Origin of the sequence: Vreelandella boliviensis LC1 (assembly GCF_000236035.1) — a bacterium.
In the GTDB taxonomy this organism is placed as follows: domain Bacteria; phylum Pseudomonadota; class Gammaproteobacteria; order Pseudomonadales; family Halomonadaceae; genus Vreelandella; species Vreelandella boliviensis.
Map to the genome: position 1 here is coordinate 1 of NZ_JH393258.1, position 57671 is coordinate 57671.

General features: G+C 53.8%; 51 protein-coding genes (1 of these 51 running past the window's edge). 18 read left to right on the top strand and 33 right to left on the bottom strand.

Going from position 1 to position 57671, the window contains the following annotated elements; all coding sequences use genetic code 11:
• Together KUC_RS09170 and KUC_RS09175 are read right to left on the bottom strand one after the other, a co-directional pair.
• The coding region (locus KUC_RS09170) for a transposase (protein ID WP_040480573.1) at window positions 1-545 on the bottom strand (545 nt) is incomplete at its 3' end.
• 194 nt (window positions 546-739) lie between these two features.
• Window positions 740-1090, bottom strand: a complete 351-nt coding sequence (locus tag KUC_RS09175; RefSeq protein ID WP_007112902.1) for a cupin domain-containing protein — start codon at window positions 1088-1090, stop codon at window positions 740-742.
• Window positions 1091-1465: 375 nt separating this feature from the next.
• Here KUC_RS09175 and KUC_RS09180 point away from each other — a divergent pair, with 375 nt between their 5' ends.
• The gene (locus KUC_RS09180) at window positions 1466-2779 is read left to right on the top strand and encodes a hypothetical protein (protein WP_007112903.1); all 1314 of its coding nucleotides are present in this window, start codon (window positions 1466-1468) and stop codon (window positions 2777-2779) included.
• A gap of 17 nt (window positions 2780-2796) precedes the next feature.
• Here KUC_RS09180 and KUC_RS09185 read toward each other — a convergent pair whose 3' ends face one another.
• Complete coding sequence (locus KUC_RS09185; protein WP_007112904.1) at window positions 2797-3318, bottom strand: zinc ribbon-containing protein; 522 nt, start codon at window positions 3316-3318, stop codon at window positions 2797-2799.
• Window positions 3319-3479: 161 nt separating this feature from the next.
• Between KUC_RS09185 and leuS the strand changes: the two genes are divergently transcribed.
• The 6 genes from leuS to KUC_RS09215 all read left to right on the top strand — a co-directional run bounded on the left by leuS (window position 3480) and on the right by KUC_RS09215 (window position 10566).
• The gene (leuS, locus tag KUC_RS09190) at window positions 3480-6065 is read left to right on the top strand and encodes a leucine--tRNA ligase (protein ID WP_007112905.1); all 2586 of its coding nucleotides are present in this window, start codon (window positions 3480-3482) and stop codon (window positions 6063-6065) included.
• The gene (locus tag KUC_RS09195) at window positions 6062-6556 is read left to right on the top strand and encodes an LPS-assembly lipoprotein LptE (protein ID WP_007112906.1); all 495 of its coding nucleotides are present in this window, start codon (window positions 6062-6064) and stop codon (window positions 6554-6556) included. The genes leuS and KUC_RS09195 overlap by 4 nt, the downstream gene beginning before the upstream one ends.
• Window positions 6553-7620 (top strand): DNA polymerase III subunit delta, encoded by a 1068-nt coding sequence (holA, locus tag KUC_RS09200; RefSeq protein ID WP_007112907.1) that lies wholly within the window; start codon window positions 6553-6555, stop codon window positions 7618-7620. The genes KUC_RS09195 and holA overlap by 4 nt, the downstream gene beginning before the upstream one ends.
• A 104-nt stretch (window positions 7621-7724) precedes the next feature.
• The gene (locus tag KUC_RS09205) at window positions 7725-8129 is read left to right on the top strand and encodes a PA2779 family protein (protein WP_007112908.1); all 405 of its coding nucleotides are present in this window, start codon (window positions 7725-7727) and stop codon (window positions 8127-8129) included.
• 12 nt (window positions 8130-8141) lie between these two features.
• On the top strand, window positions 8142-9080 hold the full coding sequence (locus KUC_RS09210; RefSeq protein WP_007112909.1) for a PA2778 family cysteine peptidase: 939 nt from the start codon (window positions 8142-8144) through the stop codon (window positions 9078-9080).
• A 364-nt stretch (window positions 9081-9444) separates the two neighbouring features.
• The gene (locus tag KUC_RS09215; RefSeq protein WP_244264780.1) at window positions 9445-10566 is read left to right on the top strand and encodes a GGDEF domain-containing protein; all 1122 of its coding nucleotides are present in this window, start codon (window positions 9445-9447) and stop codon (window positions 10564-10566) included.
• A 51-nt stretch (window positions 10567-10617) separates the two neighbouring features.
• On the opposite strand, the gene sthA is transcribed toward KUC_RS09215, so the two are convergent.
• From sthA to KUC_RS09260, 9 genes are all read right to left on the bottom strand, one after another.
• Window positions 10618-12009: a Si-specific NAD(P)(+) transhydrogenase gene (sthA, locus tag KUC_RS09220; RefSeq protein WP_007112911.1), complete on the bottom strand. Its 1392-nt coding sequence runs from the start codon at window positions 12007-12009 to the stop codon at window positions 10618-10620.
• A gap of 124 nt (window positions 12010-12133) precedes the next feature.
• Window positions 12134-12388 (bottom strand): (Na+)-NQR maturation NqrM, encoded by a 255-nt coding sequence (gene nqrM / locus KUC_RS09225; protein WP_007112912.1) that lies wholly within the window; start codon window positions 12386-12388, stop codon window positions 12134-12136.
• A 218-nt stretch (window positions 12389-12606) separates the two neighbouring features.
• A complete protein-coding gene (nqrF, locus tag KUC_RS09230; RefSeq protein WP_007112913.1) occupies window positions 12607-13839 on the bottom strand; it encodes an NADH:ubiquinone reductase (Na(+)-transporting) subunit F in 1233 nt (410 codons plus the stop codon).
• Between the two features lie 72 nt (window positions 13840-13911).
• Window positions 13912-14529: an NADH:ubiquinone reductase (Na(+)-transporting) subunit E gene (nqrE, locus tag KUC_RS09235; RefSeq protein WP_007112914.1), complete on the bottom strand. Its 618-nt coding sequence runs from the start codon at window positions 14527-14529 to the stop codon at window positions 13912-13914.
• A gap of 1 nt (window position 14530) precedes the next feature.
• Window positions 14531-15199: an NADH:ubiquinone reductase (Na(+)-transporting) subunit D gene (locus KUC_RS09240; protein WP_007112915.1), complete on the bottom strand. Its 669-nt coding sequence runs from the start codon at window positions 15197-15199 to the stop codon at window positions 14531-14533.
• A 2-nt stretch (window positions 15200-15201) separates the two neighbouring features.
• Complete coding sequence (locus KUC_RS09245) at window positions 15202-16023, bottom strand: Na(+)-translocating NADH-quinone reductase subunit C (RefSeq protein ID WP_007112916.1); 822 nt, start codon at window positions 16021-16023, stop codon at window positions 15202-15204.
• The gene (locus KUC_RS09250) at window positions 16023-17246 is read right to left on the bottom strand and encodes an NADH:ubiquinone reductase (Na(+)-transporting) subunit B (RefSeq protein ID WP_007112917.1); all 1224 of its coding nucleotides are present in this window, start codon (window positions 17244-17246) and stop codon (window positions 16023-16025) included. Before KUC_RS09250 ends, KUC_RS09245 begins: the two co-directional genes overlap by 1 nt.
• Window positions 17247-17248: 2 nt before the next feature.
• Window positions 17249-18613: a Na(+)-translocating NADH-quinone reductase subunit A gene (locus KUC_RS09255; RefSeq protein WP_007112918.1), complete on the bottom strand. Its 1365-nt coding sequence runs from the start codon at window positions 18611-18613 to the stop codon at window positions 17249-17251.
• A gap of 305 nt (window positions 18614-18918) precedes the next feature.
• Complete coding sequence (locus tag KUC_RS09260) at window positions 18919-20373, bottom strand: glyceraldehyde-3-phosphate dehydrogenase (protein ID WP_007112919.1); 1455 nt, start codon at window positions 20371-20373, stop codon at window positions 18919-18921.
• 232 nt (window positions 20374-20605) lie between these two features.
• Here KUC_RS09260 and mfd point away from each other — a divergent pair, with 232 nt between their 5' ends.
• Together mfd and KUC_RS09270 are read left to right on the top strand one after the other, a co-directional pair.
• Window positions 20606-24055: a transcription-repair coupling factor gene (gene mfd, locus KUC_RS09265; RefSeq protein WP_007112920.1), complete on the top strand. Its 3450-nt coding sequence runs from the start codon at window positions 20606-20608 to the stop codon at window positions 24053-24055.
• A 93-nt stretch (window positions 24056-24148) separates the two neighbouring features.
• A complete protein-coding gene (locus tag KUC_RS09270; protein ID WP_007112921.1) occupies window positions 24149-25318 on the top strand; it encodes a L,D-transpeptidase family protein in 1170 nt (389 codons plus the stop codon).
• A 165-nt stretch (window positions 25319-25483) separates the two neighbouring features.
• Here KUC_RS09270 and KUC_RS09275 read toward each other — a convergent pair whose 3' ends face one another.
• The 6 genes from KUC_RS09275 to KUC_RS09300 all read right to left on the bottom strand — a co-directional run bounded on the left by KUC_RS09275 (window position 25484) and on the right by KUC_RS09300 (window position 33264).
• Window positions 25484-25747 carry an Lpp/OprI family alanine-zipper lipoprotein gene (locus tag KUC_RS09275; RefSeq protein ID WP_022523170.1) on the bottom strand — a complete coding sequence of 88 codons (264 nt, stop codon included), beginning with the start codon at window positions 25745-25747 and terminating at the stop codon, window positions 25484-25486.
• Window positions 25748-25959: 212 nt separating this feature from the next.
• Complete coding sequence (locus tag KUC_RS09280; protein WP_007112923.1) at window positions 25960-26589, bottom strand: L,D-transpeptidase family protein; 630 nt, start codon at window positions 26587-26589, stop codon at window positions 25960-25962.
• A gap of 154 nt (window positions 26590-26743) precedes the next feature.
• Window positions 26744-27208, bottom strand: a complete 465-nt coding sequence (locus KUC_RS09285) for a ferritin family protein (RefSeq protein ID WP_040480578.1) — start codon at window positions 27206-27208, stop codon at window positions 26744-26746.
• A 47-nt stretch (window positions 27209-27255) separates the two neighbouring features.
• Window positions 27256-27717 (bottom strand): DUF6586 family protein, encoded by a 462-nt coding sequence (locus tag KUC_RS09290; RefSeq protein WP_007112925.1) that lies wholly within the window; start codon window positions 27715-27717, stop codon window positions 27256-27258.
• Window positions 27714-30341, bottom strand: a complete 2628-nt coding sequence (topA, locus tag KUC_RS09295) for a type I DNA topoisomerase (RefSeq protein ID WP_040480579.1) — start codon at window positions 30339-30341, stop codon at window positions 27714-27716. Before topA ends, KUC_RS09290 begins: the two co-directional genes overlap by 4 nt.
• A 313-nt stretch (window positions 30342-30654) precedes the next feature.
• Complete coding sequence (locus tag KUC_RS09300; protein WP_007112927.1) at window positions 30655-33264, bottom strand: DUF3141 domain-containing protein; 2610 nt, start codon at window positions 33262-33264, stop codon at window positions 30655-30657.
• Window positions 33265-33509: 245 nt separating this feature from the next.
• Between KUC_RS09300 and KUC_RS09305 the strand changes: the two genes are divergently transcribed.
• Together KUC_RS09305 and lipA are read left to right on the top strand one after the other, a co-directional pair.
• Window positions 33510-34496 (top strand): LysR family transcriptional regulator, encoded by a 987-nt coding sequence (locus KUC_RS09305; RefSeq protein ID WP_040480958.1) that lies wholly within the window; start codon window positions 33510-33512, stop codon window positions 34494-34496.
• Window positions 34497-34691: 195 nt separating this feature from the next.
• Window positions 34692-35756 (top strand): lipoyl synthase, encoded by a 1065-nt coding sequence (gene lipA / locus KUC_RS09310; protein WP_040480580.1) that lies wholly within the window; start codon window positions 34692-34694, stop codon window positions 35754-35756.
• A gap of 106 nt (window positions 35757-35862) precedes the next feature.
• On the opposite strand, the gene lipB is transcribed toward lipA, so the two are convergent.
• From lipB to KUC_RS09365, 11 genes are all read right to left on the bottom strand, one after another.
• Window positions 35863-36525 carry a lipoyl(octanoyl) transferase LipB gene (lipB, locus tag KUC_RS09315; RefSeq protein WP_141243491.1) on the bottom strand — a complete coding sequence of 221 codons (663 nt, stop codon included), beginning with the start codon at window positions 36523-36525 and terminating at the stop codon, window positions 35863-35865.
• Between the two features lie 2 nt (window positions 36526-36527).
• The gene (locus KUC_RS09320; protein ID WP_007112931.1) at window positions 36528-36839 is read right to left on the bottom strand and encodes an HP0495 family protein; all 312 of its coding nucleotides are present in this window, start codon (window positions 36837-36839) and stop codon (window positions 36528-36530) included.
• A 77-nt stretch (window positions 36840-36916) separates the two neighbouring features.
• Complete coding sequence (locus tag KUC_RS09325; RefSeq protein WP_007112932.1) at window positions 36917-38116, bottom strand: D-alanyl-D-alanine carboxypeptidase family protein; 1200 nt, start codon at window positions 38114-38116, stop codon at window positions 36917-36919.
• A gap of 97 nt (window positions 38117-38213) precedes the next feature.
• The gene (locus tag KUC_RS09330) at window positions 38214-39209 is read right to left on the bottom strand and encodes a septal ring lytic transglycosylase RlpA family protein (protein ID WP_040480581.1); all 996 of its coding nucleotides are present in this window, start codon (window positions 39207-39209) and stop codon (window positions 38214-38216) included.
• Complete coding sequence (mltB, locus tag KUC_RS09335) at window positions 39206-40267, bottom strand: lytic murein transglycosylase B (protein ID WP_040480582.1); 1062 nt, start codon at window positions 40265-40267, stop codon at window positions 39206-39208. Before mltB ends, KUC_RS09330 begins: the two co-directional genes overlap by 4 nt.
• A gap of 141 nt (window positions 40268-40408) precedes the next feature.
• Window positions 40409-41569, bottom strand: coding sequence for a rod shape-determining protein RodA (gene rodA / locus KUC_RS09340; protein WP_040480583.1), 1161 nt, complete (start codon window positions 41567-41569; stop codon window positions 40409-40411).
• Between the two features lie 3 nt (window positions 41570-41572).
• Window positions 41573-43480, bottom strand: coding sequence for a penicillin-binding protein 2 (gene mrdA, locus KUC_RS09345; RefSeq protein WP_040480584.1), 1908 nt, complete (start codon window positions 43478-43480; stop codon window positions 41573-41575).
• Window positions 43481-43568: 88 nt separating this feature from the next.
• Window positions 43569-44036: a 23S rRNA (pseudouridine(1915)-N(3))-methyltransferase RlmH gene (gene rlmH / locus KUC_RS09350; RefSeq protein ID WP_040480586.1), complete on the bottom strand. Its 468-nt coding sequence runs from the start codon at window positions 44034-44036 to the stop codon at window positions 43569-43571.
• Window positions 44033-44419: a ribosome silencing factor gene (rsfS, locus tag KUC_RS09355; protein ID WP_007112938.1), complete on the bottom strand. Its 387-nt coding sequence runs from the start codon at window positions 44417-44419 to the stop codon at window positions 44033-44035. Before rsfS ends, rlmH begins: the two co-directional genes overlap by 4 nt.
• 87 nt (window positions 44420-44506) lie before the next feature.
• Entirely contained in the window at window positions 44507-45157 is a 651-nt protein-coding gene (nadD, locus tag KUC_RS09360) for a nicotinate-nucleotide adenylyltransferase (RefSeq protein WP_007112939.1), read from the bottom strand.
• 41 nt (window positions 45158-45198) lie between these two features.
• Window positions 45199-46506, bottom strand: coding sequence for a glutamate-5-semialdehyde dehydrogenase (locus KUC_RS09365; protein ID WP_007112940.1), 1308 nt, complete (start codon window positions 46504-46506; stop codon window positions 45199-45201).
• Window positions 46507-46705: 199 nt separating this feature from the next.
• On the opposite strand from KUC_RS09365, the gene KUC_RS09370 reads away from it, so the two are divergent.
• From KUC_RS09370 to KUC_RS09380, 3 genes are read left to right on the top strand one after another with little or no spacing between them, the layout of a single operon-like run.
• Complete coding sequence (locus tag KUC_RS09370; RefSeq protein WP_007112941.1) at window positions 46706-47560, top strand: hypothetical protein; 855 nt, start codon at window positions 46706-46708, stop codon at window positions 47558-47560.
• Window positions 47557-48489 (top strand): diguanylate cyclase domain-containing protein, encoded by a 933-nt coding sequence (locus KUC_RS09375; protein ID WP_007112942.1) that lies wholly within the window; start codon window positions 47557-47559, stop codon window positions 48487-48489. The genes KUC_RS09370 and KUC_RS09375 overlap by 4 nt, the downstream gene beginning before the upstream one ends.
• Before the next feature lie 44 nt (window positions 48490-48533).
• Window positions 48534-49931 (top strand): bifunctional DedA family/phosphatase PAP2 family protein, encoded by a 1398-nt coding sequence (locus tag KUC_RS09380; protein WP_007112943.1) that lies wholly within the window; start codon window positions 48534-48536, stop codon window positions 49929-49931.
• A gap of 9 nt (window positions 49932-49940) precedes the next feature.
• On the opposite strand, the gene KUC_RS09385 is transcribed toward KUC_RS09380, so the two are convergent.
• The 3 genes from KUC_RS09385 to mpl are packed head-to-tail and all read right to left on the bottom strand — an operon-like array spanning window position 49941 to window position 52642.
• Window positions 49941-50564 (bottom strand): LysE family translocator, encoded by a 624-nt coding sequence (locus tag KUC_RS09385; RefSeq protein WP_007112944.1) that lies wholly within the window; start codon window positions 50562-50564, stop codon window positions 49941-49943.
• A 3-nt stretch (window positions 50565-50567) separates the two neighbouring features.
• The gene (locus KUC_RS09390) at window positions 50568-51224 is read right to left on the bottom strand and encodes a flavin prenyltransferase UbiX (protein ID WP_007112945.1); all 657 of its coding nucleotides are present in this window, start codon (window positions 51222-51224) and stop codon (window positions 50568-50570) included.
• Window positions 51221-52642, bottom strand: a complete 1422-nt coding sequence (gene mpl, locus KUC_RS09395) for a UDP-N-acetylmuramate:L-alanyl-gamma-D-glutamyl-meso-diaminopimelate ligase (RefSeq protein ID WP_007112946.1) — start codon at window positions 52640-52642, stop codon at window positions 51221-51223. Before mpl ends, KUC_RS09390 begins: the two co-directional genes overlap by 4 nt.
• Before the next feature lie 269 nt (window positions 52643-52911).
• Between mpl and KUC_RS09400 the strand changes: the two genes are divergently transcribed.
• The gene (locus KUC_RS09400; protein ID WP_007112947.1) at window positions 52912-53298 is read left to right on the top strand and encodes a glutaredoxin family protein; all 387 of its coding nucleotides are present in this window, start codon (window positions 52912-52914) and stop codon (window positions 53296-53298) included.
• Window positions 53299-53367: 69 nt separating this feature from the next.
• Here KUC_RS09400 and KUC_RS09405 read toward each other — a convergent pair whose 3' ends face one another.
• Window positions 53368-53886, bottom strand: a complete 519-nt coding sequence (locus KUC_RS09405) for a hypothetical protein (protein WP_007112948.1) — start codon at window positions 53884-53886, stop codon at window positions 53368-53370.
• 297 nt (window positions 53887-54183) lie between these two features.
• Between KUC_RS09405 and KUC_RS09410 the strand changes: the two genes are divergently transcribed.
• The 3 genes from KUC_RS09410 to KUC_RS09420 form a co-directional block, all read left to right on the top strand.
• On the top strand, window positions 54184-55764 hold the full coding sequence (locus tag KUC_RS09410) for an ABC transporter substrate-binding protein (protein WP_007112949.1): 1581 nt from the start codon (window positions 54184-54186) through the stop codon (window positions 55762-55764).
• A 201-nt stretch (window positions 55765-55965) separates the two neighbouring features.
• Window positions 55966-57015 carry an ABC transporter permease gene (locus KUC_RS09415; RefSeq protein WP_007112950.1) on the top strand — a complete coding sequence of 350 codons (1050 nt, stop codon included), beginning with the start codon at window positions 55966-55968 and terminating at the stop codon, window positions 57013-57015.
• On the top strand, window positions 57012-57671 hold the 5' portion of the coding sequence (locus tag KUC_RS09420; protein ID WP_007112951.1) for an ABC transporter permease. It continues 294 nt past the right edge of the window; only the first 660 of its 954 coding nucleotides appear in the window; the start codon lies at window positions 57012-57014; its stop codon lies beyond the right edge, outside the window. The genes KUC_RS09415 and KUC_RS09420 overlap by 4 nt, the downstream gene beginning before the upstream one ends.

The window sequence follows — 57671 nt, forward strand, 5'->3', positions numbered from 1 at the left end:
CGCGCGTAGTGCTCCAGTAGGTGATGCCGAATCAGACCTCTCAATTTGTCCCGTTTCTCGCCCAATTCTTTAAACGTGCCAGACCACTCTTTGGAGGCATCGGAGGACATCTTGCAGCCGTCAATGGCAAAGAGCTCGTTACCCAACAAGCCTTGTTCGTGGCACACCAGTAGCACTTGTTCGAATAGCGCTTCAATCTCATCGGCATGCCGACTGACGAAGCTTGCCAATGTGGTGAAGTGGGGAACGGTATCGCAGGAAAGGGCTTTGAAAATGATATTGGTCTCAAAGCACCACTGCATTTCACGGCTGGAGGTGATGCCTTTTGAGTAAGCAAACAGGATGATCTTCAACAAGATAGCCGAATCATAGGCCAGCCGACCGGTCGCGTCGTTGCGGCACTTGGGATGGAAAACGGATAAGTCGAGCTTGTGCTCGATCAGATAATGCACTGCGTGTTCAAAGGTGCCTGGCTGGAGTTGATCCTGGTAGTTGATCACCACCATGGCGTTCTGATCGTAGTTATAAGCCTTGAAGCGCGGCATACTGACCACTCCTCATCTGTTTCTTCGATCCTACCAAAACTTAGCCGTCAGTGGGGTTTTTCTACAGCCTCAACGCCCGCTTAAGGGGCTGACAACGCCAACCACCAAACCTAAACCATTGCACATTAAACATTCAGCTTGAACAGAGATCACCAAGCGTTGTAAATCCGCCTTAAACGCCTTGTTATGGTGATTTATTTTAGGCTTGCTTGAATGATTAGCAACTCAATTTCACTGTCCGATGTATTAACCAAACCATGGGTGCCAAAACGTTTATTAACTATCATATCTCCTGAAACCACGTTTCTTTTCTCACCTTCAATGGCCATAGTGCCTTCACCTTTCAAAATGATATACATTTCTTCATCGTCTCCGTGAGTATGCTCACCCATAGAGCTTCCCGGTGGCATAATGACACGGATAGCGAAATCCCAAGCACCATCAAAATCCTTACGTCTGAACGCACGATAGATATCAATTGAACCTTCTCCATCATGGCTATTTTCGTCGACTTCTTTATCGCAAGTGTAAAAATTACGTATCATTTATTTCAAATTCCTTTCCGATTAGTTTTCGCAGATCTATAGAGCACCATAACGCTTTGCTAATTGGCTGCTGAAGCAAAGCCACGGCACACCTGGGTTACGTTAGAACGCTCTGGTTGCGACCGTGCCTGTCTCATTAACCATACCTTATTCATAAACTTCTCTTAGGTCACGTGTGGGTGCAAAAAAGTGTTTCCTCTTTGGGGTCAACAACGCGTTGGCTGCATTGATCTTGTACCGCTGCGCGGTGCTTTCGCGGGTGCCTCGCTTCGCTCGTTACCACGCGCTACGAAAACCACTCAATCATTTCCTGCCTACTGCTGGTCTTCCTTTGCAAATCCTATTAGCCTGCTAATTCACTATTAAGGGTTTGGCATGCAAGAGATGACTTCTCGGCAGCGCTTAGCGGGCGTGCTGATTCTGCTTGGATTGATCGCACAAATTATTGGCTTTACCGGCTGGTTGAGCACTGCCCATGCGGTGAGTTATTTGCTGTGGGCGGCGGTTGTGTTGCTGTGGCGGGACATTCCTAAGCGTTCGCGCATTCAGGCGGGCGTGCTGATTGCGCTGGGTGCAGGCATGCTGCTGGTGGCGCGGTTTGTGTATGGCGCGGAGGTGGATTGGCCCGCTATGTTGCAAGGGAATATCTTTGTAGCGGCGATGCTGGTGGGCGTTAGCTTTATTTCGCTGATTGGCAAGCAAGGCAATAAAGGCGCGACGGGAAGTCGAGTGACCGGTGCGGGCGGTATTTTGCGCACCTGGCTGGGCGTTCACTTCCTGGGGACGATTTTAAACCTCTCTACCGTGTTTATGGTCGGTGACAAGCTGGCCCGGCGCGGGCCGCTGAAGACGCCGCAGCTGTTGGCGCTTAACCGGGGGCTAAGTAGTGCGGCGCTATGGTCGCCTTTTTTTGCTGCCATGGGTGTGGTGATCGCGCTAGTACCCGACGTTGAGTATGCGCAGATTGCCGTGGTGGGCTTTCCCATGGCGATGCTGTCGGGGCTGTTAACCACCCTGGAAATGCGCAAGCGATTTGATCTTGCTGAGGTGGATGGCTACTCACTGGCGCCGCGTAGCCTGTTGATGCCGGTTGGTATGGCAGCGTTGGTGATGCTGTTTCACTTTGTGTTCACCCCTGCCCTGACCATTGTCAGCATTATCACGTTTCTGCTACCAAGCGTTGCGCTGCTAAGCAACCTGCCCCATGGACCCAAATTTACTCTACGGCGCATTCGCCAACACACCACTATACGTTTACCCGCCATGCGCGGGGAAATTTCGCTGTTTTTGGCGGCCGGCTTATTAACCATTGGGCTTTCGACACTGGTAACAGCCATGGCTGGCAGCGACTGGACGCTGTTCACTCGCTTTGGCATGCCCCAGGCGATGATCAGTTTCGCGGCGATTACGCTTAGCGCGCTGGCGGGCCTGCACCCGATTATTGGCGTCTCGGTGCTGGCGTCGATCCTCAATTTGCAGGGCGGCGAACAGACCGTGTTTGCGTTTGTGGCGTTAACGTCGTGGGCGGTGGGCACCAGCGTGGGCCCGCTTTCGGGGATCAACCTTTCTCTGCAGGGGCGTTACGGTGTGAGCGGTTATCGCATGATGAAAGATAACCTGCTCTACGCAGCAATCATGAGCCTGCTTTCGCTAAGCGCGATTGCAGGCGTCAGCTACCTCACTGGCTAATTTGCTAGGCGGCTCGCTTAGGTCTCAATGATGTTACTGGGAAACCGGTAGAAGTAGCGATGGCCACACTGATGGCAAGGTTCCAGGCGCGCAACGTTAGGCAACATCACCTGCGCATCGCAGTGTGTGCACGCCATTAGGCCTGGCGCGGCCATCTCGCCCTCACAGTAGTCGGCGCGGGCTGCTTCTAAATCCTCCTCAAAGCGTTCGCGATCTACTACGCTACGGTCGGCAATCGAAAGCAGCGACTCGGCCACGCGGCGGGAAAGGCCGTCGATATCGATGCCTAACCAACTGGCCACCTGCTTGCCGGTGTCGGCCATGTAGTAGCGCATATCTTTAAGGTCACGCTCGACCCAGGCGCGCAGCAAGGCCAGCTCGTCTTTGGTGTACTCTTCCAGCTCCGCTTCAAACTCCACCGCGTCGTCCAGATCCTTCTGCAAGTTTTCCCAGGTTAGCTCGTTAGCGCCCCCCTGCATCCGCTCTAGCAAGCGTTCGTAGCCTTCGCGTAAGCGATTGTCATTCTGTTGATCACTCATGGTGCCTCTCCTTTTGTCGACGCGTGCAGTTGTCTATCATCGGCTTACCGTTCAAGGATACACCCGCATAGGATACAATCGACCTCACTTATCTGACAGATGTCATCTAACATTCACTTTGCGCCCCTTTTGGGCGAATACGCCAAGGCATTAATAAACCGATGGACGCACACTACAGCCCTCGTGATATCGAACGCGACGCCCAGCAGTACTGGGACAAACATCAGTGCTTTAAAGCCGTAGAGGACGCCAACCGCGAGAAGTTCTACTGCCTCTCCATGTTCCCCTACCCCAGCGGCAAGCTGCACATGGGCCACGTGCGTAACTACACTATCGGCGACGTTGTGTCTCGTTTCCAGCGCATGCAGGGTAAAAATGTCATGCAGCCCATGGGCTGGGATGCCTTCGGTATGCCTGCGGAAAACGCCGCCATCCAGAACCAAGTGCCGCCCGCCAAGTGGACTTACCAAAATATCGATTACATGCGTAATCAGTTGAAGGCGCTGGGCTTTGCCTACGACTGGAGCCGTGAGTTCGCCACCTGCGATACCAGCTACTATCGCTGGGAGCAGTGGTTTTTCACCAAGCTGGTGGAAAAAGGCCTGGTCTACAAGAAAATGTCCACAGTGAACTGGGATCCGGTCGATCAGACGGTACTCGCCAATGAGCAAGTTATCGAAGGCCGCGGCTGGCGTTCCGGTGCGCTGGTTGAGCGTAAAGAGATCCCGCTGTGGTTTTTGAAAATTACCGACTACGCCGATGAGCTGCTGGCTGACCTAGATAAAGTCGAGTGGCCCGAGCAGGTCAAAACCATGCAGCGCAACTGGATTGGCAAGTCCCGCGGCGTTGAGATGAGTTTTGATATTAAGGCCGAAGACGGCAGCAACTGTGATCCATTGGCGGTTTATACCACCCGCCCGGATACGCTGCTGGGCGTGACTTACGTCGCCGTTGCTGCAGGTCACCCGCTGGCCAAGCAAGCCGCTGAACAGAACAGCGAGCTGGCGGCCTTCTGCGATGAGTGTGCCAAGGGCGGCACCACTGAAGCCGAAATGGCCACCAAAGAGAAGAAAGGCATGCTCACCGGCCATGTAGCGATTCACCCGCTGACTGGCGATGAAGTGCCTGTTTATGTGGCTAACTTCGTACTGATGGAGTTTGGTACCGGCGCGGTGATGGCAGTGCCCGGCCACGACCAGCGCGATTGGGAGTTTGCCACCAAGTACGGCATCCCCATTAAAGCGGTGATTGCCGACGAGAGCGGCCAACCTGCAGATATTTCCGAGGCAGCATACGCCGAATACGGCACGGTGGTGAACTCCGGTGAATTCGATGGTTTGAGCTTTGAGCAAGCCTTTGATGCCATCGCTGTCAAATTGGCTGAACTTGGCCGTGGTGAAGTAAAAACCAACTACCGCATACGCGATTGGGGCGTTGCCCGCCAGCGCTACTGGGGCGCGCCGATTCCGGTCAAATACGGCCCGGAAGGTCAAACCGTACCGCTCACCGATGACGAGCTGCCGGTATCGCTGCCCATGGAAGTCACCGTAGACGCTTCCGGCTCGCCACTGAAAAAGATGCCGGCATTCTCTGATCTTGGCGACGGCTGGACTCGCGAAACCGACACCTTCGACACCTTTATGGAGTCGTCCTGGTACTACGCGCGCTTCTGCTGTGCCGACAACACTGAGGCCATGCTGGACGAGCGCGCCAACTACTGGCTGCCGGTGGATCTCTACATTGGCGGCATCGAACATGCCATTTTGCATCTGTTGTATGCGCGTTTCTTCCACAAGCTGATGCGCGACTTCGGTTTGGTAGATTCCGACGAGCCGTTCCAACAGCTGCTAACCCAAGGCATGGTGATCGCCGAGACCTTCTACCGCCCTACCGATAACGGCGGCAAGCAGTGGTTTAACCCGGCCGATGTGGAGGTGAAGCGCGACGAGAAAGGTCGCCCGCTAAGCGCTATTTTGATGAGTGACGGCGAACCGGTGGAGATGGGCGGCATCGAGAAGATGTCCAAGTCGAAAAACAACGGCGTTGATCCACAGTCGATGATCGACAAATTCGGTGCCGATACCGTGCGCCTGTTTATGATGTTTGCCGCACCGCCCGAGCAGTCCCTGGAATGGTCGGACTCCGGCGTGGAAGGCGCCCACCGCTTTTTGAAGCGCCTGTGGCGTCAGGTGAATGATCACTTGGCGGCGGGTACTCCGGGTACCCTGAACAGCGATTCGCTTAATGACGATCAAAAAGCGCTGCGCCGGAAAACCCACGAGACAATCAAGAAAGCCAGCGACGACATTGGCCGCCGCACCACCTTCAATACCGCTATTGCCGCGGTGATGGAGCTCTCTAACGCCATTGGCAAGTTCGACGATAGCTCCGAACTTGGCCTGGCGGTTAGCCGCGAAGCGCTGGAAGCCTGCGTGCTGCTGCTCTCGCCGATCACCCCGCACCTGTGCCATAGTCTCTGGGAAGCGCTTGGCCATTCAGGCCCGGCCATCGAAGCAACCTGGCCGGTAGTAGATGAGTCTGCCCTTACCCGGGACAGCATTGAGCTTGTGGTTCAGGTCAACGGTAAGCTACGCGCTCGCCTTGAAGTACCTGCCAGCGCTGACAAAGCATCTATCGAGAAAATGGCGATGGAACACGAAAACGTTCAACGTCACCTTGAGGGCAACACCGTGCGTAAAGTGATCGTAGTGCCCGGTAAACTGGTTAATATCGTGGTGAGCGGATGAACCGACGCAGCTTTTTAATCACTAGCATCGCCGCTTCAGCGGCTGTGTTACTCAGCGGCTGCGGGTTTCGGCTACGCGGCAGTGAATCACTGCCTTCGCTGCCCCCCCTTGCCTTAGAAGGCGACACCAACAGTGCCGTCGCTCAGCAGGTGGCCTCACGCCTTCAGCAGTTAGGCACCCAGGTAGCCCCCGATGCGCCTTGGCGTGTCACACTGGGCACGCCTGTCTTAGTTGAGCGTCGTTTGGGCGGCGATGGCCGGGCAAGCCGTGAACACGAGCTAATGCTTAGCACCAGCCTCTCAGTACAGGAGCGGGCGTCTAATGCCTATCACATTAATAACGTGACGCTGTCGACGAACACCCGCATTCGGGTCAGCGATGACGACCTACTCAACCGAGAAACGCTTATGATGGAAGCTGAACAAACGCTTTCGCGCCAGCTGTCTCAGCTAATCATTGAGCGTCTTACTTACGTTGAGGGAATGCAGTGAAGGTATTTGCTGATCAGCTACCCGCTGCGTTGGCAAAAAAGCTTCCCCGTGTGGTGATCGTAGCGGGAGATGAACCCTTACAGCATCGCGACGCCTGCGATGCTGTAAGGGCCGCAGCTCGACGGGCTAGTGTTGAAGAGCGTGAAGTTCTCGATGTCGAGCCCAATTTTGCTTGGGGCCGCTTGATGGAAATGTCGAGCAATCTCTCACTGTTTGCGACTAGCAAGCTACTGGAATTGCGCTTAGGCAATCACAAGCTCGGGCAAGAAGGCAGTAAAGCCTTGGCGCACTTCGCCGAGACCCTGGATAATAGCGATGACGTCCTGCTCATCAGTATGGGTAAGCTAGACGCTAAACAGCAAAAAAGCGCCTGGTTTAAAACACTGGATAAGCACGGCCTGTTTGTACCGGTGTGGCCGGTAGATGCTTCGCGATTAGGCTATTGGCTGCGTGACCGCGCCTCATTACATGGGGTACAGATAGACCTTGATGCCGCACGCCTGCTGGGCGAGCGCACCGAAGGCAACCTGCTAGCCGCTGACCAGGAACTGCAAAAGCTGGCGCTGATTCATCCCCAAGGTACGCGCTTGAACGTCGAGAGCATCGCTCAGGGGGTGGAGGACAGCACCCGTTTTGATGTCTTCAATTTGGCCGATGCTTGCTTGAAAGGCGAACCCAGCCGCGCCTCACGCATTGTTAATGGCCTGCGCAGTGAAGGCGTTGAGGCGCCTATTGTGCTGTGGGCGCTTAGTCGGGAACTTCGTACCCTGCTCTCGCTGCATCAGCATCTGGATCAAGGACAGAGCTTTGAGCACGCTTGCAAAACACAAAAGCCGATGATTTTTGATAAGCGCCGACCCGCTTACCAGAAAGCGATTGGCCGCCTGCCCATGAAGCGATTGCATAAATTGCTATTAATGGCGCAACGCCTAGATTTAGCCGTAAAAGGTGCGGCGGCAGTACCACTATGGCCCGGCCTACACGATTTGGCCATGACCATGGCCGGGGGGCGTGGCTTACTCTCCGAGTCCGCCTGGACCTATCGTATTAGTGCAAATAATTAGCACTTTGCACATTGCCCTTAAAATATGTCCCGTTTGTTTCTATACTATTGATTCAAGCTAAAAAAAGCTTGTGCCATCCCGACTAGTCTATAAGGAAGAAGACGATGAAAACATTGCGCGCTTACCTCTCCACCTTGTTAATTGCAGCACTCGTTATTACCAGTTTACCGGTTGCAGCTGCCCCCGCTGCTCCCCAATCAATGGATTTAGTCTCTACTCAATCTGCTTTGGCAGCTGACCGTGCTGGCGCTGATCGCGAGCGTATCAACGAGGTGCTGGCCCGTGCCGATGTGCAAGATCAGCTGCTAAAACAGGGTGTTGATCTGGACGAAGTCGAGGCTCGGGTTGCGGCACTGAGCGATAGTGAAGCACAACAAATGGCCCAACAGCTGGAGCAACTGCCAGCCGGTGCTGGTGGTGGCGTGGTAGGCGCGCTATTTGCGGTATTTATCATCCTACTGATTACCGACATCCTCGGCCTAACTGACGTTTACCCGTTTACTCGTTAATATAGGCAGCACATGACCTATTTGCTTGCTAACGCCCGCTTTGCGGGCGTTTTTATTATGCTACTAATACTTAGCGGCTGTGCACGTAATCCAGTATTACTGCAAAGCACCTATCAATCCCTACCACCCCATGCAGAAATCACCCGCGTGCCGTTTTATGCCCAAACGGAATTTCAGTGCGGTCCTGCCACGCTGGCGATGATACTCAATCATCAGGGTGTCGACACCGACATCGAACAACTGATCCCCCAAGTGTTTTTACCCGGGCGCGATGGCAGCGTTCAGCCTGAAATGCTGGCCACTGTGCGGCGGCATGAGCTGCTCGCGTTTCCTATTCGCGGAACCATGGATGTCCTATTAAACCATTTAGCAGCCGGCGATCCGGTAGTCGTTATGCAGAATTTGTCATTGCCGATTTACCCTATGTGGCACTACGCAGTCGCCATTGGCTACGACCTGCCCAATGAAACGCTTATTCTGCGCAGCGGCGAGATTGAGCGTCATACGATGTCGTTTAGTCGCTTTGATGCCACCTGGGCACGCACACAGCGCTGGGGGTTTGTGGTTGCCGAGCCGGGTTCACTGCCCACGGGCATTAGCGCCCGTAATGCGCTGGAAGCAATTAGCGCTTACGAAGAGTCACATGGGGCGCGTGCCACGCTTTCAAGCTGGCAAGCCTTTGCAGAGCGCCATCCTGGCAGCGCAATGGGGCAATTTGCTCTGGGCAACGCGCTATATGCTGACCAACAACCCGACAACGCACGCAAGGCGTTTGAGCGGGCAACCGAGCTTGATGAAAATATGGGGGCTGCGTGGCTAAATCTAGGCCTTCTACTGCTTCAAAACGATGCACCTGATACGGCTCGCGAGGCGTTAACGCAGGCCACATCACTTGAAGGTAGCTGGCAAGGAAAAGCTCGTTCAGCCTTGGAGTCTTTAAATAGCGATTAAATATCGATTTTTAACTGAGATATTAATAATAATGAGTACAAGTATGATCCTGCAATTAGTAAAGTTGTGGGATGGCAGACACGGCCAGTGAGTGCTTAAGTTGTATAAGGATGATGACTTTATTCTGTTCATTGGACAACCTAACCATTAGCGGGAGAGGTGCCATGCGGAACTGCCCTTTGCAACGGAAGCGCTCTTTTGATGATAACGTTTCTTCGCCCAACCCTACTCTGCAGTACGCAGTGAGGGGCGACATCATTGTCAGCTTGCTGATTATCTCGTGATGATGCTTCGCTTTCTTCGTCAGCCTAGCGGACGCTTAGCGTCCATTTTTGCCGCTCTCCTTTGCGCGATGACGGCAGTAATGGGTAGCTATGTCTACAGTGCCTGTCAAAAAGCCAGTGCCGACTACACTACGTTGATTAGTGACATTGTACTGGCCCAGCAAGCCACACCTCAGTTAAGGACCGCACTAGAGGAAGGCAGACGCTTGCCTAGTAGTGAGCAGATTGAATACATTGATTATTTTATTTCACTTTCCAAGCAACACTTAAATAACATAAAGAGCAGTATTGAACGCCATCGATACCTCATCTCAGATGTTGAATATCTCAATAATCATTTCAGCGAGCTTAATAGTCGCCTTTCTGATCTAAACCTGAAGGCACAAAAAGCCCAACAGCGGCCAGAGCTTGTTGACCCGTTACAGCGCGTTGCAATGGATATCGGTGGCGCCCAATCATGGCTGTATAACCAACTGCTAGAAGAAGTTCGCGCTATTTCCGTTCAACAACGCTTTGTCATGCAGCGGCTCTCGATCGCCGTGAGTGTGCTGCTGGCATTGATGGTCAGCGCTGCGATAACGCTTTGCTTGGCGGTTATTTACCTGCACCGTCAGCGCAACGTAATGCAACAGTTAATGCTAACTGATGAACTAACTGGTCTATATAACCGGCGCCATTTAGTCAATGTAGCATCTGCAGCGCTCACTCAAGCACAACGTGATAATGGATCGCTTAGCCTAATGCTGTTAGATATTGATCACTTTAAGCAAGTTAACGACACCTATGGCCATCCTACTGGCGATGAGGTACTTCGCCAGATCAGTAAACTGCTTCGCAAATTAAGCCGCCCATCCGATACATTAGCGAGAATTGGTGGTGAGGAATTTTGTTTATTAATGCCCAACACCACTACCCATGATGCGCTACAGGTAGCAGATCGGCTGCGCCGAGAGATTGAAGTTAATACGCTGAGCGGTATAGATCTGCTCGCCAATCCGACCATCAGCATAGGCGTGACAACATGCCATGGCGGCTCGCTGACGTTTGAGCAGCTTTATTCGTATGCCGACAAAGCGCTCTACCAGGCCAAAGCGCTGGGACGCAACCGCGCTGAAAGCCAGCTGCCCCCCACTGAACCCACACCCTATAAAAACCCACAAGCTTATGCTCATCTCCTGATTAGCGAACCCATCGACTCTTAAAAGACAATGGCTAGATGAAGCTATGAATAAAACCCAGGTTAAAAGCACTCATTAGAAAACACGGTTTAAGCCGTTCTGCGCAGCCACCCTGTACGCCTCTGCCATGGTGGGATAGTTAAACGTGGTATTCACAAAGTAGTTAAGTGTATTGGCCTCACCCTCTTGCTGCATGATCGCTTGGCCGATATGTAGTATTTCAGACGCTTGGTCGCCAAAACAGTGAATACCGAGTATTTCCAAGGTGTCCTGGTGAAAAAGAATTTTAAGCATACCTACGGTGTCACCGGTAATTTGCGCCCTGGCGGTATCTTTGAATAAGGCTTTGCCTATTTCGTAAGGCACTTTGGCTTCCGTGAGCTCACGCTCATTCGGGCCAAAGGAGCTGATTTCGGGGATGGTATAGATCCCGGTGGGTACATCGCTGACAAAGCGATACTCTTTATCGAGCAATTCATTACACAAGTTCAAGCCTTGATCGTAAGCCGCGCTCGCCAAACTTGGCCAACCAATTACATCACCCGCCGCATAAATATGGGCAACCGCGGTGCGATAGTGCTCATCGACACTTAACTGCCCGCGTTCATTGGCGGTTAAGCCAACGTTCTCAAGACCTAAGCTGTCGGTATTACCTGTACGGCCGTTGGCCCATAAAAATGCATCAGCGCGAATTTTCTTACCTGACTTGAGGCGCACAACTACGCCTGATTCATCGCCCTCAACACTTTCATACTCTTCATTATGACGTACTAACACACCATGCTTACGCAAATGGTAAGAGAGCGCATCGCTAATCTCGTCGTCCAGAAACGACAGCAGGCTGTCACGGTTATTAATTAAATCAACTTTGACGCCTAACCCCGAAAAGATTGATGCATACTCGCAACCAATTACCCCCGCCCCAAATATCACCAACGTGCGCGGGGTATGGGAAAGGCTCAAAATCGTATCGGAACAGTAAATACGCGGATGACGGAAGTTTATATCAGCTGGGCGATAGGGACGCGAACCGGTGGCAATCACAACTTTCTTGGCCACCAACTCTTCCATGCCTTCCTGAAGGTCACGTACTAACAGGGTGTGCTCATCTTTAAACCGGGCGACGCCATGGAACAGGTCGATACGGTTACGAGCATAGAAGGTGGTGCGCATTTCTACCTGTTTATCGATGGTTCCTCGTGAGCGCTCCATCACCTTGGGAAAGGAGAACCAGCGTGGCTCACCAATATCGCGGAACATACGGTTAGTATTGAACGCCAAAATTTGTTTGACCTGATGGCGCAGGGCTTTGGAAGGTATGGTGCCCCAGTGAGTGCAGTTACCTCCGACCTGAACCTGCTTCTCAATAATTGCGACGCGCTTACCATGCTTTGCAGCGTTGATAGCAGCGCTTTCCCCGGCCGGCCCCGTACCGATAACCACAACATCGTAATTGTGAACCGCCATACTCTCTGCGTCTCCTATTCCCCGTCTAAAAAAAACGCACCCATCCGCACGCATGGTTTAAAGCATAAATTCGTTGCTAAAGGGTGGCCACGTACACCTGCATGCCTTTAAATCTACTCACTAATCACCGACGTGTAGCGTCGTAACCTAGGTCGGCACCGCGGCTTTCATCGCTGCGACGACGAACGCTGCCGCGCTTGCGATTTTCTTCTTCGCATACTTCGTCTTTACCGCCGCAAATATCACAGCCATCTTTCATGCCAATTTGATTCAAACCGCCGCAAGAACCGGCAATCGGTTTGCGGCCCATAATGACGCCCACGGCCATCGCACCCATAATCAGCGCCATAAAACCAAATACCAGTAGCCAAATCGTCATATCAATCTCCCTGCATTGCATTGCATTGCCTAGCTTTAAATTATTGGCCTTACCTGCCGACAACAGCCGTACTGATAAGTGCCTCACGGTCTTTATTGATTATACCTCAGCCGCACTATTCATATCAGCGCTTGGGGGCGCGTCTTCATCTATAAACAAACGGGGCCGACCAAAAGGCCAGCCCCGCTTGCAACGACTATCAGCTCTACACCGACAGTTTAGCCACCGAAATCATCCAACAGGATATTTTCCGGCTCAACGCCCATATCAAGCAGCAGCTTGATAACTGAGGCGTTCATCATCGGCGGCCCACACATGTAGTACTCACAGTCTTCAGGTGCTGGGTGATCTTTCAGATAGTTTTCGTACAGCACATTATGGATAAAGCCTGTCGGCCCTTCCCAATTATCTTCCGGCTGAGCATCAGACAGCGCCAGATGCCACTCAAAGTTGGGGAACTCTTCGGCTAGCTGGTCGTACTCTTCGTTGTAGAAGGTTTCACGCCAGGAGCGGGCACCGTACCAGAAGGTGATCTTGCGATCAGACTTCAAGCGCTTCAACTGATCGAAGATATGACTGCGCATTGGTGCCATACCCGCACCACCACCGATAAAGATCATTTCGGCATCAGTATCACGGGCAAAGAACTCACCGAACGGCCCCATCACGGTGACCTTATCGCCTTCTTTTAGATTGAAGACGAAGGTAGACATCAGGCCAGGTGGATGGTCAGTGCCGGGAGGCGGCGTGGCGATACGAATGTTGAACTTGAGGATACCCTTTTCGTCTGGGTAGTTCGCCATGGAGTAGGCGCGAATCACTTCCTCGTTGCTCTTATGGGAAATTTTGAACATATCAAATTTTTCCCAATCACCCCGGTACTCCTCATCAATATCAAAGTCAGCGAACTTGATATCGTAAGGCGGCGCAACAAGCTGCACGTAACCACCGGCGCGGAAGGCAACTTCTTCGCCCTCTGGCAGTTTTAGATTCAGCTCTTTGATAAAGGTGGCAACGTTCGGGTTAGCAATAACCTCGCACTCCCACTTCTTCACCCCAAAGACTTCTTCAGGCACTTCTATTTTCATGTCCTGCTTGACAGGAACCTGACAAGAGAGCCGCCAGCCCTCTTTCTTCTCACGCATGGTGAAGTGCGACTCTTCAGTGGGCAGAATAGAACCACCGCCCTCTTCTACCCGGCACTTACACTGGGCACAAGAGCCACCGCCACCACAGGCGGAAGAGAGAAAAATACCGTTAGCGGCAAGGGTGTTAAGTAACTTACCACCGGCCTGGGTACTTAGGGTATGCTCAGGGTCGCCGTTGACCTCGATGGTCACGTCCCCGCTACTCACAAGCTTACTGCGCGCTGCCAGAATGATCACCGTTAAACTAATAACGATGACCGTGAACATGACAACACCGAGCAAGATGACTGTTGTATCAACCATGTCGGTTTCCTATTGCTGGAGGTTTTCTATTACCCAGCAGTGCTTGGCACCGCTGGGAAAAACCGGCTGCGCTTAAAGCTGAATGCCGGAGAAGGACATAAAGCCCAACGACATCAGCCCCACGGTGATAAAAGTAATGCCCAGCCCTTGGAGGCCACCCGGCACATCGCTGTACTTCAGCTTTTCACGGATACCTGCCAGAGCGGCAATGGCCAGCGCCCAACCGGTGCCCGCGCCAAAACCATAGACCACGGCTTCGCCAAAGTTATAGTTACGCTCTACCATAAACAGTACGCCACCCAGGATGGCGCAGTTAACGGTAATCAACGGCAGGAATACCCCTAGCGCGTTGTAGAGCGTCGGCACGTACTTATCAAGGAACATCTCCATGATCTGTACCAGCGCAGCAATAACACCGATATAGGAGAGCAAACCAAGGAATGATAGGTCAATGTTTTCAGCACCGCTAATACCGGTCCAGGTTAACGCGCCTTCCTGCAGCAAGAAGGTATAGACAAGGTTGTTGATCGGCACGGTGACGGTCAGCACCACAATAACCGCAATGCCCAAGCCAATCGCTGAGGAGACTTTTTTGGACACTGCCAAAAAAGTGCACATCCCTAGGAAGAAGGCCAGTGCCATGTTTTCAACAAACACCGAGGCAACAAAAAGACTCAGATAATGTTCCATGTTACACGGCCTCCTTGGGTTTGGTGTTTTCCTTCATTTTGAACTCATTATTTTCTACCTGCTCAGGGTTAACGGAACGCATCACCCAGATCAGTAGACCGATAATAAAGAACGCCGAAGGCGGCAGTAACAGCAAGCCGTTGGGAACGTACCAACCACCGTTTTGGACGGTCTGGAGGATGGTGACCCCAAATACGCTGCCAGAGCCCAGCAACTCGCGTACAAAGCCCACCACCATCAGTACAAAACCGTAGCCCAGGCCGTTGCCGATACCGTCTAAAAACGAAATGCCTGGTGTGTTGGACATCGCAAAACCTTCCGCACGCCCCATGACGATACAGTTGGTAATGATCAAGCCAACGAATACCGAGAGCTGCTTGGACATCTCATAGGCATAGGCTTTAAGAATCTGATCAACCACAATAACCAGCGAGGCAATAATGGTCATCTGCACGATGATACGAATCGAAGAGGGAATATGATTCCTGATCAACGATACGAACAGATTCGATAACGAACTAACAAAGATTACCGCCAGCGCCATAACGAGCGACACGCTCATGCTGGTGGTTACCGCAAGTGCCGAACAAATCCCCAGTATTTGTAGCGCAATGGGGTTGTTGTGAAAAATCGGCGCCGTTAAAACGCCTTTTGCATTTACGTCCGCCATGATCAGGCCCCCTCAACGTCTTCGAAGTTGGTATCGGTCTCTTCGGCGTCTTCCGGCTCAGTGCCACTGCGGAATTTTGCCAAATACGGACCGAAAGCCTCTTCGCTTAGCCAGAACTGCAGCATGTTAGTGACGCCGTTACTGGTTAGCGTAGCGCCAGATAGCGCATCGACTTCGTATTCGCTGCTAGCGCCACCTTTGGTCAGGTGAATTTCCGGTGAGAGGTCGCCCTCTTCATCGTAAATTTTCTTACCTTCCCACTGTGCTTGCCAGCGCGGATTATTAACTTCAGCGCCTAGACCAGGTGTTTCGCTGTGCTCGTAGTAGGTGATACTGACGATGGTATTGCCGTCACCCTCTACGGCCAGGAAGCCACGCATTAGGCCCCAAAGACCTTGACCACGAATGGGCAGCACGATCTGATCCGGATCGTCTTCGCCGCCAATCAGGTAAACCGTGGCGAAGTTTTCGACGCGTGATAGACCTGCGATGTCCTGCTCGCCGGAAAGCGTGCGACCCGAGGCGGGGTCACGGGCGGCTTGAAAGCTATCGTAGGTATCGGGATCAAACTCATCGGAGTACTCACCCGTATCCAGGTCAACGACCCGAGCGGTTATCTCTTCGCGAAACACCTCTTCAACGTTCATGCCCGGCTCATAAAGCTTGGCAACGTTTAAGATATTAGTTTTACGGTCAAGCTCCTGGTTAAGCTGTTGCATGGGTCGCAAAGCGACCGCTGCTGTCGAGACAATGACGGAACACACGATACACAGTGAGAACGCCACTATCAGGATTTTTTTGATGGAGTTGTTACCTTGTGCCATTAGGCAGTCTCCTCGGCCGGTACGCCGGTACGCTTAACACGACGCTTGATATTGGCCTGGACGAAGAAATGGTCAATCAGCGGTGCAAACAGGTTAGCGAACAGAATCGCCAGCATGATGCCTTCCGGGAAAGCCGGGTTCACAACGCGAATCAATACGGTCATCACACCAATCAGCGCACCAAACAGCAGTCGGCCTTGGTTGGTCATTGAGGCTGACACCGGGTCAGTGGCCATAAATACCATACCGAAGGCGAAACCACCGATTACCAAGTGCCAGTACCACGGCATGGCAAACATCGCATTGGTATCAGAGCCAATCAGATTAAACAACGTGCTGGTAACGACCATACCCAGAAACACGCCCAGCATGATTCGCCAGGAGGCAATCCCCGTCCACAGCAGTACAACAGCACCGATAAAGATCGCTAGCGTCGAAACCTCACCTACAGAGCCAGGGACAAAGCCAAGGAAGGCATCCCACCAGCTAAAGGTGTCGGTTAACGCAGACATACCTTCCTGGAACGCGAGAGAGAGTGCAGTCGCACCGGTATAGCCATCAGCGGCAACCCATACAGAGTCACCGGAGATTTGCGCAGGATAAGCAAAGTAAAGGAATGCACGGCCTGTTAGCGCGGGGTTTAAGAAGTTCTTGCCCGTACCACCGAAGATCTCTTTACCGATTACCACACCAAAGGTGATACCCAGAGCAACCTGCCATAGCGGAATAGTGGCGGGAAGAATCAGCGCAAATAACACAGAGGTAACGAAGAAACCTTCGTTAACTTCATGGCCACGCTTGATGGCAAACAGCACTTCCCAGAAGCCACCGACCACAAAGGTAACCAAGTAGATGGGCAGGAAGTAAGTAGCGCCGAGGACAAAGTTCGCCCAAAAACTGCTGGGATCATGCCCGGACGCAAAGACCATCATAATGGCTTCGCGCCAGCCAGCCATTGAGGCGTAGCCAGCATCGATGGCGGTGTTAGCCTGCCAGCCAGCGCTCCAAATACCGAACAGCATTGCTGGGAAGGTACATAACCATACGGTAATCATGATGCGTTTAAGATCGATACCGTCACGCACGTGAGCAGTGGTTTTAGCAACGCTCGGCGGTGTATAAAAAATGGTATCTACCGCTTCAAATAGCGGATAGAACTTTTCGTACTTTCCGCCTTTGTGGAAATGCGGCTCGATATTTTGGAGTGTCTGTTGAATACCCATTATCAGGCCTCTTTCTCGATCATGGTGAGATTATCACGCAGGATGGGGCCATATTCGTATTTGCCGGGGCAAACGTACGTACACAGCGCCAGATCCTCTTCGTCCAGCTCCAAACACCCAAGCTGCATGGCAGCCTCAATGTCGCCCACGATCAGCGAACGCAGTAACTGAGTTGGCATGATATCCAACGGCATCACCGTCTCATATGCACCTACCGGCACCATAGCACGCTCGGAGCCATTGGTAGAGGTAGTCGGCGCGTAGTTGCTCAGGCCCTTAATCTTAGAGATGTAGATACCCAAGACCGAGTGACGATTGGCACCAGGAGAAAGCCAACCCATAAACGTGCGCTTATTGCCTTCTTCCAGCAAACTGAGTTGATTGCTGAAGCGGCCAAGGTAAGTCAACTTACCTTCTGCGGCAAAGCCAGAGAATACTGAACCAGAAATTACGCGGGTGTCATCGGGTTTGATGACTTCGCCTGCCAAGAGTTCATCCGTGCTAGCGCCAACACGCGTACGTATCAAGCGAGGATTTTCAGCACGTGGGCCACCAATGGCAACCACACGACTCATATCCAGCTTCCCTTCGACAAAGAACTTACCGAACGCGATAACGTCCTGATAGCCGATGTGCCACACTTTTTTATGCAGTGCGACCGGAGAAAGATAATGGATATGAGTACCGACAAGCCCGGCAGGATGAGGGCCAGCAAAGCTTTCAGTTTTTACACCTTCAACATCACCGCCCGGAATCGAGGCCTTTTCGCCTGTACCTGTCGCCCCTGTACACAGGAAGACGTTGCCCTCGGTCAGGCGCGCTAACACCTTGAGGCCATCCTCGAATGCTTGCGCCTGTTCATTGATGATCAGGGCAGGATCAGGGCTAAGTGGATGAGTATCCACGGCGGTTACAAAAATATCGGCCGGGGTGCTATCAATGGCCGGGGTGCGCGAGAAAGGACGGGTGCGTAAAGCAGTCCAGAGTCCCGACTCTACCAGTTGGTCGACAACGACCTGACGCTCAAGCTGCGCTATGGCATTACGATCGTGAGCAGCGAATTCAACCGCCTCCTCAGTTTCGTCGACTTTAATCACGACAGATAGTAAACGACGTTTTTCGCCACGGTTTATTGCAAGCACTTCACCGGCAGCGGGCGCTGTATAGCGCACACCATCAATTTTCTTATCAGTGAAGAGCAATTGGCCTAGTTTGACCTTATCCCCTTCCTGGACTTCCATTGTTGGCTTCATGCCAACGTAGTCGGTACCCAGGATTGCCACGTGGCGCACAGGCCGCGCATCTTCAATACGCTGCTCGGGCGCTCCCGTGATGGGGAGATCCAGGCCTTTTTTGACTTCGATCATAGTCTCGCCCAGTTGTTGGATCGGATATACGAAGGTATGGGGTTCGAATGCTTATTTTCTGCTCAGTGAATTGTTATTTTCTGCTCAGATTGTTACCAGTCCGGCCCAAGCAGCACTTGAACCACCCCGAAAAATCCCTCGTATTATAAAGATAAGCGCGTCCAATGACCACATCCCTGATGACCACCAAAAGTGCTATAGACATCGCTTAAAGATGTTATTGAGAAAAAAAAACGCCACCCGAAGGTGACGTCAGCGTATTTTCTTAGCTCTAACACCCGACGTACGGGCTTTGCTAAGTTTAACTAGCGAGGAAGTTTTAAGAACCGCACGTTAGACATTTGCTGCAAAATACGTACGACTTGGCAGCTATAACCAAACTCGTTGTCATACCACACATAAATGACCGCATGATGACCGTTGGCAATGGTGGCCTTGGCATCGACAATACCGGCATGACGGTTACCTACAAAGTCCGATGACACCACCTCAGCAGAGTCAACAAAGTCGATTTGCTTCTGGTAGGCAGAGTCAATCGACATCCGGCGCAGGTAATCATTTAACGCCACGGCGTCAGTCGTTTTATCCAGGGTCAGGTTGAGAATCGCCATGGAAACGTTGGGGATCGGTACACGAATCGCATTACCGGTCAGCTTACCCTCAAGCTCGGGCAACGCTTTCGATACGGCCTTGGCTGCCCCTGTCTCGGTCAATACCATGTTCAGCGCCGCACTACGGCCACGACGATCGCCTTTATGGTAGTTATCGATCAGGTTCTGGTCGTTGGTGTAAGCATGTACGGTTTCAACGTGACCATTCACCACACCATACTCATCGTTAAGCACTTTCAATACCGGCACGATCGCATTGGTTGTACACGACGCGGCGGAGACAATTAGATCGCTGTCGCCAATGGATTCGTGGTTAATGCCATAAACGATGTTTTTGATATCGCCTTTACCCGGTGCCGTCAACAGGGCTTTGGCAGCGCCTTTACATTGCAGGTGCTGGCCAAGACCCTCTTCATCGCGCCAAATACCGGTATTGTCCACAATGACTGCGTTATCGATAGCGTACTCGGTGTAGTCAATCTCGCTGGGCGAGTCAGCGTAAATGACCTGAATCACATTGCCGTTGACCGTTAGCGTGCGGGCATCGGCATCAACCATAATGGTGCCGTCAAAGGGCCCGTGCACGGAATCGCGGCGCAGCAGGCTGGCACGTTTTTCAAGATCTTTGGCAACATCACCACGGCCACGAACCACAATAGCGCGCAAGCGCAAAAGATTACCGCCACCGGCTTTCTCAATCATCACCCGTGCCAGCAAACGGCCAATGCGACCGAAACCGTAGAGCACCACATCTTGTGGCTCACCGGTACTGGCTCCCGGCTGGTAGCCATCAATAATTTCGTGCAGCTCTTTGCGCAGGAAGGCTTCGACATCACCACCGCCCTGATTCTTAAACATTACCGCCAGTTTGCCCACATCAACATGGGCGGGACCAAGGTTCAAAGCGATCATGCCCTTCACGATGGGATAGGTATCCTCAACAGAGAGCTCTGTCCCTTCTACTTTGCGCACAAAGCGATGGTCTTTAAGAATACGGATGACCGAGCGTTTGATCAGCGAACGTCCGAACATGGTGGCAACAACGTTATTTTGGCGATAGAGCCGCCCTACTAACGGGATCATCTGCTCCGCCAAGGCTTCGTTGCCTTGCCATTCTTGAAAAACGTTTTCGAGAGCTTGCTGACTCACGTGCGGCCTCATCAGGTAGTGAAACGGAAATTGCATTATCCGGGGCATGTACAGTCGTAGCAATGAATGGATAGTCGCACAACATGTAGGGGTATTACAGAAATGCCAATCTCACTACAAAAACGGCCTCACTAAAAAGTTTCAGCCGCTACCATAAGCCGCGGCACTCTAACTGAAACGGGTGATCGTGTATGATCTCCGTTCCGTTTCAGCGCAAAACGATATCTTGCTTATGCCGACATTCTCTCTGCTCGAACCGCCCCAGCCCCAAGGGACTCGCGATACGCTCTACTGGACATCGCCGCCGGGCAGCGCGACTGCGCTGGCACTCTCCCGTGTTGCCGCCAAAGCCCCGCTTTTGGTGATTACTCCCAATACGGCCAGCGCGCAGCGCCTTGAACAAGACCTCTTCTTCTATAGCGATGTACCGGTATTGCCCTTCCCAGACTGGGAAACGTTACCCTACGACAGCTTTTCGCCCCATCAGGATATTGTCTCGGCCCGGCTGCGCACCCTACGCCAACTGCAAGACGGCGTGCGCGGCATTGTCCTGGTGCCGATTAATACACTGATGCAGCGCTTACCCCCGGTTGAGTACATAGCTGGGCGGGTAATGACGCTTAAAAGCGGCGAGCGATTAAATCGCGAAGCGTTCCGTGAATCGCTCTCCCGGGCTGGCTATCGCGCCGTTGAAACGGTGTATGAGCCCGGCGAATACGCCATGCGCGGCGCGCTGATTGATCTGTTTGCGATGGGCATGGATGAGCCGATCCGCATCGATCTGTTTGATGATGAGATTGATTCGCTGCGCCACTTCGACCCGGGTAGCCAGCGCTCAACTGATAAGCTTGAATCGCTAGAACTGCTCCCCGCCCACGAATACTCGCTAAGCCGTAGCGCTATCGCCTGTTTTCGCGAGCAATTTGAAACCCTGTTTGACGTCGACCCGCGCCAGTGCCCGCTTTATAACGATGCGCTGAAAGGCATTCCGTCACCGGGGCTTGAGCACTACCTGCCACTGTTTTTTGAACAGACCGCTTCGCTGTTTGAGCACCTGACCGACGATACCCGAGTAGCTCTGCTGCCAGGGGTTTTTGAGGCGGCCGAGCAGCACTGGCAGTCAATCGATGCACGCTACGTTAATTTGGGTGTTGACCCAACCCGACCGCTACTGCCTCCGCACAGGGCGTTTTTTCCGGTCAACGACGTATTCTCGGCGATCAAAGCCCGCCCGCGCATAGAGTTAACCGAGGATAGCGAGCAACGCCATGCGCAGCAGCCCGAATCTGCACCGCTCCCCACACTGTCTATCAATGCCCGCGCCAAACAGCCATTAGCCGAGATATCAGCCTTTTTACACTCCCACGCCCAAACCCGCGTTTTGTTCGTGGCCGAGTCGCGGGGTCGCCGGGAAGCGCTGGAAGAGATCCTGTCACCGCTCAAGCTCTCGCTACCGCATACCGATAGCTTTCATGACTTTCTGGCTAGCGACTCTGCTTACGCCATCACCGAAGGCTTAGTGGATAGCGGCCTATGGCTGAATAACCCAAACATTGCGGTGATTAGTGAAACCGAGCTGTTTGGTGACGTGGTACGCCAGAGCCGTCGGCGCGAAAAAGCCACCGACGACAACGAGCTTGCGGTACGCCACCTGTCGGAGCTTCGCGAAGGCGCGCCAGTGGTTCACCAGGCCCATGGCGTAGGCCGCTACCTTGGGCTGGAAACCTTAGAGGCTGGCGGCCAGGCGAATGAGTTCCTGGCGCTCTCCTACGCCGATGGCGCCAAGCTTTATGTGCCCGTCGACAGCCTGCATATGATCTCCCGCTACAGCGGTGCCGGTGACGAACTGGCCCCACTGCACAAACTGGGATCGGATCAGTGGGAAAAAGCTCGCCGTAAAGCCGCCGAGAAAATTCGTGATACCGCCGCGGAACTGCTGGATGTCTATGCCCGTCGGGAAGCCCAGCAAGGGGTGGTCTACGAAGCGCCAGGCGATGAGTACCTGCGTTTTGCGGGCAACTTCCCGTTTGAGGAAACCCCCGACCAGCACGCGGCGATTGAAGCGGTGATCAGCGACATGACCTCTCCACAGCCAATGGATCGCGTGGTGTGTGGCGACGTCGGCTTCGGTAAAACCGAAGTCGCCATGCGTGCGGCATTTCTTGCCGTGCAGTCTAGCCGCCAGGTGGTGGTTCTCGTACCTACCACCCTGCTGGCGCGCCAACACTTCGAGAACTTCCGCGACCGTTTTGCCGACACCGCCGTTAATATTGGCCTCATCTCTCGCTTCACCAGTGGCAAAGAGGTCACCCAGACGCTAGAGAGCATTAAAAGCGGCCAAACGGATATCGTCATCGGCACCCACAAGCTGCTGGCCAAAAGTGTTGAGTTGCCCAAAATGGGCCTACTGATCATCGACGAGGAGCACCGCTTTGGCGTTGCGCAAAAAGAGAAGCTCAAAACCCTGCGCGCCGAAGTCGATATTTTGACGCTGACCGCGACCCCTATTCCGCGCACGCTCAATATGGCGATGAGTGGCATCCGTGACCTGTCGATTATTGCCACGCCGCCCGCCCGCCGCCTATCGGTAAAAACCTTCGTCCAGCAGCACGACGCAAGCATCATCAAAGAAGCCCTGCTGCGCGAGATACTGCGCGGCGGTCAGGTCTATGTGCTGCATAACGAAGTCAAAACCATTGAGAACAGTGCTGAAAAGATCCGTGAGCTGATCCCCGAGGCACGCGTGGGCGTTGCCCACGGCCAGCTCCCCGAGCGCAGCCTGGAACGCATCATGTCGGACTTCTACCACCGCCGCTTTAACGTGCTGGTATGTTCGACCATTATTGAAACCGGCATTGATGTGCCGAGTGCCAATACCATTATTATTGAGCGTGCCGATAAATTTGGCCTGGCGCAACTGCACCAGCTGCGGGGCCGGGTTGGGCGTAGCCACCATCAGGCTTACGCCTACTTACTGACCCCGCCACCCAAAGCGATGACCCGCGATGCCATAAAGCGCCTGGAAGCGATTAGCGCTTCGGACGATTTAGGCGCAGGCTTTACCCTGGCCAGCCACGATATGGAGATCCGCGGCGCGGGTGAACTGCTGGGTGACGAGCAGAGCGGCCAGATGGAAACTATCGGCTACACGCTTTATATGGAGATGCTGGATCGTGCGGTGAAGGCCATTCGTGCCGGCAAAACGCCCAATATCGATGCGCCCTTCAATACCGGCGTGGAGATTAACCTCAACCTGCCCGCGCTGATTCCCAATGATTACATTCACGATGTGCAGCAGCGGCTGGTCATGTATAAACGGATTGCCAATACCCAGAGCGATAGCGAGCTTAAAGAACTGCAGGTGGAGTTAATTGATCGTTATGGCCTGCTCCCCAACCCGCTTAAAAACCTGGTTCGCCAGACCAAGCTGCGCCACCGCGCAGAGCAGCTAGGTATCAGCAAGATCGAGGCTGGCGAGAGTCGTGGCAGAGTGCTGTTTGATGGCAGCACCCAGGTGGATCCTTTAACCCTGGTGACGCTTATTCAGGCCTCTCCAACACATTACCGTTTAGACGGTTCTGACACCTTACGATTTGAATTACCAATGGAAAGTGTCGACAAGCGCTTCCAGCAGCTTGAGAACCTACTCAGCACCCTTAATCAAAAAGTAGCGGCGGCGTGAAGCTTGGGGCAAACTTGCCATTAGCCAGCTGCTAATCAGCAACAGCGGCCCAACAACGTGCAGCAGCAGTGAATTAACACACTAGGAACGACCATGAACATTCGCGATACCTTTACTCTCTGGGGCCCAACCAGTTTGGCCGTGCTACTCGCCGCTAGTCTGGCGAGCCCAGCTTTAGCGCAACCGGCTGACGAGCAAGCAGACAGCCAAGAGCAAGTGCAAGAACAGCAGACGCAAGAGCAGCCAGAAGAACCGTCACAAGAGCAAGCACAGGAAATCAGCATCGACGCCGTGGACAGCGCCTTGCTGGTAACTGACCAGAATGAACTGCCCCGTGGCCACTTCCACCTACCTGAAAAAGGTGATGTGATTGGGGAGCGCTATACCGTTGTTGTTGAAGACCCCAAGCAGACGCTGATCGACATCGCACGGCGCCATAACATTGGCTATGAAGAGATCCGCATGGCCAACCCGAATGTTAGCCTATGGGTGCCAGGCGTAGGTACTGAGGTGGTTATTCCCACCCAGTACATTCTGCCGCCTGCACCGCGCGAAGGCGTTGTCATTAACCTGTCTGAGCTGCGCCTCTACTACTACCCTGCCGATAAGCCTGGCATTGTCGAAACTTACCCGGTCAGCGTAGGGCGTGAAGAGTTCGCCACCCCCGTGGGCATTACCCGCACCACGGTTAAGGTTAAGGACCCCGCCTGGGCGCCGCCCTCTTCCATGCGTCGCGAAGCGGCCGCACGCGGCGAACCAGCACCCTCTGTGGTTCCGCCAGGCCCTGACAACCCTCTAGGCGAGCACGCGATACTGCTGGCCATGCCGAGCTATCTGATTCATGGCACCAACCGCCCCGATGGCGTGGGCATGCGCGTTAGCCGCGGCTGTATTCGTATGTACCCCGAAGATATTAAATCACTTTATGAGCGCTTACCCAGCGGCACCCAGGTCAACCTGATGGATGCACCGTTCAAAGCGGGCTGGGCAGCCGACGGCACGTTGTTTGTGCAATCTTTCCCACAGCTGGAAGAGAATGTAGGCGGTTTTGAGCCGCTGCTGAACGCCCTTGAGCGGGTCACTGAACTGACTGAAAATGATATTCAAATCGACTCTGAGCAGATCGAGCGCGCGGTTGCAGCGCCAGACGGCCAATTTATTGCACTCTACGGCCCTCAAGCGCCTGAGCCAGAACCCGAGCCTGTTGAGCTGTTTGATGAGGTAGAACTCAGCGCCACCCCCGGCACTGACAAAGACGCTTAACTGAAACCGCATCAACAAAAAACCCCGCCGAGGCGGGGTTTTTTGCGTAGCTAGTAGCAAAACCTTCTTGCCTGACGCTTTAACTTACTAACGTCGTACTAACTACAACTTTCATCCAGCAACCACTGAGAGAGCCTGGTGACTCCCTAAGCAGCCCAAGCAGAATTACTTCTGCATGGAACGCTGGAACATACGGTTCATTTCTTCACGGTTCTGCTCAGACATCTGCAGTGCAGCCTGCGCATCGCGCTGGGCTTGGTTTGCAGTGTTCATAGCTTGTGAAGCCATGCTGCGTGCTTCTGCAGCGTCAGCCTGTGCAGATTCTGCAGTCATGCGAACTTCTTCCAGCGCGCTGGTAGAAGCACAACCAGCAAGAATTGCCAGTGAAGCGGCAGCAGCAGTCATCTTCAGAGTAGTTTTCAGAGTCATAATGTTCTCCTTGAGTCTTCCTTGGGTACTACGTTAAGGGTATGACAAAGGTAAGACTAAATAATTAGCTTAAATTTGTCTACCTGCGGTGCAGGTTCTTTACAGTGACTTGTGCTGCGAAGCACGCAAGTCAAACGCTGTTTTATAATAGACCACAGCGGTTGTCTATAGCCACTTGTTTAAAACCTCGAACTTCCATCAACGGCGTTAGCTTAACGGATCACTACTCGAGTGCCAACACCCACTAGCGCTGCCAAGCGATCAATTTGCTCGTTGGTAACGGCGACACACCCTTGAGTCCAATGATAACGCCCATGAATATCAGGGTCTGCGCTTCCAAGGCCATGAATCCCAATCGCCCCACCCAGCGCGGTGTTTTGCGGCGGGTGACCGTAACGTCGATAGTAGTCGAAGTAATCATCATAGTCAGATTGGGAATAAATCCCTTTTTCCAGCGCCATTCTAGCGTGCGCTGGTGTTGGGTAGTCAATGCCAATGAATGTACGCCACTGGCTTTCATAGTTAAAACGATTGATACGAAACTCACCCATGGGGGTCACGTTATCACCACGAACGCGTTGGGTTTTAGCCCCTGCGCGGCCAAGTGATATAGGCGCAAACCGCTCCAATAGCGCATTGCCTTGAAACACGCTGAGGGTTGCCTCTTGGTCGTCAACCAACACCCATAGCTCGTTGCTATTGCGCGGCACATGGGCACGGCTTAGCAGCGTTTCAACAAGGTCAGTGGGACTGGCCTGACTAGGTGCAGTGACAGCAGCACTGGCCACGGCTGGCAAGCTCAGTGCCATGGCTAAAAAACGACGGCGATTAACTAAAAACATGACAGCTCTCGAAACAAGTTAGCCTGTGGTTGACCGACTAGGCGCATCTGGTGGCTGTTATACCTTATTCCCACATCTGCCGTTAGTAATTTCGTCATGTTCGCGGCTGACGCGTGCCAAGAGCAATTACCTATAAACCACTGATAGAGACCCATTAAACGCCCTGCAACTCTTCCATACTTGCCATTATATGACGTATTTCAGAATTATGCCCTTGAGCCAGAGCGTTAAAAAACTCCTCTTCAGGCTCAATTTTGGCACGCGAAGCGCGATATTCGTAAAGTGCCTGAAGACGCTGGTGCGCAGACGCTGCTGTTCTCATCGCATCATCTATTGAGCCGGTTACGGTTTGCTCTGCCATGCGATCCAGTTCAGGCGGCTGAGGAAAATCGCTCGAATCATCGAACCAAATCTCCAATACCTCTGAATGATCAGAACCATCATGAAAGAGGTTTTCAAGGCCCGTTTTCATTTTCAGCTCGCGGCCGGCCAAATAATTAAACGCCATCTGCAGACGCTCATTCTCTGCCTTGCTAGCGGCTTCGCTGTACTGCCCCGCCATCCGCGCATGAAAACCCGCTGCCCAGTCGACTAAATCTTTCACTTGGTTATAGCGCATCATGATCTCCTTTCTCGACTACTTGAGCGATGCCTAAAATCAAACACTCACCACTCCAGGCTGGTTTCGCGCAGCGCACCTATTTCGTGCTTGGCAGCCTGAAGATTATCCAGCAACTGCTGACGTAAACCGGTTGGATTACCCACCGCTATCATAGCGGGATTGTGAGCCGTACGCCGTGCAGCACCATCATCACTATGCAGGCGCTCAAGTTGAACCACCAGCCAATTCAGCCAGCTTTCCGGCTGAGCAGCTAAATCGCGCAGACGTTGCAACTCGGCTAAAGCAGGGCCTTCCTGGGCTAGCAACAGCGTCCAACGGTGGTTAGACAAGCGGGCGTGTTCCGTCACTTCACGCAGCAGCGACTCCAATGCCAGCTCAAACAGCGCCAAAGCACTCTCTTCCAGCGCCATCTGCCGCGCCGAGGCATGCTCATCATCCCCCGCAGGCAAAGCAGCTAGCAGCTCTGCTTGGTAGAGCAGCTGATTGGTCCGTGACCGTGCATTCACTTGCGCTTGTCCTCCACGTGCCATTTTCCGGCATCAAACATGGCCTTCCAGCCGGTGGCCTTGCCCTCCTCATCAGTCATCACGTACTGCTCTTTACTCTTACGCGAGTAACGGATTTGCGCCGGGCGACCATCCGGGTCTTCACTGGGCGCTTTGAGAATAAAGTGATACTTCTCAGGCAGCTCATCGGCATGCGCTTTAAGCTCTTTCACCAGCGGCGGACGCGTTTCGCGATTTTTAGGAAACTTACTGGCGGCCAAAAACAGTCCACTCGCCCCATCACGCAGCACGTAGTGGTCGTCAACTTTTTGACAGGCCAGCTCCGGCATCGGGATCGGATCCATTTTCGGCGGAGCCACCTCGCCACTTTTCAACAGTTTGCGGGTGTTTTTACACTCACTATTGGTACAGCCAAAATACTTGCCAAAGCGGCCTGATTTCAACTGCATCTCAGAGCCACACTTGTCGCATTCGATGATCGGACCGTCGTAGCCCTTGATCTTGAATTTACCGCTTTCCACTTCGTAGCCATCACAATCAGGGCTGTTACCACAGATGTGCAGCTTACGTGTTTCATCGATCAGGTAGTTGTCCATCGCCGTGCCACACTTGGGGCAGCGACGCTTGGCTCGCAGTGCATTGGTTTCCGCCTCTTCGCCCGCGTCTTCGGCCACTGCCTCTTCACCTGGAATCAGGTCAATGGTGGTTTTACAGCGCTCTTTGGGCGGTAAATTGTAGCCACTACAACCCAGGAAAACCCCAGTGGAAGCAGTGCGAATCTGCATATGACGGCCACAGCTTGGGCAATCGATATCCGTTGGCACCGGCTGATTGGGTCGCATGCCATCTTCGCTCTCCGCCTTAGCCAGCTCTTCACGAAACTCGCCGTAGAAGGCATCTAGCAGCGCCTGCCAGTTACGTTCGCCTTCGGCAACTTCATCCAAGCTATCTTCCATGCGAGCGGTGAACGAAAAATCCATCAAATCAGGGAAGGACTCTTTCAACCGCTCGGTGACGATATCGCCTAGCTTTTCGGCGTAGAAGCGGCGGCTTTCTAACTTAACATAACCGCGATCCTGGATCGTCGAGATGATCGAGGCGTAAGTCGAAGGTCGGCCGATTCCCTGCTTCTCAAGCTCTTTGACCAGACTTGCTTCGGTGTAGCGTGGCGCGGGTTTGGTAAAATGCTGCTGAGGGTCAAGCGCTTCCATCGCCATGGGCGTGCCTTTAGGCAAGTCGGGCAGGCTTTGGTCTTCATTTTTCCCGCTGGGCTTCATCACCCGGGTATAACCATCAAACTTTAGCACACGGCCTTTTGCACGCATCTCGTAACCGTCGACTTCGACACTTAGCGTACTCGACAGGTACTCTGCGGGGGTCATTTGGCAAGCCACAAACTGGCGCCAGATCAGTTCGTAAAGGCGCTCTGCGTCGCGCTCCATACCGGCCAGGTCTGACGCCTTACGCTCAACACTAGAAGGGCGAATCGCTTCGTGAGCCTCTTGGGCACTTTCTTTACTGCTGTAGCGATTAGGTGCTTCTGGCAGGTAGCTTTTGCCGAACTCTTCGACGATATAACTGCGCACACCTTCAACCGCATCTTTCGACAAGTTGGTAGAGTCGGTACGCATATAGGTAATGTAGCCCGCCTCATAGAGACGCTGGGCCATGGTCATAGTCTTTTTGACAGAAAAACCTAACCTGCCGCTCGCCGCTTGCTGCAGCGTAGAGGTAATAAAGGGGGCCGTGGGTTTTGAGCTGGTGGGCTTGTCTTCCCGGGAGGTAATCGCCAGCTTGGCTTTTCTAAGCTGCTCAATGCGCGCCAAGGTGTCTTTTTCGGACGTGGGCTTAAAGGCTTTGCCATTTTGGCGCACCAGTGCAAAGCGCACCAACTCACCCTCTGGTGAGGCCAAATCCGCATGTACATCCCAAAATTCTTCAGGAATAAAGGCGCGAATTTCACGCTCGCGCTCGACAATCAGGCGAACCGCAACTGACTGTACGCGGCCAGCCGAGAGCCCACGCGCCACTTTCGCCCACAGCAAAGGCGAGAGCATAAAGCCCACGACACGATCCAGGAAGCGCCTTGCTTGCTGCGCTTCTACCCGCGGAATATTGAGCGCACCAGGCGCCTTGAACGCGTCCTGAATAGCGTTTTTGGTGATTTCGTTAAATACCACGCGCTTGTAGCGGCTGTCATCTCCACCGATGGTCTCGCGCAGGTGCCAAGCAATGGCTTCCCCTTCGCGGTCCAAATCCGTTGCGAGATAGACAGCGTCAGCTTTCTCAGCCAGCTTCTTTAGTTCGGCAACGACTTTCTCTTTTCCGGGCAGCACCTCATAACGGGCCTCCCAGCCGTTATTGGGGTCAATACCCATCCGCCGAATTAGCTGATCTTGGCTTTTACGCTTCTTATACTCTACCTTCTCTTCCGCCGACATCTTGCGTGTCGCTGCGGCCTGGCGCGCGCGCTCCTTGGGATCGGAGGCTGCCTTACCTGAGCCGCTGGTCGGCAGGTCACGAATGTGACCCACGCTCGACTTCACGATGAAATCGTTGCCGAGATATTTGTTAATCGTCTTCGCTTTAGCTGGCGACTCGACGATGACCAGTGACTTGCCCATAGTGCTCCACTTTCCTAATGCACGGACTGTCTAGCGCGTGCTCTGAATTCGGTGCCGTATCATCGGGATAAAACCGTCCGTTAAAATGATACGGATGAAAAAATGCGCCTACCCTAACCCAGCCCTTAGCTAAGCGCCAGTAGCAACCAAGTCGCAGGGAAAATCCGTAGATTTCAGGCAACCAAGGTCATATTTCAGATAAATAGTAGCTAGACACTAGACTGACACCGGCATTACAGCAACCCATAAGGTATTGAGACAAACAAAACGCCCCCACCAAATAGGCGGGGGCGCGGTGAGCCAAGGCACTGCTCTAGCGTTTAGGCGGCGTCTTTTTACCTCCGGTAGTGCTATCGGGTTTAGCCGCAGGCGATTTAGTGACCTCTGGCCCTGTTTTGACAGCGGCGGGGGCTTTCGGCTTGCTTTCCTCGCCTTTAGTGGTGCCTTCAGCATTAACCTCTGCGGGCTTAACTGTGGCGGCCTTAGGCTTAGCGGGCGCTGCTGTTTTAGCAGCAGCCTTTGGCTTTGCGGGGCTAGCTTTTTCAGTGGCCTTGGCTTGAGCAGGCACTGCTTCAATGCTTGGAGCTGGCTTCTTCGCAGCAGCGGGTTTAGCCTTCGCAGCCGGTTTTCTGGCTGCCGGCTTACTCGCTACCGACTTGCTCGGCCTTGCCTTATCAAACAGTGCTTTTACCTGAGCAAAGCGATCAGCAGCATGCTCAGAAAGGTCGCCGCTAGCAGCGAACACGTGTTCAAGGTGGCTAATATGGCCATCGATATCGTCGTTGCTGTTACCTGCAAGCAGATCAGGCAGTGAGTTCAATGCCTGTTCGCGATCCAGCTTCAAGATAAAGAACTGCTCGCGCACTAGGCGTTTAAATTCACACAGCTTGATACCGGGTTCAAGCTCGGCGCGTGAGGCGCGCAGCCGCTTAAAGTTACGCTCATCCGTGGCCGGGGCACCGCCAAGCACGTAGATAAGCGAACGCATAACCGCTTCATGGGCACCACCCTGAGCAATTTTCTGGCGCAGCTCTTCCTGGCGCTGTTCAATAAAGCGGCGGTGCTCGGGCTCAGCCCCTGGGCGGCGGCGATGCACATGGGCATCACCATACAAGCCAACGGCGGCCTGCAACAGCGGTTGACCATAGATATCCATGAACATTTTTTCGGTACTGCTATCGCGTAAATCGCGCATCGCGTTGAGACTTGCGACCAGCTGGTCAGACCCCATGGTTTCAAGCGCTTTAAACAGGTTGTCTTGCGACACCGGGTGACGATTCTTACGCACCGTTTCCGCCATTACCGGCAAGGGTACTGAAAGCGGATTGCGGTCTGAAAGCAGCTTGTAGCCCAAACGGATTGGGTGCATACGACGAATAAAGCGAGCAGCTTCCGGCGTCATGATGGCTTTTAGCCAAGGCTGCATAAAGAGCCGATACAACCCCAAATTGATTTCTGAGATACGCGCTACTGTGGCAAAACGGCGATCATCCTCTGGCTTATGCAATACTGAAGCATCCAGTTCGGCAAAGTTGCGCGGCATAAATTCGAGCAGGTAGTCACGCTCGAACAGCTCGGCATCTTCGCCTTTTTCGGCAGGCGAAATGGCGGTTTCATACAGCCCTGGCGGCAGTACGTCGATGTAATCCATATTGGCTGTGAATTCGGTATGCTCTTTTCGCGATACGCTGCCAGAAACGAAAATACCTAGGTGGCCGGTAGTATCATGCTGGCAATAAACTATGGTCTGCTCGTTAGCGATGATGTCGTCTGTGTTTTCATATAAATCACGAATCCAGCCCAACGCCTGAGGCGGCGGAGTAATATCGTCCCCTCGCGAGCAGAAAACCACTACTGGCGAGCGTACATTGCGCAGGTCGATTCGTCGCCCATCATGGGTGACCAACTGCGCGGTAGAGAGTCGATTGCCTATAAACAGGTTATCGACAATGTATTGAATCTCTTCGCCGCCCAATACGACGTGACCACCCCACCAGCGTTCAAAATCTAGATATCGGCCCGCTTCTGTATCGATGTTGTCGTAAAGGTGATATTGCTTTTTCCAGTAGGTATTAGCCGGGTTGAGGCGCTCAAAGTTCTGCACCAACCACGCCCCGTCAAACAGGCCATCGCCGATATCGCTAGTGAGCGCCGTAATCCAGCTGCCCCCCGCCATGCCGCCGGTATAGCGCATTGGGGCTTTGCCGTGCTCACCCGCCCAGTATGAAAGCGGTGCACCGGCAATCAGAATAGGCCCAAAAACGTCCGGCTCTAAGGCAGCCGCCATCATGATTTGCCAGCCCGCCTGGCAATTGCCTACCACCATCGGTTTTTCGGTGGTTTCGGGATGAAGCGCAATCACATGACGAAGAAACGCCACTTCCGACTCAACCACATCCTCGACGGTTTGACCCGGCTCTGGAAACGGTAAAAAACCAATAAAATAGCAGGGATGCCCCGCCTTAAGCGCCACACCCAGCTCACTGTCCGGCTTAAACCCACCAATCCCTGGCCCATGTCCCGCGCGCGGGTCTACCACTACAAAAGGGCGCTTTTCTAGATCAATTTCCGTCCCTTCGTGGGGCAGTACGCGCAGCAGCTCATAGTTGGTTGGCCGCGGCAGCATCCGCCCATCCATCAGCACTTCGGTTTCAAACCCCAATACGCTGGGCTTTGTTTGCTCCATATGCTCAAGGTACTGATTACCACGTTCGCGCATAACGTCCAGGTATAGAACGCTGCGCTCCATGCTATCGCGCCAGTAACCAAAGGCGGCACGCCCAAACCCGAACGGGTCAAGAAAAGAAGCGATCGCCTCACTTCCAGGTACAGTTGTGGAATCATTTTGTTGTTTTAGCCATGCGCTGGTAAAAGCATTGGCAGGAAACAAAGGATTGGCGAGTGGGTTGGCAAGAAAGTTCATAGGGTCTCCCATTGGGTTGATGCACAGGCACCAGACCCGAAAGCAATGATGCTGCAATGCAATATAGTTTAGGCCACTACGCGTGCGGCGTCGATCTTTAACCCTGATAATTACGCCTTATGCGACTAATTAACGCCTGTTTAGGCACTGTCAAAGGTTCAGTGGTAGCATGCTTTGCCCTGGCGATGAAGCTTGATTTTGATATTAATTTTACGACGTTAAAGGGTGCTCACTACGAGGTTGCTATGTCATCCCCCAATCTGCTCAATCGCCTCACATTTCGGCAACTACAGGTCTTCCAGGCGGTGCATCGGCAGCGCTCATACTCCCGTGCGGCTAAACAACTGGGGCTTACCCAGCCCGCAGTGAGCGCGCAAGTACGCCAACTAGAGTTGGCATTGGGTCAGCCGCTGTTTAAATACGCGGGCAAAACACTCCACACACTTCCTGCCGCTGACACCCTCGCCCACTCGACGCGAGAAATTTTTGGTCAGCTGTCACGCTTGGAAATGAATCTATCGGATATTAACGGCAAAATAAGCGGCGAACTTAATATCGCCGCGGTTTCCTCGGCCCAGTATGTAGTGCCCTACTTACTCGCCCGCTTCCGCGCTCACTATCCTGAGGTACATGTGCGCTTAAAGGTGTGCAACCGCCGTCAGGCACTTGAACGGCTGACCGAGCAGCAGGACGATCTAGTCATTATGGCGATGGTGCCTGAAGATGATCGCTTAGTGGTCATGCCGATTATTGATAACGAGCTGACCGCCGTTGTCTGGCCCGAGCACCCACTGCTGTCAATGCCTCAGCCCTCGTTAGCAGACTTCGCTCGCCACTATGTGCTGATGCGAGAACCTGGTTCTGGCGTACGCAATGCCTTTGAGCAAATGGCCGCCAATCAGCAGGTCGCTCTTCCCCACTGCATTGAACTAGGCACCAATGAAGCGATTAAAGTCGGCGTAATGGCCCACTTGGGGGTTGCTGTACTGCCGCGCTTGGCGGTACAGCTGGAGCTTGAGCAGGGGTTGCTTTTTGAGCTGGGGCTGCCCGACTTTCCCATCCACCGTTCCTGGTGCACGGTCTATACGCGGGAGCGCTTTCCTACCCCGGTCGCTGAACTCTTTTTGAGCTTTATTCGTGAGCACTTATCCGACTACCGCCGCCATTTTCAGGCACCCTCCAGCCCCTTGCCCAGCCACGGTGTAGCCTGTTTACCGATACTTTCACCCTGATGGAGAGTAACGGTTTACGGTGTCTTGTTAACAGCGAGATATGTTACATTAGCAGCAATAAGCGCGATGAAATATCGTGCGCACTCGTATTAATTAACCACGTTTTAATTAATTAGGTATCAATTGGCAGGCCTTGGAAGGGTTAGCGCCCATTCATGCCTCCGGCCTACCGCACAGAAGAGAGGCTCTGTCCCTATGAGCAATACCCCCTCGCAGCGCGTGTCCAGCGGTGAAAAATACCGTAACGAACATGGCATGTCGGTGATCAAGGATGGCATGAAGCAGCGCAAAGCGCAGGCAGAGGTTCCTTCTGTTGAGCTTGAGCGCAAACCCAAGTGGCTGCGGGCACAGATCCCAGGGGGCGAGCGTTTTGAGGCGGTCAAGAAAAACGTCGCCACCCATCGCTTAAGCACTGTTTGTGCCGAATCCCACTGCCCCAATATGGGCGAGTGCTGGAGCAACGGCACCGCCACTATCATGCTGATGGGCTCGGTATGTACCCGCGCCTGCCGATTCTGTGCGGTAGACACCGGCAATCCCCAGGGCTGGTTAGATCTCGAAGAACCTGAAAACACCGCCAAGTCCGTGGAGCTAATGGGGCTGCGTTATATCGTATTGACCTCAGTAGATCGTGACGACCTCGACGATGGCGGCGCTACCCACTACGCCAACTGCATTCGCGCGATCAAAACCCGCACACCAGAAGTGGTAGTGGAAGCCTTAACACCCGACTTTGATGGTGAGCTTGCCGCAATCGAACGCGTTGTCGATTCTGGCCTGCAGGTATTTGCCCAGAATGTGGAAACCGTTGAACGGCTAACAGGCCGCGTGCGTGACAGGCGGGCAGGCTACCGTAAAACTCTCGATGTACTCGCCCATGCCAAGCGCTACCGCCCTGACATCATCACCAAAACCAGCTTGATGCTGGGCTTGGGTGAAACCGACGAAGAGATTTTGCAAACCTTTGACGATCTACGCGAGATCGGTGTGGATATCGTCACTCTGGGTCAATACCTACGCCCGACCAAAAATCACCTGTCGGTCGAACGCTGGGTGACACCTGAAGAGTTTGATCGCTACCGCGTAATTGGCCTGGAAAAAGGCTTTATGGAAGTACCTTCTGGCCCGCTAGTGCGTTCTAGCTACCGCGCTGATCGCGTGTTTGAGAAAAACAACCTGGGACTGGCCTCACCTGCAGCAATCCCTGGTCAGGAGCAAGAATCGAATCCTAATCTAATCCCAGCATTAAACGTCGGATAGGCATAAATTTAAGGCTACATGGGGCTTGCTGCTATTGAGCCAGTTTTAAGCCCCGTTTTATAAGCCCCATATTGAACCGTTTTTTAAACAGCGCTGACCCAATTTTTTACAGTGGAGATCGTTCAACACTGACCAATTCGCGGTTTAACAGTATGGCCAACGCTTCGGCCAGTTGCTCCCCCACCCGATGATCGCTTGGCAATGACACCAAGTCAGCCAATTTCGCCATGGGCATACCTGCATAGCCGCAGGGGTTAATGCGCAAAAAAGGCGCTAAGTCACCGTCTACATTTAACGCTACGCCATGAAAACTTGCCCCCCGCCGAATACGTAAGCCAAGTGAGGCAATCTTCGCCTCTCCCGATTCTGTCATAACATAAACACCGGGCGCATCGGGGCGTGCGCGGGCACTTACACTATAGCTGCTCAAAACGTTAATCACGGCATTCTCCAACGCAGTGACTAAATCGCGCACGCCAATTTTACTCCGCCGCACATCCAGCAGTGGATACAGCACCACCTGCCCAGGCCCGTGATAGGTGACCTGGCCTCCCCGATCAACGTGCACCACCGGAATATCACCGGGCAGTAGCAGATGCTCGGGTTTGCCAGCCTGCCCTTGGGTAAACACCGGGTCGTGCTCAACCAACCAGAACTGATCTGGGGTTTGCGCATCCCGCGTATCGGTTAGGGTACGCATGGCCTCCCAAACCGGCAGGTAGGCTTGACGCCCTAAATCGTGCAACTCAATCGGCACGGCATTATCCACGCTCACACCACCATATGTACACGGCCGGTAGCCTTGAGAGCCTCAAACAGCTCTTTAATATGCTGCTCGCCGGTCGCCCTAATCACCACACGTACCGATTGAAAACGGCCATTACGGCTGTCGACCACCTGCATCGCTGTTGCATCGAAGTTGGGGTCGTGGCGCACAATTACCTGGCACACACAGGCAGGAAAATCCTCGGCAGCATCACCGACAACTTTTAACGAGTAATCACAGGGAAAAGTGATTTTCGGCGGCTCCTGAGCCGCCGGTTGGCGCAAATCACGCAGCCCCTGAGGAGCATCTTTTTTCATAACAAGCCTATTTCGCAAAGACACCGTTCATGACAGAACCACAATGGCGTCTATCAATGCTGCGGTCGTCACGCTGATTAATCGGTAAAATTACTAATCAGATTACTAAAGAAGCGCTGCACCTGATCGAACAGACGCTTGAAAAAACCACCCTCTTCGACGTTCTCCAGCGCTACTAAGCGACGCTCACCGACCACTTCGTCACCTAAATGCACTTCCAGCGTACCGACCTCGTCGCCAATGGCAATCGGTGCTTGAAGGTCTGGGTTGAGGTTGAGACGTGCACGCAGCTCTTCATTGCGGTTGCGCGGCAGGGTCATAAACACCTCTTCATCCACACCGACACGCAGTTCATTAATATCGCCACCCCAAACCCGCGGCGTTGCCAATACGGCACCACGCTCATAGAGTTTCATGGTTTCGAAAAAGCGGAAACCGTAGCTGAGCAGCTTTTGGGTTTCTTGGGCGCGCGCCTCATCAGAATTAGTACCCATTACCACTGAAATCAAACGCATATCGTCACGCTTGGCTGATGATACCAGGCAGAAACCAGCTTCCGTTGTCCAGCCGGTTTTCAGGCCATCCACGGACGGGTCGCGCCACAGCAGACGGTTACGGTTGGGCTGGTCAATACCGCCGTAAGAGAACGTGCGGTGGGAATAAATTTCGTAGTGGTCAGGGTAATCATTAATGATGTGCTGGGATAAACGCGCCATATCATGGGCAGTTGAGTAGTGATTCTCACCCGGCAGACCAGTGGCATTCTGGAAGTTGGTGTTATTCATGCCCAAACGAGTGGCATGCTGATTCATCAGATCTGCAAACGGCGCTTCCCCGCCAGCTAAATGCTCCGCCATGGCAACACTGGCATCGTTGCCTGATACAATAATGATGCCGTGGAGCAGGTTATCTACCGATACTTGATCACCCACTTCAATAAACATTTTCGAGCCGCCGGTACGCCAGGCGTTCTCGCTAATGTTGATCATATCGGTCAGATTGATAGTCCCTCGATCAAGCTCACGCTCAACTAAATAGGCGGTCATCAGCTTGGTCAAACTCGCCGGTGGCAGGCGCTCATCGGAGTTATGCTCTGCCAGTATACGACCACTGTTAGCATCCATGAGTATCCACGAACTTGCCGCTAACTGGGGGGCTGCAGGGATAATGGTTTGCGGCTGCGGGATTACCTGGGCTGCGGCAGGCACGGCAACTGTCGCCATGGCAGCAAAAAGGCACAGGCGTGCAGAGCGACCAATGGATGTAAACACGTTCATACGATTGTCTCACTTAACTTAAAAGCTTACTTGCAAAGCTTATTTGTAAAATACGGCGGCGCGTAAGAGGCACCACAAGGAATAAATAGGGAATCAATTATCGCACAACAAAGACCTGGGGGAACCCTGCTTGGCGCAGTGTTTCTCGCGCCTGAGGTTCTTGGCTTGGCGTAATGGGCCCCACTTGGACACGATAAATGTCGGCGTCACTCAAAATTCGCACCCCATGGGGTTGTTCACCTTGTAAGCGCTGCTGTAATTGCTGAGCACCCTCAGGATTCCCTAACGCCGCGATCTGTAGATACACCGCGTCACTTGTCTCGCCCTGACTAGAAGGCGAATGCGACGCTTGTGATGAACGGGCAGGCGCAGACGCAACTGACTGAACAGCCGCAGGTGAAGCGTTTGGTGCGACGCGTGGCGCCTCCGCCACCCTTGCCGGAGTGTGAGCTCTGCCGCGCTCGGCTAACCACTGCTCAGGATTGATCGCTTCAACTTTAACGGATCCGGTCCCGCTCTCAAGAAAACCCAGACGTGCCGCTGCCGCATAGGAGAGATCGATCTCCCGGTCACTATGGAAGGGGCCACGGTCATTTACCCTGACAATAACCGATTGCCCATTATCTAAACTGGTGACCCGGGCAAATGTGGGCAGAGGCAGCGAACGGTGCGCCGCCGACATTTTATACATGTCGTAGATTTCACCGTTTGACGTTGCGTAGCCATGAAATTTTTCGCCATACCAGGATGCCGTACCGCGCTTCTCATAGCCCGTTGCATCAGGCAGAACGTGGTAGGTTTTACCCCACACTTCATAGTTAGAACGGTTGCCTGCACGAGAAGGCTGCTCAATACGCGGCTCTGCGTCAGGCACCTTGGTAACATCCGGCGGCTCAAGGGGGTAGGCATCGCCACTCATTGCATAGCGGCCTCCGCTAGTGCTGGCCGCCGTTGCAGCCGGAGCCGCCGTTTGTTTGCTGGATTCCGGCGGCGCATCTATCCGCTGAGTGCCATTGCTGGCACAGCCGCTGACCAGCGCTAACAAGGCGAACACCCCACCCACCCGCTGGGTCATCGTCAGTTTTCTGTTCATGCCTCATCCTCATGCAGCTCAGCAATCGCTTCCGCCAACTCAGCTACGGCCATGGCATAGAGGTGACTATGGTTGTAGCGGGTAATCACGTAAAAATTATACTCGCCAAACCGGTACCGGGTTGTTCCATCGGCGAATTCAAGCGCCAAAGGTACGACTAATAAATCATCATCGAGTGGCTCGTTGGGCTCAAACCCATGTGAGGCCAGCTGAGCAATGCTCAACTTGGGAGGCGACGTTTGATTAAATGAGAGTTCCTGCAGTAGCTCTACGGGCAGTACGTCTGGCCCACTGGCCTGGCGGTAAATGTCGGCTCCCGGCTGCCAGTTATGTTCAGCAAAGTAATTGGCGACGCTGCCAATAGCATCGACCGGATTTTCCCAAAGATCACGACGCCCGTCGTCATCAAAATCCACGGCATAGGCTTGATAACTGGTGGGAATAAACTGAGGATAGCCCATGGCACCCGCGTAGGAGCCGCGTAGTTCGGTAGGATCGACCTCCTGCTCGTAGGCGATCCTTAAAAAGGCCGCTAGCTCACCGCGAAAAAAAGCGCCCCTTGTCGGGTGGTGAAACGCCAGCGTGGAAAGCGAATCCAGCACGCGATGCTGGCCTTTATGCCGACCATAGTAGGTTTCAACGCCAATAATGGCGGCAATGACCTCTGCGGGTACACCGTAGGTGCTTTCAGCTCGCGCTAGGGCATCGGCATGCGCGTCAATAAATTCTGTGCCCTCTTCAATGCGCTGCTGGGTCAGAAAAATAGCGCGATACTCATGCCACTTCAGGCGGCGTTCTGCGGCCCCTTCCATCGCGTCTAACACGCTCTGGGTGTAATTTGCCTGCGATAGCGCCTCTTCCAGCCACTCCTCGGGCAATCCTTGTTCGATCAGTTCTTCCATCAGCGCTTGGCTGTCAGCATTCTGCTGGGGTGCAAAGTGCTGTGGAACAGCGAATTGAGATCCCTGCGAAGGTTGATCAGCAAACGCCGCGGGCGTTGCCCAGCACATTAGCGCGGCCAACACATAGCTGCTCCTCTTCCCTTGAACCTTGTTCATTGGCTCTCCACTCTTGAGCTATTCATTCCAGAACCATCCATGCCTGAGCCTTCTATTGCCGAGCAACATAATTTTTGAGCAACCTAGTTATTGAGCAACCTCGTTATCGAGCAACACAGCCGTCTGAACTAGGCAGCGCGACTAGCGCGACAGCAACCGACGATGAGCATGTATCGACATGAGAATACCGAAACCCGCTAACAAGGTCACGCTTGAGGTGCCGCCATAACTAACCAACGGCAGCGGCACACCTACCACGGGTAAAATGCCGCTCACCATGCCCATATTGACAAACACATAGATGAAAAACGTTAAAATGATACTACCCGCCACCAAGCGGCCAAAGGTATCCTGCGCCGAGCTTGCCATCCACAAACCACGGCTCACAATCAATAGATACAGGAACAACAACACCAGCATACCGACCAAACCAAACTCTTCGCCTAAAACGGCAATAATGAAATCGGTGTGCCGCTCAGGCAAAAACTCTAGCTGGGACTGGGTACCCTGCAGCCAACCTTTCCCCCATAGCCCGCCACTGCCAATAGCCGTGGTCGATTGAATAATGTTCCAGCCAGCCCCCAATGGATCGCTTTCAGGGTTTAGAAATGTCAATACCCGCTGGCGCTGGTAGTTATGCATATTCATCCAGAGCGGTGGCACAGCGGCTGCCCCTAGCACTGCTATAAATCCGATCAAACGCCACGACAAGCCCGCCAGCAGCACTACAATTAGGGCCGCACTGGATACCAGCAGCGAGGTACCTAAATCAGGTTGGATCGCGGTTAGCACCACTGGGACGCCAATAATGACTCCACACACGACAATATCGCGCAGGCGTGGCGGTAATTCACAGCGATTAAGATAGGCCGCCACCATTAACGGGGCCGCCAACTTCATCATTTCCGATGGTTGAAAACGTATTACCCCCGGTATCTCTAGCCAGCGCTTGGCGCCCATGCCCACATCGCCCACAACATCAACGGCAACCAGCATGACAACACCAACGCCGTAGGCCAGCGGCGCCCAGCGTAGAAAGGTGGTCGGTGAAAATTGGGCAATAATCACCATCCCTACCAATGCGATACAAAAGCGCATGCCCTGGCCGATAACCGCATCAAGGGATTGACCGGAAGCACTATAAAGAACAATTAGGCCGCTCCCCATTAACACCAGCAGCAAGCCTAACAGCCAAGGATCAAGATGAATTCGCTCCCAAATACTTTTGCGCCGAGCGATACCACTTTCGGGTGGACGCACAGGGTGGCCACGCATCGAACGGGCTAAGTAATGCCAAGGCATGGTTTAGTTACCCTCCACATTGGCATTATCTTCCTCTAACACTTCGCGCACTTCCTCTACGTCGGGGGCCTTATCCTTGAGCAACCATGCATCGGTCATGGCGCGCGCCAAGTGGGCCGCGTGGGTACTACCACCGCCAGCGTTTTCAACAATCACAGACACGGCAATCTGAGGATTCTCCAACGGCGCAAAGGCCATAAACAAGGCGTGGTCACGTAAACGCTCTGCTAGCTCGTCGGCGTTGTAGCGCTGATCCTGACCTAGCGAAAATACCTGCGCCGTGCCTGACTTACCGCCCATACGGTACTCAAGGCCGACACCGGTTCGGCGGGCTGTGCCTTCACGGCCACTGATCACTTTTTCCATCCCACTGAATACTCTATCCCACCAGCTATCATTGGCTAGCTGAATATCATCCAGGGTATTTGGCAGATCACGGGGAACGGGGGTGTCGCCAATCTGACGAGCCAACCTCGGTTTCACCCAGTGACCGCGATTGGCCAACGTTGCAGTGGCGCTGGCAAGCTGAAGAGGCGTGACTTGCCAATAGCCTTGCCCAATCCCCACCGAGAGGGTTTCGCCGGGGTACCAGGGCTGGTTAAAGCGGCCACGCTTCCAGTCCCGCGAGGGCATCAATGCGGTGCTTTCGCCTTGTACGTCATGGGCTACGCGCTGGCCAAAGCCAAAATTACTCATTTGCTCATGCAGATTATCGATGCCCAGGTCATGTGCCAAGGTGTAGTAATAGGTGTTATTGGAGACGGCAATGGAGCGTTCCATATCGACACGGCCATGCCCCCAACGCAGCCAGTTGCGGTAGCGACGGGAATCGTTAGGTAATTGGTAGTAACCGGGGTCATTAATGGTGCTATCCGGGGTGATCACCCCCTCCACCAACCCCGCCAGGGCTAGAAACGGTTTGATCGTAGAGCCTGGCGGATAGTGGCCACGAATAGCGCGATTAAACAGCGGTAGGTCAAGGTCTTCCTGCAGCCCACGGTAAGAAGCAACGTCAATCCCAGTGACAAACTGGTTACTGTCAAACCCAGGGGTCGATACCATAGCCAGGATCTCGCCTGTTGCTGGCACGATGGCCACGATAGAGCCGCGCCGGCCATCCAGCAGCTCATAGGCAAGCATCTGCATGGACTTGTCTAACGTTAACGTCAGATTCGCCCCAGGCACGGGGTCGGTTCGGCCAAGTTCTCGCAATACCCGTCCACGGGCGTTCGTCTCTACTTTGCGCAAGCCTGCCTGACCGTGTAGTTCCTCTTCGTAAAAACGCTCAATACCGGTTTTACCGATAAAGTGGGTGCCCGCGTAGCGGCCCGCATCCAGCGTTTCCATCTCTTCAGCATTTATACGTCCAACGTAGCCTAATGAATGCGCCATGATTTCAGCATCGGGATAGAAACGCAGTGGCTGAGCCTCTATCTCAACCCCAGGCAGGCGGTGTCGGTTAACCGCCAAACGGGCAATTTGCTCTTCGCTTAGGTCACTGGTGAGTAGCGCGGGCTGGAAGGGGCGCTGGCGTTGGCGCGAGCGCACGTTGAACGCTTCAATTTCTTCGTCAGGCAACTCAAGCAGATCAACCAACAGCGCCAGCGTTTCGTCAAGGTTATCGACACGCTCGCGTACCAGAGTGAGGTTGTAGGTAGGGCGGTTTTCCGCCAGCAGTACGCCGTTTCGGTCATAGATCAAGCCGCGGTTAGGCGGCAGCGGCTCGACGCGCACCCGGTTATTTTCAGAGCGCGTGCTGTACATATCATGCTGAACGATCTGTAAATAAACTAAGCGCCCCGTGAGCAAGCCGGCAAGCGTAAAAACCACCAGCACCGCAAGTAGCGCTCTAACACGAAAAATACGCAGTTCTTGCTCGGAGTTTTTTAGCGTGTTGGGACGCTTGAGCATGGCAACGATGACTCTCAAATCAAACAATCAAATCAAACAAAAGGCGTAGCAGGCCATAACAGTGATCGCCCGCCATGTCAGTCAGCCATTAGCGGTGATAAGGGTGACCTATCAATAATGTCCAGGCGCGGTAGAGCTGCTCTGCCAGCATAATACGCACCAGCGGGTGAGGCAGCGTTAGCGGAGAGATCGACCACTTTTTATCAGCCATCGCCGATAGCGAGGGCTCAAGACCATCGGGCCCACCCACAAGCAGCACAATATCGCGCCCGGCCATGCGCCAAGCGTCGGCTTCTTGCGCCAGCTGTTCGGTGGTCCAAGGCTTACCTTTGACTTCAAGGGCTACCACGTATTCGTCGCCACGTAGCTTATCGCGAATACGCTGTGCCTCCTGGGCACGCGCTTTCGCAATATCTGCATTTTTGCCACGCTGACCGAGGGCAATTTCTTCTATCTCGAGATTAAAATCTCTCGGTAGCCGCTTGCGGTAAGTGTCGACGCCCTCTTCTACCCACCCAGGCATTTTGCTTCCCACCGCTAACAGCCGGATCCTCATGACATGCCGGCTCGCTCTTGAAAGCGCTCAAGGGACTCACCAATGGCACCCGAATCACTCGGCAGGTCGGCCCACAGGCGCTCTAAGTCATAAAGAGTACGCGCCTCGGGCATCATCACGTGGACAACAACATCGCCCAGGTCAACCAGTACCCAATCGGCGTTATCACCACCTTCAACGCCCAGCGGACCCAGCCCTGCGGCCTTGGCTTTTTCCACGACGTTTTGTGCCAGCGCCGCCACATGGCGTGTTGAAGTGCCGCTGGCGATCAGCATGAGGTCAGTTACCTCGGTTAATTTGGCAACATCCAACTGCGTAATGTCACGTGCTTTCAGTTCTTCCAGCGCGTCAACCGCTAGATTTTTCAATGTATCGATGTGCATGACTCCTAAAGACAACCTTATTGGTTAATCGGTCAATAAAGCCGGCCATTGTAACGGCTTCTTCGATGACTGCCAGCGCTATTCGCGCTAGCGGTAAAGACCACCCTGTTCAATGGCCTGATCGACGGGGTCTGGCAGCAAATAGCGTACGCTTTTTCCTGCCTCCAAACACTCACGAATATAGGTCGCAGAGATCGCCATCAACGATGGGAGTTCCAACGCCAGGTAGCTTCCGTAGGGCCGCTGCATTAATGCCTCTACGCTATCGACTCTGCGATGCTCCACCAGTTCCGTTAATGATGCCGGCAGCGCATCGCCGTAGCCAGGCCTGGCAATCACCACCAGATGGGCGAGCTCAAATAGACGCTCTGGCTGGTGCCACTGAGTGAGGCGTAGGAAGGCATCAAAGCCAATCGCCATCACCAAACGCGCCCGGCCACCGTATTCGGCACGCAGCTCGGCTAGTGTATCGGCACTGTAAGAGGGGCCATCGCGGCGAAGCTCGCGGTCGTCGGCGACCAATCCTGGTGTGTCACCGATGCCCGATTTTAACAATTCCAGCCGCTGCCGAGCGGAAACCTGGGGCTGCCCTCGTAACGGTGGCTGTTGGGCGGGTATCATATGCAGCCGATCAAGCGATAGCGCCTCATGCAGTTCTACCGCGCTACGCAAATGCCCCAAATGAACAGGGTCAAAGGTGCCGCCCAGCATGCCAATACGTTGCTCCGTTTGACTCATACAAGCTCTCTATTTATACCAACACCACTCATGCCAACACGCTATTCGCGCACCTGACCGTCACCAAAAACGACATATTTCTGCGTGGTTAGGCCTTCTAACCCCACAGGTCCACGAGCATGAAGCTTGTCGGTTGAAATGCCAATTTCAGCGCCCAGTCCGTACTCAAAACCATCGGCAAAGCGGGTCGAGGCGTTAACAATCACAGAGCTGGAATCGACTTCCGCCGTAAAGCGGCGTGCGAGGGAATAATCCTGGGTGACAATCGCATCAGTGTGGTGAGAGCCGTACTGCTCAATATGTGCAATCGCCTCGTCGATACCATCGACCACTTTAATGGCCAGCACCGGGGCCAAATACTCGGCATACCAATCCGCCTCTTCGGCTGCTGAAGCCTGGGGTAATAGCGCCTGTGTGCGCTGGCAACCACGCAGTTCGACGTCATGCTCGGCATAGGCACGGGCCAATTCCGGCAGCAGCAGGTCAGCAATCGGTGCATCAACTAGCAGTGTTTCCATGGTATTGCAGGTGCCGTAGCGATGAGTTTTCGCATTGACGGCGATGGCTAGCGCTTTGGCTGGATCAGCGGTGGTATCGATGTACACATGACAAACGCCGTCGAGATGCTTGATGACCGGTACGCGCGCATCACGGCTTATCCGCTCAATCAGCGACTTTCCACCGCGCGGGATAATCACATCGACATAGTCCGGCATGCTGATCATTTCACCCACCGCCGCACGATCAGTGGTGGCTACCACCTGCACGCTACCTGCAGGCAGACCCACATCAGCTAGCCCCGCCTGAATAGAGGCGCTAATAGCGGCATTTGACTGACTGGCTTCCGACCCACCACGCAAAATACAGGCGTTGCCCGATTTTAAACATAGGCTTGCGGCTTCCAGGGTCACATTCGGGCGCGACTCGTAAATAATTCCAATAACGCCCAGCGGTACGCGCATTTTGCCCACTTGGATACCGCTAGGCCGATAGCGCATATCGCTTACTTCGCCCACCGGGTCGGGCAAGCCCGCTACCTGCTGCAGCCCTTCAATCATGGCATCAATACGCACATCGTTCAGGGCTAAACGGTCTAGCAGCGCGCTCTCCAAACCATTCTGGCGGCCACGCTGTAAATCTTCAGCATTGGCGTCTAGTATCTGACCACGCGCTTCTGCCAAACGGTGCGCCATGGCCATCAGAGCACGATTTTTCAACCCTGTATCAGCCCTCCGCAGTTCGCTCGCTGCGCGGCGCGCCGCCTGCCCCAAGGCCTGCATATAGGCGGATACATTCCCGGCGGTTAAGTGCTGATGGGCCTCGTCCTGGAACGGTGTTGAAGCGCTCATAGTGTCTCCATACGGAAGGGTGCTTTGATTTTGCAATAAGTCGGGTGTAGACGTTTTAAACGTTTTGCTTATATTACGTCATTTCGCCGTTATACTAAGGATGTTTAAGGCACCAATGTGTGTCGTGTACGTTTATTATCCTACAATTACTTTACTTGATGAGATACATCTGGTTATTCAGGACAAATAGTAAGTCACCATGCAAAGCAAGTACAAAATCCGCCTGCTACGTGCCAATCTTTTAGCCGCTGCCGTTGCCTTGGCATTATGGACACCTGCCACGCCCCCCGCTGCGGCCCTAGTGCTGTGGCTATCAGTCGGCTGGCTATTCATCACCGCGCTAATACTTGATTTTAGCCACCGCCACTCGCGGGGACTCCCATGGCAAATTGTGCCTGGCGCGCTGCTGTTGGGTTTAATTGCCTCCGCGCCAGAGCGACACAGCATTTTAATCTGGGCGTGGGCCGCGATGCTGATGCTGCCACAAAATAATTGGGTAGCCGCTTTCAATCTCAGCGCTACGCTGATTAGCTTTGTGATGGTAGCGCCTCTGTTGGACGGGCCGGCGTTTATTCTGCTGATTTGTTCCCTGCTGGTACTCGGCCTGCTTGCCTTATCAAGAGCCCAGCAGCTTATTGATATGAATGGCTCTATTCGTCAACGCCTGCGGTTAATTCCGGGCCTTAACCTCTGGGCCGGTGAGCAACTACTGCGCGACATCAGCCGAGAACAAACGCGCTGTGAGCGCGAAGGTGTCCATGCCGAACTATTTATTCTGCACATAAAACGCCACCAGCTGTGGCCAACGGCTCAAAAACTGTGCGAACTAACCTATGATTTTGAAAACGTTTACCGCTTAAGTAGCACAACGCTGGTGACGTTGATTCTCGCTCGTTCGCCTAAAGAAGCCTCGCAACGACGGAGCCTACTGCTCGCCGACTTACCCGACAATATCACCAGTGAGCACCTTGAACTAATTGATATCGAACCGGCAACGCTTTCGGTGTGTGAAATCAGCAAACTACCGGCCGAGCGGGTGCGTGAGACGATATGACTGAGCACCACATTCCCAAGCGGTTGATGACTCTCGCTTATACCGCCAGCATCGCGCTGATGGCAGGCTACGCGCTATGGCTGTATGCCATGGGAGATTACCGCGACCTGCTGATTCCCACCTTTATGACCCTACTGCTCATGTCGGCTCTACTCATGCATCTCGGGCAAGGGGTGAATAGCTACCTACCGCGCAATATTCTACTTTGCGGTACCTACTCGGTAGTCCTGGGCGCGTTCTACTATCAGCCTCTGGTATCGCCTATTTGGCTAGGCCTGCCGATTACCGCCGCTTTTTTACTGCTACCGCTATGGGCCGCGTTACTGATCAATATCGCTGTTGGGCCATTGTGGTGGCTGCTCCCCTCGGTCGCCTCTGCTCCACCGGCCATTATTGTTGGCTATGCTGCCTTGACGCTGCTACTCGCACTCCCCCGCTGGGAACACGCGCGACGCCGTGCACTGCTGCGTGCCACGGACCCCAACGACAGCGACTGCACTGCATACCACATTGACACGCTAAAAGAGCGCTTACACAGCGAGTTCCAACGGGCGGCCATGCTCAACCAGCAACTCGCAGTACTGGTACTGTATTTGCCGCAGTTGGATATGGCAGAAGAGCAGTTTGGTCATCGCGCACAATCTGCACTGCTGGAGGCGCTGTGCAGTGAAGTGAATAGCCGCTGTCGCGACCATGACGTGCTTGGGCGCGCGGAAAGCGCCACTTTTTGGCTTGTTCTACCTGACACCAGTGAGAGCGGCGCTTTGTTAGTGCGCGAACGCTTGCAACGAGCACTCTCTCAGCGTGTATTGGTAGAGACCGGCCAGCTGGAAGCTCGCATTGCAGCCTGCTTACCCAGCCGTACGGAACATTTTGAGCAGTATCTAAAGCGCCTTGGAGCTCGCGGCATGGCCCTTGCCAATGTCTAGGACTCGCTTTTATTACTTTCTATTACTTGCCGCCGGAGTACTCAGTGCCGCTAGCAGATATGCTCCACTCATTAACGCCATCACCGCCGCTTATCATCTTTTTGGTGTTGGTAATTGCATTAGTAGAATCACTTGCCCTAGTGGGGTTACTGGTACCAGGAGTGGTGTTAATCACTACCGCTGCATCCCTGGCGGGGCACCAGGATATCGGCCTAGCGTGGTTAATCGGCGCTGCCTTAATAGGCGCTGTTTTAGGCGATGGCATCAGTTTTTCGTTAGGCTTCAAGCATCGAGAACAAGTCACAAAGAGATGGCCACTGTCCCAGCATCCAGAATGGTTAGGTCGCGGGGCGCGGTTCTTTGAGCGCTATGGCATATGGTCGGTTTTTATCGGCCGATTTGTCGGCCCTGTGCGGCCAATTATTCCTCTGGTAGCAGGCATGATGCGGATGCCACCACGAACGTTTGTTTGGGCCAATCTAACCTCTGCAGCGCTGTGGGCACCTGCCTATGTACTACCCGGCTATTTGTTGGGGCGCACCTGGCAGCACCACTTAAATCTTCCGCCAGGCCTAGAGGCGGCTTTACTTATCCTTGCCGCGATCATTGTCGTGCTCGCGATAATTTTCTCCTGGGGCCGACACCAGGCGACACGGCATGGCCGACTGTACCGGGCGATTGCCGGTAGCATTCGCCGTGTTCCGCTGCTACGCAGACCTTGGCTCGCCATGAGCCAAAGCGGTGACGTTCCATTAGCCTCACTATTGCTGCTGGTAATCGCGCTAGGCAGCCTGTCGGGCTGGACACTGCTGGTCATTACCCACCATGGTCCACTGGAAATGGATCTGCTTATTCAGCAATTGTTCGCCCAGCTGCAAAGTGATGTTACTTATCTAGCGGGGAATATTTTTGCGCGCATCGGTGACACCCTGGGCATTATCGCCTTAATACTCCCCTGGGCGATGTGGTTGCTGGTGAGTAAGCGATGGGCGGCATTGCTGCACTGGTGTGGCGCCTTTACTGGCGTTGCCCTGCTGAACATTATCGGTAAGGCGTTGTTTGGGCGCGCTCGCCCAGAGACACCGGACTACCTGATCGGGTCGTTTTCCTACCCCAGCGCCCATACTTCAACCGCCGTGGTGCTATTTGGCCTTACTGCAGCCTTCGTTGCTGCCGAGATGCCCCGCCAAAAACGTTTTTGGGTTTACTGGATTGCACTAACCCTGACGCTGCCCATGGCGCTATCAAGGCTGGTCGTGGGTGTGCACTGGTTCAGTGATTTGGTGGGCGGTGCGCTACTCGGCCTGGTCGTCTGCGCGCTCACGCTGCTGCACTGGCAGCAGCAGCCCCGCCCTTCCATGCGACCTTGCCCGTGGCGTCTGCTCAGCGTCACTTCGCTGGTACTGATTAGCGCACGGGTGGGCCTCTTACCGCCAGTTTAAAAGCCCCCCCTAACCGAGCGCCAGCCATAAACCAACGCCAATCATCAGCGTTCCGGCGATGCGGTTAAGTAACCGTACATTGCCGCTTTTACCGAGCACATTGCGTAACGTTTTGCCGCCGGTGGCGTAGACCAGCATGCTGGCAAACTCAATAGTCAAAATGACCGCGATCAGCAGACTAAGCTGGCCTGGCAGCGGGCGGCTGCTATCCAAAAAGGGCGGCAGCAGTACCATAAAAAATGCCCACCCTTTGGGGTTTGCCACCGCGGTAACAAACCCTTGCATGGCTAGCTGCAGAGGGCTTGCGGGCGGGCCCGCATCCAGCTCACTGGGAATTGCCATACGCCCGCGGGAGCGCCACATCATAATCCCCAAATAGCCCAGGTAAGCGCCCCCCACCCACTTAAATAGTACAAATAGCTCTGGCTGGCGCAGCATTAGCGCCGCCACACCTGCGCCAGCGGCTGCCGCTACCAAACCAACACCGAGCAACTCGCCAATCATCATCCACAGCGTACGCTTAACACCTTGGGTCATGCCCAGCACCATGGCCAGGGTCATGCACATACCAGGGGTCAGCGAGACAAACAGAAACGTTGGCACAAAAACCGAGAGCGTAGCCCACGACATCATAAATTAGTCATCCTTAACGGCTGCAGCGTCACCGACCTCACCCCAGCGAGGTACCAGCGTATGCTCGATGCCCAACTGATTAAGGATTCGCGCGACAATAAAATCAATCAGATCATCAATACTTTGTGGGCAGTGATAAAACCCTGGCGCGGCCGGCAAGATGACCACTCCCAAACGGCTCAAGGCCAGCATATGCTCCAAGTGAATCGGTGAAAACGGACTTTCCCGCGGCACCAGAACTAACGTTCGGCGCTCTTTAATCGCCACATCCGCCGCCCGCTCAATCAGGTTATTGCTGGCACCCGTTGCAACGGCTGAAAGCGTTCCCGTTGAACACGGGCATACCACCATTGCAGACGGTGCTCCAGAGCCTGAAGCCACCGGTGCCATCCAGTCTTCGCGGCCGAAACAGCGAATCTGACCCGGCTTCGCGCCACTGCGCTCACTCAGCGCTTCGACTAAACGCTGGGGCTGTGCAGGCAGCTCAATATCAGTTTCCGTGGCGATGACCATATGGGCGGCTTTGGAAATCATTACCCACACTTCATGACCCGCTGCGACTAACACATCGATCAGACGTAAACCGTATTGCGCCCCCGACGCACCGGTGAGCGCCACGGTAATCGGCTTTTTAAACGCTGCCTCTACTCTATCTGTCACGCTTTTCCCTCTTTGGCTATCGCTAATGCGGCCAGCAGTCGCTCATGGACACTCTCAAAGCCACCGTTGGACATCACTACAATACGGTCTAGCGGTGACGCTTGGGTGACCACGGCCGCCACCAGCGCGTCAATGTCGCTAAACAGCTGGGCGTGCTCGCCCTGACGGGAAACCAGTTCGTCCATCGACCAGTCAAGCCCAGCAGGCTGAAACCAAAATACGCCATCCGCGTCTGCCACGCTCTCGATTAGCCGCTCGCGCAGTGCGCCTAAACGCATGGTATTAGAACGCGGCTCAATCACCGCCAGCAGACGCCCTTTGGTTGTCGCTGCACGTAGACCTTTAAGCGTGGCGGCAATCGCCGTGGGGTGGTGGGCAAAATCATCAATGACCTGGATGCCATTGATCTCACCGCGCACTTCCTGGCGCCGTCTGGGCGTTTCAAAACGGGCCAGCGCCGCGCAGCCACGGGCTAAATCCACCCCACACAAATGGGCCGCCGCCAGCGCCGCCAGCGCATTGCGGGCGTTATGCTCGCCGGTAAGCGGCCACTCAACGACCCCATCTTGCTCTTGGTTACTGCCCGCCTGACCCGTCTTATCACCGCTATAAATGACCTGGAACCGACTGGCGTCGGCACGCTCCAGCTTGAGCTGCCATTCGCTCGTGTCCTGATCGCCAAAGTGCACCACCGGCGTCCAGACTCCCTGCTCTAACACACGCTCAAGCGCAGGCTGCTGATCGGCAACTAACAACTGGCCCTGGCTGGGCACGGTGCGCACCAAATGATGAAACTGGCGCTCGATTGCTGTCAGGTCGGGAAAGATATCCGCATGGTCAAATTCAAGATTGTTGAGGATGGCGATATGCGGACGGTAGTGAACGAACTTGGAACGTTTATCGAAGAACGCGGTGTCGTACTCATCGGCCTCCACCACAAACGGCGCTTGAGGATCACCCAAGCGCGCCGACACACCAAAATTACGTGGCACGCCACCAATCAAAAAGCCCGGCGTTAAGCCGGCACTGTCCAAGAGCCAAGCTAAAATGCTCGCGGTGGTAGTTTTGCCGTGGGTACCCGCCACGGCAATGACACGCCTGCCAGGCAACACGTGCTCCGCCAACCACTGCGCCCCCGAGGTATACGGCAGGCCGCTATTGAGTAACGCTTCAACCTCTTCATTGCCCCGTGACAGGGCATTGCCCACCACTACAAGATCCGGCACAAGCCCCGGTACAGACGACAGATGCTCGGCGTGGTAGCCCTCCATCAAGGTGATGCCCGCATCAACCAGCTGGGTGCTCATAGGTGGGTAAACATTCTGATCGGAGCCACTCACCTGGTGCCCCATTTCACGCGCCAACAGCGCCAGGCTACCCATAAAGGTGCCACAGATACCCATAATATGCAGATGCATGGCTCTCGCCCCATTAATCGCCAGTAATCGAATTTACTAAAAGCCAAAAAATGGCGTAAAAAATAAAAATAAAAATAGCTAAGTAGCCTAGCATGTTGGCTCTATTTGCTCATCTACTCATCGCCATAAGCGCTGGCAAAACGCCCCTCAAGTGACAAATCCCTTCAGTTGTTGCAGGATGCGGCCACTGTTTTTATCAATGATGACTCACTCATTCTTCCCACACGTCACGCTGATGTAAGCCAACACATCAGCATAGGAGCCTTTCGATGCGCATTTTAATTCGCTATTTTTTCCGTGGCCTTCGCCTGGTGCTTACCCCGGTCATGCTGATTTCCGAGAAGCTATCTACACCTAAGTCAGTAGAGCGTAGGCCTGAAGAGCAAGCTAAAGTGGATATAGCCTGCCAGAACCTCGCGCTGTACCAGTTCCGCACATGCCCTTTTTGCATCAAGGTGCGCAAAGAAATGGCACGCTTAGGCCTGAACATTGAACGACGTGATGCCCAGCTCGACCCTGCCCATAAGCAGGCGCTGTTGGAAGGGGGTGGTAAAGTCAAAGTGCCCTGCTTGAAAATCACCCACGACGATGGGCGTGAAGAGTGGATGTACGAATCTGACGCCATTAATGCTTGGCTGCACCAGCAGTTTGGCTAAGAAAACTCTGATTAACGTGGGTGGCCACTTAGGCCTTTTCACCAGGTCGGCGAAAGTCGACCTGGGGGATTAGAACTCTATTTTTTGCGCCTCCACATCGAATGCCACGTCAATCTCAATGCCCTCCTCCTGGCTTGGCGGTTCGCCTAGTTCGACTTGCAGTCCCAGCACTCCCTCTATCTTTCCAGCCACGCGAACTGTTTGGCTGGTACGTTCATATTGAGTCAGCGTTACTGCCACTTCTCCGCCTTCAGAGGTGAATAACGGTGGGGAAATAGAAGTCGCAATGGAATGAATAACCACCGCATTTATCAACTGCTCTTCGTTCACGGTCAGGCTAATAAGGAGCGCTTCCTCGCCCTCCCATTCCTCATCGTCAATAGAGCCAGTGATATCAATATTGATATCGTCGCCCAGCTCAACAAAAGAAGCATTTGAGTCATTGCCATGACTTAAAATAAACCACTCGCGTAGTTCACCATCCAACGACCCTGCTATTTCAGGGGTACGTTGCTCCGCGAACTCAGTGGCAAAACCGCTGATAGGTAGCCAGGAAGCGATCAACACTATCCCAATTTTTTTCCACATAAGATTTTCCGTCCTGTTATGCATCGCTTTTCGCTTACTACTTTCGTCTTAAAAAAAGCCATCAGCATGCCGCTATTAGCCCCATCATTCAGTTGACGAATGATGCCTGTCATTATTTCGATTGTATGACGCGATAGGCACTCTCTATGTTGTAAGCCTAGGTTGTAAGCTTGTTTTGTAAATAGGCTTACCAACTGACCGTGTATGTTTTGCTGACGCTTTCCTAGTTGAAAGGGTGCTTCTAGCCTGGAAAACGGCGGTAAAACGAACAATAAACAATGACCTAAGGGAACGATAATGACGCTCAAGAAAACCTTACTGGCTTCCGTTATTGGTGCAGTGGTTGCGGGTACGACATTGCTGCCGATGACTGCAAGCGCTGAAACGCTGCGCATTGGCTACTCCGCTGACCCTGAAACCCTCGATATCCATGAGCAGCTTTCTGGCGGCATGCTGCGTTTCTCTCACTTAACCTTTGACCCGCTTGTACGCTGGACAAAAGATTTTCAGTTTGAGCCGCGCTTAGCCACCGAGTGGGAGCAGGTCGACGAAACCACCATGCGTATGACGCTGCGTGAAGGCGTTACTTTCCACTCTGGGAACGAATTTACTGCCAAAGACGTGGTTTGGACCATTGAGCGTTTAAAAGAGAGCCCTGACTACCGTGCTATTTTTGAGCCGGTTGCCAGCGCTGAAGCTGTTGACGACTATACCGTTGAGATTGTCACCAGCGAACCTTACCCGCTGCTACTCAACCTTGCTACCTACATCTTCCCGATGGATAGCGAGTTCTATACCGGTGAAACCGACGACGGCAACGACAAAACTGAAATCGTTAAAGCAGGCAACTCCTTTGCTTCGCGCAACGTTTCCGGCACCGGCCCATTCGTTGTCACCGACCGCCGCCAAGGTGTGCGGGTTGATTTCGAACGCTTTGAAGATTACTGGGATACCGAAAGTGAAGGCAATGTGTCTAGCATTGTGCTGACGCCCATCGCTGAGAACGCCTCGCGGGTTGCCGCCTTGCTCTCCGGCGGGGTCGACTTTATTGATGCCGTTCCGCCCAACGATCTGGATCGCGTACGCGAGGCTGATGGTGTCAACCTGATTGAGATTGACGGCACACGTATCATTGGCTTCCAAATGAACGAAGAACGCGTTGAAGCCTTCCAAGATGTACGTGTTCGTCAAGCGGTTGATCTGGCCATTAACCAAGAAGCTATTGCTGATCGTTTGATGCGCGGCTTCGCCACTCCGGCGGGTCAATTCTCACCGGATGGCTACTCAGGTCATAACCCAGACTTAGCGCCGCGCTACGACATTGAGCGCGCCAAAGAGCTAATGGCCGAAGCGGGCTACGAAGAGGGCTTCAGCGTTGAAATGATTGCCCCCAACAACCGCTACGTGAACGATGCCCAGATTGCTCAAGCGGTAGCCAACATGCTGGCACAAATCAACATTAACGTTGACCTGCGTACCATGCCCCTGGCGCAGTACTGGCCTGAATACGATACTCGTCAATCCGATATGGCGATGATCGGCTGGCACGCTGACACCGAAGACACCGCTAATTTCTTCCAGTACCTCTCTTTCTGCATTGATGACGAGACCGGTGCGGGTCAGTACAACTACGGCAACTACTGCAACGAAGAGATTGATGCATTGGTAACAGAAGCCGATAGCGAAACCGATCTGGAAAAACGCAACGAAATGCTGCGTGAAGCCGAAGCCATGCTTTACGAAGACGTAGGCTACATCATGCTGCACTGGCAGAACCTTGCCTACGCCGCCGCTGACGGCATTGAGGCTGAGCCAGTGGTCAACGCCATCGACTTCCCCTACCTGGGGGACTTGGTCATTAACCGCAGCGACGACTAAGCATTAACATCGCTGATTAAGTGCCTAGCATTAAATCAAAAGAGTCACTGCAGCGTTAGCAGGAAAGTAAACTGCAAGGATGCTTCGCTCCCTAAGCGTTTAGGGAGCGAAGCCTTTTGTTTGCCGGTTCGCGTCTGCGAGAACTCTTCATAACATGCCCCTACTCCCTTTGTTGAACCCTTCACATAGGTGGCGTACGCCATGATTGCCTTTTTAATCAAGCGGCTGATGCACGCGATTTTGGTGATGTTTGTCATCAGCGTGCTGGCCTTCGCCATTCAGGATAACCTGGGTGACCCCGTACAGCAGATGGTCGGCCAGTCGGTGCCGGAAAGTGAGCGTGAAGCCCTTCGCGAGCGCCTAGGCTTGAATGACTCTTTTTTGATCCAGTACGTCCGTTTTGCCAAAAACGCTGTGCAGGGTGATTTTGGCGACTCGTATTTCTACCGCGAACCGGCGTTGGAAGTGATCGCTCGCCACTTACCCGCCACCCTGGAGCTGGTATTTGCTGCGACGCTGATTATTGTGCTGTTTTCAGTCCCTATCGGGGTGTATAGCGCCATTAAGCCCCGCTCGCCGATTTCACGCCTGTTTATGGGCATATCGATCATCGGCATCTCCATTCCGGTGTTCTTGACCGCGATAGTGCTTATTCAAATTTTCTCGATTGGCGTCACCGTTACGCTATTCCCCGAAAGTACCGGCTGGGGCGCTTGGCTCAATGCTTTCTTCTCCACCGAAGGCAATATGCCCTCCTTCGGCCGTGGCTATGACCTCGTCAACGTGGTGGGTAACTGGGATACCAACCTAGCCACCTGGAACGGTTTACAGCATCTAGTGCTACCGGCGGTCTCATTGGCCTCCATTATGCTACCGCTGTTTATCCGCTTGATCCGCGCCGAAATGATGGAAGTCCTGCAGTCGGAGTACGTGAAGTATGCCCGCGCTAAAGGGATCTCTATGCGCCGGGTGTATTTCGTTCACGCACTCAAGAACACCATGTTACCCGTGATTACCGTGGGGGGCGTGCAGATCGGCACCATGGTGGCATATACCATTTTGACCGAGACCGTTTTCCAATGGCCTGGCATGGGCTTGATGTTTTTGGATGCGATCAACCGCGCCGACATCCCGCTGATTGTGACCTACCTGATGATTGTCGGGGTTATTTTCGTGGTCACCAATACGATTGTGGATCTAATCTACGGTCTGGTGAACCCCACCGTTAAACTGACTGGGAAGCCCGCATGAGTATGACACCTAATTCCACCGCGAGCGCTCCACCCAGCCGCTGGGCGCGCCTGCGCGACTCCTACATGTGGCACAGCTTCAAACGTGACTATACCGCCCAGCTCTGCCTGGCTGTATTTATTTGCATGGTCATTGCCGCCTTTGCCTCACCGCTGCTGGCACCCACCAACCCTTATGATCTCTCTCAGATCGACATCATGTCATCCGAGCTACCGCCCTTCTGGATCGACGGCGCTGATGACCGCTTTGCCCTGGGTACCGACGCCCAGGGGCGCGATTTGTGGTCGATTGTGCTTTATGGCACACGTGTCTCGCTGCTGATCGGCTTCGGCGCGGTTATTTTGCAGGCTCTGCTAGGAGTGACCTTCGGCCTAATGGCGGGGTATTTGGGCGGTCGTGTTGATACACTTTTGATGCGTCTGGCGGATATTCAGCTGTCATTCTCGACACTGATGGTCGCGATCGTGGTGGGCGCCTTGGTCAAAGCGACCATGGGCAGCGCTTTCTATAGCCAGTACGCAGTGATGATGCTGATCCTGATTATCGGCCTGGCCGAATGGCCGCAGTATGCGCGTACCGTGCGCGCCTCAGTGCTGGCAGAGAAGAACAAAGAATACGTTGACGCTGCCCGTGTGATGGGGCTGCGCAGCAAACGG

Coding starts and splice junctions, on each gene's coding strand:
- KUC_RS09320 (WP_007112931.1), bottom strand. CDS start 36,839: ATGAAAAAAGATGCTCCTCAGGGGCTGCGTGATTTGCGCCAACCGGCG.
- KUC_RS09245 (WP_007112916.1), bottom strand. CDS start 16,023: ATGGCACAAGGTAACAACTCCATCAAAAAAATCCTGATAGTGGCGTTC.
- rsfS (WP_007112938.1), bottom strand. CDS start 44,419: ATGCACATCGATACATTGAAAAATCTAGCGGTTGACGCGCTGGAAGAA.
- KUC_RS09330 (WP_040480581.1), bottom strand. CDS start 39,209: ATGAACAGAAAACTGACGATGACCCAGCGGGTGGGTGGGGTGTTCGCC.
- KUC_RS09410 (WP_007112949.1), top strand. CDS start 54,184: ATGACGCTCAAGAAAACCTTACTGGCTTCCGTTATTGGTGCAGTGGTT.
- KUC_RS09370 (WP_007112941.1), top strand. CDS start 46,706: ATGCAAAGCAAGTACAAAATCCGCCTGCTACGTGCCAATCTTTTAGCC.
- KUC_RS09250 (WP_007112917.1), bottom strand. CDS start 17,246: ATGGGTATTCAACAGACACTCCAAAATATCGAGCCGCATTTCCACAAA.
- KUC_RS09325 (WP_007112932.1), bottom strand. CDS start 38,116: ATGAACGTGTTTACATCCATTGGTCGCTCTGCACGCCTGTGCCTTTTT.
- KUC_RS09415 (WP_007112950.1), top strand. CDS start 55,966: ATGATTGCCTTTTTAATCAAGCGGCTGATGCACGCGATTTTGGTGATG.
- KUC_RS09175 (WP_007112902.1), bottom strand. CDS start 1,090: ATGATACGTAATTTTTACACTTGCGATAAAGAAGTCGACGAAAATAGC.
- KUC_RS09180 (WP_007112903.1), top strand. CDS start 1,466: ATGCAAGAGATGACTTCTCGGCAGCGCTTAGCGGGCGTGCTGATTCTG.
- KUC_RS09285 (WP_040480578.1), bottom strand. CDS start 27,208: ATGCGCTATAACCAAGTGAAAGATTTAGTCGACTGGGCAGCGGGTTTT.
- sthA (WP_007112911.1), bottom strand. CDS start 12,009: ATGGCGGTTCACAATTACGATGTTGTGGTTATCGGTACGGGGCCGGCC.
- lipA (WP_040480580.1), top strand. CDS start 34,692: ATGAGCAATACCCCCTCGCAGCGCGTGTCCAGCGGTGAAAAATACCGT.
- nqrF (WP_007112913.1), bottom strand. CDS start 13,839: ATGGTTGATACAACAGTCATCTTGCTCGGTGTTGTCATGTTCACGGTC.
- leuS (WP_007112905.1), top strand. CDS start 3,480: ATGGACGCACACTACAGCCCTCGTGATATCGAACGCGACGCCCAGCAG.
- KUC_RS09305 (WP_040480958.1), top strand. CDS start 33,510: ATGTCATCCCCCAATCTGCTCAATCGCCTCACATTTCGGCAACTACAG.
- KUC_RS09405 (WP_007112948.1), bottom strand. CDS start 53,886: ATGTGGAAAAAAATTGGGATAGTGTTGATCGCTTCCTGGCTACCTATC.
- mrdA (WP_040480584.1), bottom strand. CDS start 43,480: ATGCTCAAGCGTCCCAACACGCTAAAAAACTCCGAGCAAGAACTGCGT.
- nqrE (WP_007112914.1), bottom strand. CDS start 14,529: ATGGAACATTATCTGAGTCTTTTTGTTGCCTCGGTGTTTGTTGAAAAC.
- topA (WP_040480579.1), bottom strand. CDS start 30,341: ATGGGCAAGTCACTGGTCATCGTCGAGTCGCCAGCTAAAGCGAAGACG.
- KUC_RS09375 (WP_007112942.1), top strand. CDS start 47,557: ATGACTGAGCACCACATTCCCAAGCGGTTGATGACTCTCGCTTATACC.
- KUC_RS09255 (WP_007112918.1), bottom strand. CDS start 18,613: ATGATCGAAGTCAAAAAAGGCCTGGATCTCCCCATCACGGGAGCGCCC.
- KUC_RS09385 (WP_007112944.1), bottom strand. CDS start 50,564: ATGATGTCGTGGGCTACGCTCTCGGTTTTTGTGCCAACGTTTCTGTTT.
- KUC_RS09205 (WP_007112908.1), top strand. CDS start 7,725: ATGAAAACATTGCGCGCTTACCTCTCCACCTTGTTAATTGCAGCACTC.
- mpl (WP_007112946.1), bottom strand. CDS start 52,642: ATGCATCTGCATATTATGGGTATCTGTGGCACCTTTATGGGTAGCCTG.
- KUC_RS09275 (WP_022523170.1), bottom strand. CDS start 25,747: ATGACTCTGAAAACTACTCTGAAGATGACTGCTGCTGCCGCTTCACTG.
- KUC_RS09215 (WP_244264780.1), top strand. CDS start 9,445: ATGGGTAGCTATGTCTACAGTGCCTGTCAAAAAGCCAGTGCCGACTAC.
- KUC_RS09240 (WP_007112915.1), bottom strand. CDS start 15,199: ATGGCGGACGTAAATGCAAAAGGCGTTTTAACGGCGCCGATTTTTCAC.
- KUC_RS09300 (WP_007112927.1), bottom strand. CDS start 33,264: ATGAACTTTCTTGCCAACCCACTCGCCAATCCTTTGTTTCCTGCCAAT.
- mltB (WP_040480582.1), bottom strand. CDS start 40,267: ATGAACAAGGTTCAAGGGAAGAGGAGCAGCTATGTGTTGGCCGCGCTA.
- rlmH (WP_040480586.1), bottom strand. CDS start 44,036: ATGAGGATCCGGCTGTTAGCGGTGGGAAGCAAAATGCCTGGGTGGGTA.
- rodA (WP_040480583.1), bottom strand. CDS start 41,569: ATGCCTTGGCATTACTTAGCCCGTTCGATGCGTGGCCACCCTGTGCGT.
- KUC_RS09400 (WP_007112947.1), top strand. CDS start 52,912: ATGCGCATTTTAATTCGCTATTTTTTCCGTGGCCTTCGCCTGGTGCTT.
- KUC_RS09210 (WP_007112909.1), top strand. CDS start 8,142: ATGACCTATTTGCTTGCTAACGCCCGCTTTGCGGGCGTTTTTATTATG.
- KUC_RS09270 (WP_007112921.1), top strand. CDS start 24,149: ATGAACATTCGCGATACCTTTACTCTCTGGGGCCCAACCAGTTTGGCC.
- KUC_RS09195 (WP_007112906.1), top strand. CDS start 6,062: ATGAACCGACGCAGCTTTTTAATCACTAGCATCGCCGCTTCAGCGGCT.
- nqrM (WP_007112912.1), bottom strand. CDS start 12,388: ATGACGATTTGGCTACTGGTATTTGGTTTTATGGCGCTGATTATGGGT.
- KUC_RS09365 (WP_007112940.1), bottom strand. CDS start 46,506: ATGAGCGCTTCAACACCGTTCCAGGACGAGGCCCATCAGCACTTAACC.
- KUC_RS09280 (WP_007112923.1), bottom strand. CDS start 26,589: ATGTTTTTAGTTAATCGCCGTCGTTTTTTAGCCATGGCACTGAGCTTG.
- mfd (WP_007112920.1), top strand. CDS start 20,606: ATGCCGACATTCTCTCTGCTCGAACCGCCCCAGCCCCAAGGGACTCGC.
- nadD (WP_007112939.1), bottom strand. CDS start 45,157: ATGAGTCAAACGGAGCAACGTATTGGCATGCTGGGCGGCACCTTTGAC.
- KUC_RS09185 (WP_007112904.1), bottom strand. CDS start 3,318: ATGAGTGATCAACAGAATGACAATCGCTTACGCGAAGGCTACGAACGC.